The following is a 40401-nucleotide window of genomic DNA, read 5'->3' on the forward strand; positions in this document are numbered from 1 at the left end:
GGCTTACTTAGTAAGCTAGACATCGTCTTCGTTGTTGTGAAGCGTTGTCCGTGTCAGCGAGGGCGTATATTAAGGATCTACAGATTTAGTGCAACCCTTTTCTGAGAAAAAGTGCTATTTAATCCAATTAATTTAAAAGAATCGCAAAAGCGATCAATTAACCAACAGAAAAGGGTGTTTTTGTTTATAAAACAACCAGGCTTCTGCACTATCCCCTTAACCGCTAAGGCAATTCTGGCATCTTTACGGGAACAGAATGCGTCACCAACATGCCTTGAGGGTCGATCGAGACTTGATAGGCTAGCACTTCTACCCCTCTTTCTATGACTTCGACAAAAGCTTGTGCGTATTTGGGATCAATATGTGTTGCTGGGGTAACTGAATCAATGCCGGTGTGGCTCACACAAAAGAACATCACAGCTCTATGGCCTTCTTCTACCATGTTTGCCAACTCATAAAGATGCTTTCTGCCACGCTCTGTCACCGCATCGGGGAAATAGCCTAACCCGTCTTCTTCTAATAAAGTGACGTTTTTCACTTCCACATAGCATTTACGTCCATCCGCTCCTGTTAGCAGCCAATCGATTCGACTCTTCTCGCCGTATTTCACTTCGGCTTTTTGCTCGCTGTAACCGACCAGTTCAGACACAACACCATTGGCAATGGCTTCCCCTACTAACTTATTAGGGTATCCGGTATTTATACAGGCAAGGTGCTGTTCGTCTACTTCGACCAACTCCCAGGTATAAGCCAGTTTTCGTTTCGGATTATTGCTTTCAGAGACCCATACTCTTGCATTATCTTGCTGACAGCGTTTCATTGACCCTGTGTTGGGGCAGTGAGCGACAATGACCTCACCCGTTGATAGCTCAATGTCTGATAAAAAACGCTTATAGCGTTTAATCAAACGCCCTTCTAATAATGCTGTCGGAAACTTCACTGATTAACCCCTTACCCATCAATACGATATCTAATGTAATACACGCTTGCGCCAAAGTTTACACGCTCAGCGGCCTCAAGGATAAGCGCTTTCCTTTGCAGCCAATCCGAACACCATGCACTGAAATAAAGAAGCTGTCATAAAAATATAACAAAACAGCGCGACACTATACGGCATCCGCCTTATGGCTTTACTTTCATCATTAGTCCGCCACCCTCACCCACATCGAGTGTTGACATTACGAAAGTCACGATTAATATATATGGATATACGTATATAATGATTGGAGCTTAATATGCTGCCTCACCAGTTTTTTAAATTACTTGCGGACGAAACCCGAGTGCGTTGTTTGTTAACCATCGCCCGCGAAGAAAAGGTTTGTGTAGCCGAACTCACACATGCTCTTAATGAAGGGCAACCTAAAGTCTCACGCCATTTGGCTCTACTGCGCTCAAGCGGAGTCATTGTCGACACCCGACAAGGCCAATGGGTGTTTTACCGCTTATCGGATACGTTACCTGGGTGGATGAGAAAACAAATTCGTGGGTTAGTGGAATCTAACTGCCTGAAAGAAGAATACCAACAGGACATTAAACGCTTATCAGAAATGAGCACCCGTCCAGAATGTTGCCTTTAAAGGAGAATGACAATGTCTATAAAAGTAGGAATCAATGGTTTTGGTCGTATTGGCCGTTTGGCACTGAGAGCGTCATTCGATTGGCCTGATATTGAGTTCGTGCACATTAACGATGTCGCAGGTGACGCCCCTACTCTGGCTCACCTACTGGAATTCGACTCGGTACAAGGTCGTTGGGCGCACGAAGTCAGCAGCAATGGCAACCACATCATCATTGATGGGAAAAGCATTCCTACTTCACAGGAAAAAGACATCGATGCGGTGGATTGGTCTGTTTGTGATGTGGTCATTGAAGCAACTGGCAAACACAAGAAAACTGAGATATTAAATAAGTATCTCGAACAAGGCGTTAAACGCGTTGTGGTTTCTGCGCCGGTTAAAGAAGCCGGTGTGGCGAACATCGTCATGGGAGTGAACGATCACACCTTCGATCCTGAGCAACATCGCATTGTGACGGCGGCGTCTTGCACAACAAACTGCATCGCGCCTGTTGTTAAAGTGATTCATGAGAAACTTGGCATTGAGCAATCCTCCTTCACGACGATTCACGATCTAACCAACACACAAACCATTCTCGATGCACCTCATAAAGACCTACGTCGTGCTCGCGCTTGTGGCATGAGCTTGATCCCGACCACCACAGGGTCAGCCACCGCCATCATCGAAATTTTCCCGGATCTAGCAGGCAAGATAAATGGCCATGCGGTGCGAGTGCCTCTGGCGAATGCCTCACTGACAGACATCGTCTTTGATGTGAAACGCGACACCACGGTGGAGGAAGTAAACGCGCTATTAAAAGAAGCTTCTGAAGGTGAATTAAAAGGCATTCTTGGTTTCGAAGATCGCCCGCTGGTTTCCATCGATTACAAAGGCGACCAACGCTCCACTATTGTAGACGCACAATCGACCATGCTCGTTGGCTCTCGTATGGTGAAAATATACGCTTGGTACGATAACGAAATGGGCTATGCAACGCGTACAGCAGAGTTAGTTAAAAAAGTCGGCATGGCTTAAGGAGCAAACAAGATGACCCACCCGACATGGGAGCTGCCAGTAACAGGATCACAAGCCAGTCTCGTACTGACTCCTTGTCCTGGCACTAAAAGTACATCGCTAAGCGACAGCATTGCTCAACTCAGAGAACAAGGTGTGACGACCATTGTCACAGCGTTGAATGCAGATGAGATGCAAGCACACGGTGTTGAGGCGCTCCCGGCAATAATAAAAGCCGCTGGGCTCTCATGGTTCCATCTCCCAATCGAAGATGACTGCGCGCCTAGCAATGATTTTATTGCGCAATGGCAGCAAGCCTCACCGCAACTGCATCAAGCGATTGAGAAAGGGCAAAAGATCGCCCTGCATTGCATGGGCGGGTCCGGTCGAACAGGTCTATTAGCCGCTCACCTCCTATTAGAAAGAGAGTGGCCCTTAGCGCAAATAATTAGCCAGGTGCAATCGTTAAGGCCGTCGGCGTTTACCAAACAAGTGCAAGTGCAATACATACATCAATTCGCGAATCAGTAACCAACATAAAAGAGCTGCCTAGGTAGCTCTTCTCTTAAAGAGAGCGGCTATGTTTTCTCAGCTTAACCAGAACGTTCGTCAGTATATGCTGGTCACATTTAATTATTGGAACTTCACGGTAACCGACGGCGCCTTGCGTATGCTGGTTATTTTGTACTTTTATGATTTAGGTTATTCCACGCTAGAAATAGCATTACTATTTTTATTCTACGAATTCTTTGGTGTGGTCACTAACTTAGTCGGCGGCTGGATAGGCGCTCGACTCGGTTTAAACCGTACCATGAACGTGGGCTTGGCCATGCAGATTGTGGCCTTACTGATGCTCGCGCTACCAGCACCCTGGCTTACCATTCCTTGGGTCATGGCGGCGCAAGCCTTATCGGGCATCGCCAAAGACTTGAATAAAATGAGCGCCAAAAGCGCCATTAAAACCCTAGTGCCCGCCGATGCCCAAGGCGCTTTGTACAAATGGATTGCGATCCTTACTGGCTCCAAGAACACACTAAAAGGTGCAGGCTTTTTCTTGGGTGGCGCTCTGCTCTCTTTAATAGGCTTCCAGTATTCTGTAGCAGCCATGGCAATCGTGCTGATGTTTGTCTTTATCGGCAGCTTAATTGGTTTAAAAGCGGATTTAGGCAAGGCCAAAACCAAACCTAAGTTCTCGGAAATATTTTCCAAATCAGGCAGCGTTAACATTCTGTCTGCAGCGCGTATGTTTTTGTTCGGCGCTCGGGATGTTTGGTTTGTCGTCGCCTTACCGATTTACCTAGGCTCGGTGTTTGATTGGGACCATAGCGCGGTGGGTGGTTTTCTTGCCCTATGGGTGATTGCTTATGGCTTGGTGCAAATCATTGCACCTAAAATCACCAAGCTAACATCAGGTGAATCACCGGATGGCAGCGCCGCTTTGCTCTGGGCTTTAGTCCTTGCGATGGTCACTGGCTTAATTGCATACGCCATTCAAAATGCATGGCATCCAGAAGTGGTGATTATTGTCGGCTTAATGGTGTTTGGCGCTGTGTTTGCGGTTAACTCCTCGCTGCACTCTTACTTAATCGTAAGCTACGCCAAAGACGATGGCGTGTCCCTTGATGTAGGCTTCTATTACATGGCCAACGCCATGGGGCGCTTAATCGGCACAATGCTGTCTGGCTGGGTCTTCCAAGTCTGGGGGTTCTCTGCCTGCCTCTGGGTGTCATTTGCCTTTCTCATTGCCACCACGCTGATATCGATCGGCTTACCGAAACACAAACGCCCAGTCACAGCCCAATAACGAAACCAACAGACATAAAAAAGCCCGCTAGAAAGCGGGCTTTTTAATGGTTTGGCTGGTTAGAGTCTAAGGCACTTAATGATTTTCCCCTTGAGAGGGGTTTATCAAAACTATATTAACACTACTCAAAGTACGCCATAGCAAAGTCGATAAATAAGCGCACTCGCATTGGCATATGGTCACGGTCGCGATACAACATAAATAGTGTGCGAGCTTTACTGTGCCAATCTGGCAGCACATGTTTGATTTCACCTTGCTCAATCATCGGCTGTGCAAAATAATCTGGTACATATCCAATACCAAGCCCTGCCTTAACAGCATGAGTTAGCATGAGAATTTCATCAACTTCTAACCTAACATTCTTATGAGGATAGTAGTCAAACGACTCACCAGTTTCCTTTTGCACTAAATACCAAGGTGTCATTGGCCGGCAAATGATAGAGGCATGTCCACTCAAATTTTCCGGCTTAGCTATGTCCGCTATATCGAAATTGGGATGCGCACATAAAATGAAGTGAATATCTTTTAACGGTCTCGCCACCCAATTTTCAACTACAGGATCACCAACTCGAAACACTACATCTATCGCTTCTTCTTCAATATCTATTAGAGAGTTAGAAGAACTAAGGTCCAATTGAATATCTGGATACTTAATCAGGAAATCATAGAAAATAGTGCGCAATAACTGTGAGCCCAGATTTATAGGGGATGAAATACGAATTTTCCCTTGCGGCCGATACTTATCTTGATGCAATCCTATATCAATCTCATCGATTTCATCAAACAACGAAGCAAAACGCTGAAAGTAATGCTTTCCCGTACTTGTTAGAACAACCTTGTGGGCATCTCGGTTTAATAAACGAAGCTGCAAATCTAATTCTAGCTGACGAATACGACGACTCAAAGTAGACAGCGGCATTCCAAGAGATTGGGCAGCATTTTTGAAACTACCTAAATGCGCTATAGAACAAAAGCAACGCAGGTCGTCTAAAGAATATCTAGGTTTCATTATCGGTATCTATGCTCCCATTTTTAGCTATTTATCCAATTATTGAAATCTATACACTAAGTGACTCATTTAGACAAATCACTTGGAGCGACCATGAAGCTTGATTCCACACTAAAAGCCATTGTACTTTTGATTATTTGTACCTTTTTTTGGGGTAGTTGCTTCCCTATTGGTAAACATGTTTTAGATGAGGTTAATGCGCTTACTTTAGTATTTTGGCGCTTTATGATTGCAGCCATATGCTTAGCGGTATACCTCAAAGTCATACGTACACCTAAGCCACACTTAGAATTTCAGCAATGGATTTGGGTTATTTTTGTCAGTGTCATAGGTGTTGGTGGTCTAAACCTTTGTCTATTTACCGGCTTAACTTACACAAATGCGACTAATGGCTCCTTGATCATGGCGCTTAGCCCACTAATAACGTCACTGATTGCATGTATTGCACTTCGTACAGCGCCTTCGTCTTCTCAGTGTTTTAGCCTGTTAGTAAGTTTAACCGGTGTCCTTATAGTGATTACAAATGGTCATTTAGAGTCGTTACTTTCAATTAGAATTAACTACGGAGATCAGCTCATTTTCTGCGGTATGCTAGCTTGGAGTATCTACACCTACTGTAGCCAAGGGATCAGCAACTGGATGCCAGTACTCCCTTATACTTTTATTGGCATGTTAAGCGGAGCCACTGTCATTGGTGTTATGTGTTTAATGTCGCCTGAGATACATCCATTCACAGAGCTGGGGAGCACAACCACCCTAGGTATAGCCGAAGTCGTGTACATAGGTATGTTTGGCACAGTTGCCGGTTATTTATTATGGCTAAATGGTGTGCGTCAGCTTGGCTCTGCGAACGCTGCATTATTCTTCAATCTTGTTCCCATTTTCTCTGTACTCACTTCATTCATACTTGGCCAAGAAGTTACAAAGATTCAACTTATTGGCATTACAGTAGTCATTATAGGATTACTACTGCCAAATATTAAGCGACTCAAACTCCAACCTAAAATTAACAGTGAAGCCTAAGCTGACATGTACTGCATCTCCTCTAACGTATCGGCGGTTAAGTTACACCGACATAATAGCAATTGCGCTCAAACAATTTAGCTCGTCATTCACTCAAGTTTTACACACCCACCTAGAGCGAGAACCATTGTCGATTTTCTAGATACGCTAATTTCTGAAAATCAACCATCATTCTCACAATAAAAATGCCAGTCAGTTTGAGCTGACTGGCATTTCAATTATCTTCCAAAGGCTTTATTAGCTATTGATAGCCCGCCCTACTCCCACTCGATGGTTGCAGGTGGCTTAGACGATACATCGTACGTCACGCGTGAGATGTGTTCGATCTCGTTGATGATACGACCAGATACCGTTTCCAACAATTCGTATGGAAGGTGAGCCCAACGCGCTGTCATGAAGTCGATGGTTTCAACCGCACGCAGCGCAACCACGTATTCATAACGACGACCGTCGCCCACTACACCAACCGATTTCACTGGCAAGAAGACGGCAAACGCTTGGCTTGTTTTATCGTACCAACCAGAACGACGAAGTTCTTCAATGAAGATAGCGTCCGCACGACGTAAGATGTCGGCGTAGTCTTTTTTCACTTCACCTAAGATACGAACACCTAGACCTGGTCCTGGGAAAGGATGGCGGTAAACCATGTCGTGTGGCAAACCAAGTGCAACACCTAGCTTACGTACTTCGTCTTTAAACAATTCACGTAGCGGTTCAACCAGTTGCATCTTCATGTCTTCTGGCAAGCCACCCACGTTGTGGTGAGACTTGATGACATGTGCTTTACCGGTTTTAGACGCTGCTGATTCGATGACGTCTGGGTAGATTGTGCCTTGCGCAAGAAACTCAATGTCATCCAGTTTTGACGACTCTTCATCGAAAATTTCAATAAAGGTGTTACCAATGATTTTGCGTTTTTTCTCTGGATCATTTTCACCAGCAAGCTTACCAAGGAACAAATCTTCAGCATCAACACGGATGACTTTTACGCCCATGTTGTCAGCGAACATCTTCATTACTTGATCGCCTTCGTTCAAACGAAGCAAGCCGTTATCTACGAATACACACGTCAATTGATCGCCAATTGCTTTGTGCAATAGCGCCGCCACAACAGAAGAGTCCACACCGCCAGATAGTGCTAGTAGAACTTGTTTGTCGCCCACTTGCTCGCGCATTCTTTCAATCGCATCAGTCGCAATGTTGGCAGGTGTCCACAAGGTGTCACAGCCACAAATATCAACGATAAAGCGAGAAAGGATCTTGCCGCCTTGAAGTGTGTGAGTTACTTCTGGATGGAATTGCACACCGTAGAATTTTTTCGCTTCGTTAGCCATTGCTGCGATTGGGCAGCTGTCCGTTGATGCCATCAAAACGAAATCTTGTGGCATTTCTACCACTTTGTCGCCGTGGCTCATCCAAACGTCCAACATTGCAACGCCATTGTTTGCTTCGTGGTCTTGAATGCCTTCGAACAATGCTGGGCCGTCGTGTTTGCGGATTTGAGCGTAACCGAATTCGCGGATTTCAGAACCTTGAACTTTACCGCCCAACTGCTCGGCCATGGTTTGCATGCCGTAACAAATACCAAAAACCGGCACACCCAAGGTGAACACAGCTTCAGGGGCTCGTGGCGAACCAGGCTCAGGCACGGACTCAGGGCCACCCGCTAGGATGATACCTTTAGGGTCGAAATCTATAACGTCTTGATTGTCCATATCAAAAGCACGGACTTCACAGAAAACACCGATTTCACGCACGCGGCGCGCAATCAATTGCGTGTACTGTGAACCAAAATCAAGAATAAGTATTTTATGAGCGTGGATATCTTGCGACATTGTTAGCCTGTCCTTTCACTCTAATTCAATAAGACTTTCTCTTTTGACACTAGAGTAATGAATAATAGTAAGAGCAATCAAATAAAGATGGGGCGTGTAATACGCCCCATCTCGCTTACAATTTATCCGCGATTAACCCGCGTGATAATTTGGCGCTTCTTTGGTGATGGTCACGTCGTGGACGTGGCTTTCACGCATGCCGGCACCGGTAATTTTTGAGAATTGCGTTTTCGTACGCATAGTCTCAATATCGGCAGAACCTGTGTAACCCATAGAAGAACGTACGCCGCCCATCAACTGATGAATCACTGACGCCATTGGTCCTTTGGAAGCTACACGGCCTTCAATGCCTTCTGGAACCAACTTCTCAACACTGCTTGAGTCTTGGAAGTAACGGTCGCTCGAACCTTGAGTTTGAGACATCGCGCCTAGCGAGCCCATACCACGGTACGCTTTATAAGAACGACCTTGGAACAAGACAACTTCGCCTGGTGCTTCATCCGTACCAGCCAACAAGCCACCAACCATGATTACACTCGCGCCTGCGGCAATCGCTTTAGCGATATCACCAGAGAAACGAACACCACCGTCGGCAATGACTGGAATGCCGCGAGGCTCCATTGCTTCTGCTACATTAGCAACCGCGCTGATTTGTGGAACACCCACACCAGCAACGATACGAGTGGTACAGATAGAACCTGGGCCGATACCTACTTTAACACCATCAGCACCGGCATCCGCTAGCGCAATGGCCGCTTCAGCAGTGGCAATGTTACCGCCGATAACTTGAATGTGCGGGAAGTTTTCTTTTACCCAACGAACGCGATCAATAACGCCTTTCGAGTGACCATGGGCAGTATCAACAACGATGACATCGACGCCAGCGTCAGACAATGCTTTAACGCGATCGCCTGTGTCTGCGCCCGTACCAACCGCTGCGCCTACGCGTAGACGACCTTCTGCATCTTTACATGCATTCGGGTAAGTAGTGGCTTTGTTGAAGTCAGTAACGGTTACCATGCCGCGCAATTCGAACTGATCGTTAACGATCAATACTTTCTCGATGCGGTTTTCATGGAGTAATTTACGGATAGAGCCAGCAGAAGCACCTTCAAGAGCTGTTACTAGACGCTCTTTCGGCGTCATAATGTCTGCGACACTTTTATCAAAATCTTTAACGAAACGAACATCACGGCTGGTTACGATACCAACTAGGTCAGTACCTTGAACAACAGGAACACTTGAGATGTTGTTTGCAGCTGTCAATGCCATCAGCTCATGAACGCTGGCTTCAGGATTGATCGTAACAAGGTCTCGAACGATACCGCTTTCGAATTTCTTAACACGACGCACTTCTTGAGCTTGCTCTTCGATGGTCAAGTTTTTGTGGACAATGCCTATGCCCCCTTCTTGAGCCAAAGCAATCGCCATGCGGTGTTCGGTAACGGTATCCATCGCAGAAGACGTCAGCGGAATGTTTAGCTCGATGTCTTTTGTGATTTTCGTTTTGAGGCTAACATCCTTAGGAAGAACTTCGGAATAGCCGGGGATGAGCAATACGTCATCAAACGTTAAAGCTTCTTGCACGATTCGTAACATAATGGGGAGTTTCCAATGCCAACAAGGGGAGTTAAGATGGCAAGTAATTCTACTCCAATAGTCGCATTCGGTAAATCAAAACCACGAGAGATTGATGAAAAAATTTACAACAAGCCCAGCATCAGAAACCGCATTTACCGTCTCGCAACTAAACCGACAAATTCAACAACTTCTCGAAGCCAGTCTTCCTTGGATTTTAGTCGAAGGTGAGATCTCCAATTTAGCCAAGCCAGGCTCAGGTCATTGGTACTTTTCTCTCAAAGACGATCGCGCCCAAATCCGTTGCGCCATGTTCAAAGGCAAAAACAGCGCAGTCCGATTTCAACCGAAAGATGGCGACATGGTTCGCCTGCGAGCCCGCGTGACCTTTTATGGCCCACGAGGCGATTGCCAACTCAGTGTAGAAGGCATGGAGTCCGCTGGCGAAGGCGCACTGCAACAAGCGTTTGAACGCCTGAAAAACACCCTACAAACGGAAGGGTTGTTTTCTCCTGAGCATAAAAAACCATTACCGACTCAGCCTGAACGCGTCGCCATCATCACCTCACCGGTCGGTGCGGCGGTGCGCGATATGATTATTGCTTTTCGTCGTCGCTTCCCACTGACAGAATTAACCATCCTGCCCTCACTGGTACAAGGCCAAGACGCCGCGAAGAACATTGTAAAGCAACTTAACAGAGCCGATGACAGCGGTTATTTTGATGCCATTATTCTTGGGCGAGGCGGCGGTTCGTTAGAAGATCTGTGGAGTTTTAACGACGAAGCCTTAGCACGCAGAATTTTTCAAGCGACGACACCGATCGTCTCTGCCGTAGGCCATGAAACAGACTTTACCATCGCTGATTTTGTCGCCGATGTCCGAGCGGCCACCCCCACGGCCGCAGCGGAACTGTTAAGCCCAGATAAAACTCAGTTGATTCGTCAAATTGCCCAGCAAGAAAGCCAACTGACCCGACGCATGTCGCGTATTTTGGAGCAAAGCCAGCAACAGCTGGACTTCATGATCAAACGCATTCGCCATCCGAAGGAACGCATTGATCAGCAGCAAACTCAACTCGACCAACTCAAGCGCCGCTTGCAACAGAGCCTTGAACGCACAATCCAAGAACACAAAGTCAAAACACAAAACCTGGAACACAGGCTGCAAAAAAACACACCCGCGCGACGCATAGAGCAAAACCAAGAGAAACTGCGTGATATCGACGCTCGATTAGCATTGGCATTAAACAACACGCTAACCAGCAAACAAACCAGCTTTGCTCGCCTCATCGACAAGCTTAACCTCGTCAGTCCTTTGAATACCTTGTCGCGTGGCTACGCTATTGCCTCTAAAGACAAACAAGTAATTCGTTCGGTCAACGAGATAGAAAAAGGCGACTCTATTAAGGTTCGAGTGCAAGACGGCGAAATCAACTGTACCGTGGCGGCGACGAAAGCCATCGGCTAGTGTGGCTTCTCTGTTTAGGCGCTTATCTAGGCACTTCTTTAGACGCTTATTTAGGCGTCTTAAAAGAACCAAGAGGTACGCTCCACGCGCAGGCGCGAATAGTCGCTTTACCTCTTGGTTCTTTTATATCAGTCCATACATTTCATCTATTCAAAAACATTGCGTACAAAAATAAGTACAAGTACAATTATATGTACTTTTTTGAGAGGTGTATCATGGACACATTAAGTTATTCAGCATTTAGAACGAACCTAGCGAGTACACTCGACAAGGTCAACGATGATCACAAACCAGTCATCATCACCCGTCAAGGTGGGAAGCCTGCTGTTTTAATAAGCTTAGAGGACTTTCAAGCTTATGAAGAAACTGCCTATCTTATGGCCAGCCCTAAAAATGCCTCACGCTTGAATGATGCCATTGCTGAAGTCGAAGCAGGTAAAACACAAATAAGAGAATTGATTGAGGAATGATTTTATCTTGGGCTGAGAACGCATGGAGCGATTATCTTTATTTCCAACAAAAAGATAAAAAAACACTGAAGCGAATTAATTCGCTAATCAAGGATGTTACTCGTCAACCCTTTGAAGGATTAGGCGACCCTGAGCCTTTGAAGCATAACTGGTCAGGCTATTGGTCAAGGCGAATAGATAGAGAACATCGATTAGTCTATAACGTAGAAGGAAATACGATTTACATCGTTCAGTGTCGATATCATTACTAACACCACGTTAATGAAGGGAAGCAATAACATGTTTACCAAAGACTCTATAAATTGGTCTGCCCCTACAGCCATAGACGAGGAAGACTTCCCACAAGACACACTCGGTCGCGTTCAGTACGCCCAATTCTTAACAAACTTTTTAAAAAATGAAGGTTATACAAAATCTGGCTCTTCTGAGGGCATAAAACGTAATTACGTACTGAACCTCAACTCTGAATGGGGTTCAGGTAAAACCTATTTCCTAAAGCGTTGGTCAGAAGATTTAAAAGGTCATTTTCCTACTGTGTACATTGATGCATGGAAGCAGGACTATTCCGATGACCCATTAATGACAGTGATATCTTCCGTGATAAATCAGCTTAGAGAGCAAGCTGGAGCGAAAGAAGACGATAAAATCATTAAAGTATCCAACAAAATAATTGGTTTACTTAAAGCAGCTGCTCCCGGATTCGCAAGAAGTATTTCTAAGCGATATTTTGATATTGACCCAGTTGCTATTATGCAAGCTGAGGAAGGTAATGAGTTAGGAGAGGTTGAAGATTCAGATAGCGAATCTATGGATATGAGCGTTATGGCGTCTAATATGGTGAAACACCTTATTGATGAACACGATGCGAAATCAAACGCAATAAAAGACTTAAAGAAAAATATCTCACAATGGGTAAATGAGGTTATTGATCGAAAAAAATTAAATTTCCCAGCCTTTATTTTCGTCGATGAGTTAGACCGCTGTCGCCCAAGCTATGCCGTAGAAATGCTGGAAACCATCAAGCATATTTTTGATATCAAAGGCATTGTCTTCGTTGTGGCAACAGACACTGAGCAGCTGCAACACGCAGTGAAAGCAATTTATGGGGAAGGCTTTGATGCGCGCCTTTATCTTGGTCGTTTTTTTAATAGTCGTTTCAGTTTAAAAGCACCAGACCTAAAAGATTTCTTAGAAGTCCATGTTGACCACACAAAATTATCAGGTGATTTTTTAGAAGAAAGAGGCATAAAAATTCTGCCTCCCAACCCAGATGGCAAGGTTACTTTACGAAATATTGCTGTAATTTTAGATGCTTTTAAAATGCCACCAAGAACGGCTATCCAAATTGCGGATCGAGTCATCGCCACACTATCGAACATGTCAAAAGACTCTAAAATCGATATTTTGATGTTAACTACACTATTATGCTTTAACGAAGAAGATAGTAAGAAATTTCGAAAAATAATTTCTGGCAACTTTTCATATAAAGATAAAAGCAATAGAGAACAAGGAATAATTGGATATATTGAAAATCGCTTTAATAATTATAAATCAGATTTTAAAATGCATTTTAATCCAAAAATAGACCATCCTAAATTTAATACAGCACAAAGACTTTCTCATGAAAACAATTACCCAGAAGGAACATATCTCATTCCTTTTTTAAAATATCAGCAAGACCTTTTTTCGATTTATACCTCTGCATATGATGGTTCGACGATTAAGTTCAGTCTACTCGGTACTCGTGGTATTGAAGGGACTCAATATCAAAGAACACAAGCACAACTATATGAAAAGCAGCAACAAAGAAGAAAGCACGAAATAGAAAAATCTTTTTCAGAAGGAGCATTATGGCTAGAAGCATTATATTATCAAGGCTGTTTTTACGATGTTACACTGAATAAATATACGGACTACGTCGAACTCGCCTCCGCCCTAGATTGGATCGATGGCGATTCAGACGCCAATGACGCTTAAATAAGCGTCATCCTCACAACCCATACCGTTCTATTTTCTTGATCAAGCCTTGACGCGATAGGCCGAGTTGTTTTGCGGCTTGGGTGCGGTTTTCTTGGGTTGTGGCGAGGGCTTTTTGAATCAAGCGTATTTCCAGCGCTCGGACTTGTTCATCTAAGGTGGCGTCACTGTCCGGCGTTGTCCCTATGGCTGGGGCAGCATATGCGCCAATCGATGGGTAAAGCAAATGAATGTCTTCCATGGTGATGTGGCCTGCAGGGCAGATCGAGGCAACGCTTTCTAGGGCGTTTTTCAATTCTCTCACATTGCCAGGCCATGCTTGCTCTCGAAACCATTGCACGGCCTCATTGCTTAATAGCAAAGTCTTTTCTTGTTTGGCTCTTAGGTTCGTTAGGAAAGCTTGCAGCAAGACAGGCACATCTTCTAAACGCTCAGCTAGCGATTGGGTTTCGATGTTGACGCCTTTAATTCGGTAGTACAAGTCTTCACGGAAGCGCCCTTCTCGCACTTTCTCTACCAGATCGGCATTGGTTGCCGAGATGACGCGCACATCGATGTGCTTTTGTTCACGGCCGCCAACGGGGAAGAAGGTGCCTTCTTGCAAGACTCGCAGCATTTTGACTTGCATGGTAAGTGGCATTTCTCCGATTTCATCCAGAAAAAGCGTGCCGCCATCGGCGAGGCTTAATAACCCTTCTTTGTCTTTTTCGGCTCCCGTAAACGCGCCTTTCACATAACCAAACAACTCACTTTCAAGCAGTTCGTCGGGAATCGCGCCACAATGAACAGAAATAAACGGTTGTCGAGCACGATGACTCAAATCATGCAGAGTTCGAGAAATCACTTCTTTCCCTGTTCCCGACGGCCCAGTGACTAACACTCGAACGTCCGTTGGGGCGATGCGCTCTATCAAGGCACGGATTTTTTGCGCACTCGATGAGTGGCCAATATAGGCGGCAGCCCCTTGGGCCGATTGACCCGCTTGCTTTAACTGATTGAGCTCCCGCTCTAAGGTGGTTTTGGTAATGGCGCGACGCACCACCACCGCGAGCATTTCTGGATCAATGGGTTTGGCAATAAAGTCCCATGCGCCTAGGGATACGGCTTTTAAGGCCAAATCCCGATCCGCATGACCGGTAATGATAATCACCGGACGCCCATCAAATTCCGCCATGGATTCCAGGGTAATCAGCGGGTCAAAGTGTGGTGGCATCGACAAATCAAGCAACACCAAATCCGCATCAAACCCCACCATCGCCTGACGTGCTTCTTCTAAGCTGCCAGCGGTTCTTACTTGATAATCTTGGCCTGCTAGCCAGCGGCTCGCTAATTCACGAAAGGCAGGTTCATCGTCTACTAAGAGAATTTTATTTTGCGTCATCTAGTTGCCTATCTCTGGCGCAGCGCCAGGCTCGATGTCGTCTGCAGAAGTCGACATAGGTAAAGGGAAAGAAAGCTCAAAAGTCACCGGCCAACCCGCATCACTGCGGTGAAAAATCCGACCTTCGTGGGCATCTAGTATGCGGCGTACAATAGCAAGACCAAGGCCACTGCCACCGGCTCGTTTGGTTACGAACGGCTGAAACAAGACCTCTCCCGTTAACGCGCTGTCTATTTTAGGCCCATTGTTATGCACCTGAATCACCACAGCGTCGTTACTCTGCCAAGCCTGAATGGCCAATTTTCCTTGCGCTTGGTTGCGTAAAAACGCCACCGCATTATCGATCAAGTTAATAAACACCTGCTGCACTCTTTGGTAATCCGCTGGCAGCTCAATGGTGTCTGCTATGTCCAGCTGGCATTCAATCTCGCCGAGATTTGATTGCGCCACAATACTGGCCACCAGCGCATGCAGAGGAACCATGGTTTTATGTAAGGCAAGCCCTCCGGAATACACCAGCATGTCGCTCACCAAACGATCCGCTCGTTTGAGTTGCGTTTGGATGTGCTGGCGAGTTTCTGGCGGCGCATCGTAAGCCGCCATCGAAATAATATTCAGTGGATTACGCAATTCGTGGGCAACCGCCGCCGACAAACTTCCTAGCTCAACCAGATGTTGCTCATCTAAGCGTTTGCGCTCTGCCACAGCAAGCGCCAATGAGCGCTCCAATAAACCACAACTGGTGGAAAACAAAGAACCGAACACTTCCGCGGTAAGTCGCATGCCTGGGCTGGCGTCATTCCACCCCACCAAAACTGAGTGCCAACCTTGCTCGCTTCGATTAACAATAAGCGCCAAGGCACGCTCTTCTTCTAGAGTGTCTTTATGATGATTTTGCACATCTATTCGTACGTTTTGTCTTATCTGAGACGAGAGTAGGCGTTCACCAACAGAGATCAAACCGGTCCAATCGTGCGCTTCTTTTAACTGCGTCGACCAGGTGTCCAACACTTGTTCGTTCAAGACTGCGCCTGGGTAAATCAGGCGAGAAATCAGCCGGTTTAGCGGTTGGTAAATCAACACAGAGACCACCAAGGTAAGCAGTGAATACAGCCATAATTGCCAACTAGGCACATTCGCCAACGCTTGTAACCCAACGCGCCCTGACACCACACTGATCACAGAAATCAAACACAGGATCACCAGCATCATGGCCAACCAAAGTAAGGCTCGATTGGCAAACGCATTCACCGACAAGATCTGATAACGCACCACCGCGTACACCAACAACAGGAGATAAGTGGGCAATAGCAACATAGGGTAAGGAAACCAGCTGATGCCAAGCGAAGGGAAAATAAAACTGGTGGCCAACAGCAATCCCCATGCTCCGACGCCGAACATGGCCAAAATAGAACGTTTTTTATTGCCCGCATGACGATACCAGCCAAACAGCAACACCCCATGCGCGAGCATTCCCATCAAGATGGTATACACCAGATTAAAAGCACCGGCATCGGTGAAAACAAAGAAAGAACGCGTGTCCAATGTTTGACTCGCTGCGCCAGCATCAACCCACCAGCTTTGTAACACCACAGCGATACTGGTTACGTAAAACCAGGGCAGCGTTTTCGCCAAGCGCCTCAGCCATGCCTCTTTTACCGTGCCGGAATACACAAATCGAATCGCAAAATGCAAAAAGAAGGTGGGCATTAACGGATTCGCCAAAATGATGTGTATGCCCGTCTGCTCATAACCCTGAAAAAGCGCCACATGACCAAAGCACCAAATGGCCATCATGATGGCAAAGCCAGCCAGCGCCTGCAGCTCACCTTGCTTTTGTGCACGCCAAAGCAGCCACGCCGCCACCAATAGGCCACACACGCTAGAAATCAGCATAGACACTTCAAACATTAGGGATATCGTCAAACTGTAAACCTCGTTGACACTAAAAGAATGGCGTAATCGTAAACCTTGTTTACAGGCAATTCAAAATGAAATTTTTATTGCTTATAAATCAATAAGATACGAAAGATGAAAAGCTGGCCTCTGTCTTGCTTAGCAATAGATAAATTGATCCACATCAATATCACTGCAATTAACAAGGTACTTACCATGAATACTGCCTCTTTTATGACTGAAATCATCACGCTGGCGAGCATTTTTTGCCTAGCCATTTCTCCTCTTGCCGTTAAACAGCTGTTTCTAAAGAAGTCTTGATTTAGAGCGCTCTTAGGCTAGGAGTAGAGCGGCGTGTGTTGCCCTACTCCATCTCGTCTTTTGTTTTACTTAGGTATCACTATGGAACATTTTGACTCAGCGATGCTATCGCGTATTCAATTCGCTTTTACCGTCAGCTTTCATATTATTTTTCCAACCATCACCATCGGCTTGGCGACCTTAATCGCCATCTGGGAAGCTCTATGGTTGAAAACCAACGACCCTCGCTATTTGCAGCTGGCTAAATTTTGGATCAAACCGTTCGCCATCACCTTTGGGATGGGCGTGGTCGGTGGGATCGTTATGTCTTATGAGTTTGGGACGAACTTTTCCAAATTCTCTGAAATTGCAGGACCAGTGCTTGGGCCATTACTGGCCTACGAAGTATTGACCGCCTTCTTCCTTGAAGCCGGCTTTTTGGGTGTCATGCTGTTTGGTTGGCAACGAGTCGGTCGCAAAGTCCATTTCCTTTCGACTCTGGTCGTCGCCATCGGCACCTGGATTTCTTCGACCTGGATCATGGCCGCTAACTCTTGGATGCAAACACCGCAAGGCTACAAAATAGTCGACGGTGTTTTCCATGTAGACAGCTGGATGCAAGTTATTTTTAACCCTTCTTTCCCAATTCGTCTGACGCACATGTTATTGGCTTCGCTGATCACTGCTTCATTGCTGGTCGCTGGGGTAAGCGCGTTTTACTTGTTGAAGAAAAAGCATATGAATTTCTCCAAAAAAGGGCTTTCCATGACCATGTGGATGCTCTTGGTGCTGACTATTTTACAGGTCAAAATTGGGGATCAATCTGGCTTAGAAGTGAAAGAACACCAGCCAGCGAAATTGGCCGCAATAGAAGGTATTTGGGAAGCTCAAGAAAGCGAAGTGCCATTACTGCTATTCGCGATGCCAAACATGCAAACTGAAGAAAATGATTACCAACTGGGTATTCCGCACCTTGGTAGCCTTATTCTGACTCACACATTGGACGGCTCCGTCACAGGCCTAAAAGCCTTTCCAAAAGAAGATCGACCTTATGTGCCGTTGGTGTTTTGGTCGTTCCGCGTGATGGTGGGGCTCGGCATGGGCATGGTCGCGATTGCCTTGGCCGCCTTGTTGTTACGCCGCAAGGGCAGACTCTATGAAAATAAATGGTTCTTACGTGCCGTGACTTTTTTCACACCAATGGGGGTGGTGGCAACCATTGCCGGTTGGTATGTCGCAGAAACAGGCCGTCAACCTTGGGTTATTTATAACCTGATACGAACCTCTGATGTGGTCTCACCACTGCCTGCTGAGCGCGTGCTGTTTTCGTTGACTATGTTTGTAGTGATCTACTTTCTACTGTCTCTTGTCTATCTCTACTTTATGCGCAAATTGATTCGTAAAGGACCGCCTAAAATGGCGACCCTAGAAAAACACCTTATTGGCATGAACGCTCCCGGCTATGCTCTGGCATGGGTGAAAAACTTGAAACATGAAGATCACGAAGGAGAGAAGTAATGGATTTACCTTTATTTTATTTCTTAGTACTGGGATTCTGCATTTTCATGTACGTCTGTCTTGATGGCTTTGATCTGGGCATCGGCATCTTATACCCCTGGTTTGATAAACCAGGGGAGCGCGATCACTTAATGCTGTCTATTTCACACGTTTGGGATGGCAATGAAACTTGGCTCGTCATGGGTGGCGCCCTGCTCTATGGCATTTTCCCTGCGGCGTACGCGGGCTTATTGTCTATTTTGTACATTCCCTTAATGCTGATGCTGTTTTCTTTGATATTCCGCGGTGTGGCCTTTGAATATCGCTTTAAATCTGATCGCTCGCGTCCGTATTGGGATTTTGCGTTCAGCGCAGGTTCCGCGGTGGCGGCGTTCTGCCAAGGCTTGGTGTTGGGAACCATAGTGCAAGGGATTCCAGAAGGCAGTGAAGCTATGTCTAGTCTGCACTGGATCACGCCTTTCACCATTTTTACAGGCTTTGCTGTGATGGCTGGGTATGCCATGTTAGCGGCGTGTTACCTCTATATGAAATCACGTGGCGTGATCCAAGCTCACGCCGCCAAATTGGCTAAAGTCTTGTTGGTCATGGTGATGATTGCCATGGCCGTAGTCAGCATTTGGACGGTATTCACTCAACCAGACATCAAGGAGCGTTGGTTCTCAGGTAGTCACTTCTTATACCTAGCGCCACTGCCTATCTTGTGTTTGATCGCCGCCGTTGTGTCTTGGAAAGATTTGCACAGCCATCGCCATGAAGCGCGCCCATTTTGGTGTGGCATTCTGCTTTTCTTATTAGGACTAGCAGGCTTGGTAGTCAGTGTATTCCCTTACTTGATTCCACATCAATTAACCTTATGGCAAGCCGCATCGCCTACCACCAGCCTTGAGTTCTTATTGCCTGGCGTGTGTATTTTTATCCCTGTGATATGCATCTACACCTTATGGGGATACCGTGTCTTTTCGGGGAAAGTCGAAGACTATCAGGAGGGTTACTAAGATGTGGAAAACACTCAAAGCAAAAGCCGATAACCTCAAACCATGGCAATGGTTCTGCTTGCTCTACTTAGGGGGATTTGTTGGTGTTTTACTGATCTCACAAGTTATGAACTTGGCGGTGTTATTGTTTATTTAAAGCCGTCAAAAACATAACTATAAAGCGGCTTTCGAGCCGCTTTTTTAACGCCTATTTTTCACCACATAGGGGCTGCTTTCTTGTATAAATAGTCAATACGGTTTAGCTTTCTTACTACAAAGCCCTTTTTTCTGCGGCTTTTTTATTGGAGGCACTCATGTCTGCAAAATTTTCTATTGAACTAGAGTCATTTCACAAAATCTCCGCCATACCCAACGCATGGACTCGTCCACAATTCCTCGCTCTCATGACATTAATGGAGTTAGAGGATGGCCTAGAAGAGTTAACCGATGCCGAGCTGAAAGACATGTGTCTCATGTCTTTAAACGATTTAGCCCCAGCTGACGCCGCCAATGTCGTGTTAACGTCGCTTTTCTCTGACGATGTGACCCCAGGTAAAATCGATCAATTGAGCCATGAAATGGCCGATGATAGATTATGGGAAGAATACTCAGATTGCCAATTTCATGAACGCTTTTTTAATGCCTATGGCTTATTACGCGAAGCCTTTAACGGCATCTTTGCGCAACCGACTGGCGTCGACTTTAGCATCACCCTTCATGCTAAAAATGCCTCTGATCTTGAGCTCCTTGATACCGACTTAGCCGCTAATTTAGTTCGTTTGTTGTCCTGTGGCCTAGACGATAACGGCTTAATGCACCGCCTCTATGAAGAACAACTCAATGGCGATGACTTCCCGCAAGCCTCTGGGATTTTGTGGCAAATCGAAACACTTGCTAGCGAGAAGCATGAGCGTAAATTTAAGATGATCAGCTCTTCTTTTTGGTTTGGTGTTTTGGAAAATTACGACTCATTTGACGCAATACTCACACCACAAAGTTAATCGCCTGTTTGTGAGCAAGGCTATCTAGTCGCGTGAAGGCACCTTGATCATACGCGTCATAGCCATTGCTCGCGTTTTTCTAACACGCCATGTCGCGTTAATATGGTGCTGTTAGATCCCCCCAATAATAAGACTAGGATTGCTTACAATGAAATTAGAATCACTTGCTCTTCATCATGGTTACACCTCTGAAGAAACCACCAAAGCCGCTGCGGTTCCCATTTATCAAACCACGTCCTATACCTTTGACGACACACAGCATGGCGCGGACCTGTTTGACTTAAAAGTACCTGGCAATATTTACACCCGCATCATGAACCCAACCACCGACGTGCTAGAGCAACGCGTCGCTGCGATGGAAGGTGGCATTGCAGGTCTAGCAGTGGCGTCTGGAATGTCGGCGATTACCTACGCGATTGAGTGTATTTGTGATGTTGGCTCTAACATTATTAGCACCAGCCAACTGTATGGCGGTACTTACAATCTATTTGCCCACAGTTTTCCGCGCCGCGGAATCGAAGCGCGTATGGTGTCTGCCGATGACTTTGCCGGTTTTGAAGCCGCCATCGATGACAACACCAAAGCGATCTTTTGTGAGTCCATTGGCAACCCAGCGGGCAATATTGTCGATATCGAAGCACTGGCGGCCATTGCCAACAAACACGGTATTCCTCTGATTGTGGATAACACAGTGGCAACCCCATTTTTGTGCCGTCCATTCGAGCTAGGCGCGCACATTGTGGTGCATTCCTTAACAAAATACATTGCGGGTCACGGCACCACCGTCGGCGGCATGATTGTCGATTCTGGTAAATTTGACTGGGCCGCCAACAAAGAACGCTTCCCAATGATGAACGAGCCAGACCCTTCCTACCATGACGTGGTGTACACCGAAGCATTAGGCGCGGCGGCGTACATAGGTCGTTGTCGCGTAGTGCCACTGCGCAACACTGGCTCGGCGTTGTCGCCACACAGTGCATTCTTAATCATGCAAGGGCTTGAAACATTGGGCTTACGCATGGAGCGTCATTGTTCTAATGCGGAAAAATTAGCCGCCTACCTACAGAGTCACGAGAAAGTAAACTGGGTCAATTACGCGGCGCTTCCAGACAGCCCATACCATGCCCTCAGTCAGCGTATCACCAGTGGTAAAGCCTCTGGCGTGTTGAGTTTTGGCGTGAAAGGTGGCTTGGTTGCTGGCACGCAATTTATCGATGCGTTAAAAATGGTATTACGACTGGTAAACATTGGCGATGCGAAATCCCTTGCTTGCCACCCAGCGACCACGACGCACCGTCAATTGAATGAAGAAGAGCTCACCAAAGCGGGAGTCAGCACCGACTTAATCCGTATTTCTGTCGGCATTGAGAACATTGAAGACATTATTGCCGATATTAGCCAAGCGTTAGACGCGGTAAATGGTTAATTTATTTCCGTTATAGTGGAAAAATATAGATAAACAAAACAAAGGGTTACTGAAAAGTAACCCTTTCTATTTTGGCGACCTTCGCTGTATCTTTCATTCTTTGTGCATCTGTACATTGGCGCTTGTTGGTAAACAACGTAAGCTAACAAACCCAACCACCTTTGCTTCAAGGAATTTGAAATGACCCGTAGGGATATGTTGATCGCACTCGCTATTATTATTGCATGGGGTCTGAATTTCGTTGTCATTGCTTGGGGGTTAGACGACCTTCCCCCGATGATGTTGGGTGGTTTACGGTTCTTAATGGTGGCGGTGATTGGCTCGCTCTTTTTCAAGCGTCCAAAAACGCCACTTAAATGGTGGTTTTTATACGCCCTTCCTCTCAGCTTTGGCCAGTTTGCCTTTTTATTTAGCGCGATGAAATTCGGAATGCCAGCAGGGTTAGCGTCTCTTGTTTTGCAGTCTCAGGCGATTTTTACACTGCTCTTTGCCGTTGTGTTCTTAAAAGAAAGCGTTCGCCCTTATCAGGTCATTGCTATTGCCATTGCCGCCGGCGGCCTGGCTACCATCGCCCTTGAAAATGACAACACCAGCATGACCTTGATTGGTTTTGGCTTAACCTTAGTGGCTGCCACCTGTTGGGCATTAGGCAATATCAGCACCAAGGTGATTAGTAAAAAAGGCTATCACGCTAACGTCAACTTGGTCATTTGGAGCTGCTGGATTCCACCGCTGCCTTTCTTCGTTTGCTCGTGGTTTATTGATGGCTCCGATGTCATGGTACAAAGCCTACAAAACATCAATTGGGGCACCATGGCGACTTTGGCCTATTTATCCATTTTTGCAACCGTGGCCGGTTATGGGTTATGGAGCTACTTGATGTCTCGCTATCCAGCCGCGACCATTGCTCCTCTCACACTTGGCGTCCCTGTCGTTGGTCTCACCACGTCGGCTATTTTACTGTCTGAATACATCAGTCCACTGCAATGGATTGGCATCTTGTTCGTTCTGTTAGGGCTAATACTCAACACGCTAGGTGGGCGCTTACTGGCTCGTAGAACCAGTAAGCAAACGCTGGTTTAACGCTCTTTTTTAGATCCGTCTTTTTCTTGCTGCTGGGCGTCTAGTGTATCCGCTAGGCGCGCGACTTGCTTTTGCAGTTCACTGATTTGAGTCACCAAGGCTTGGTGGTTGTTTTCTTGTGCGTCGTGTTCTTTTTCAGCGGTTTCTCGCGTCATCACATCAAGCACCACACCCACCATCATATTCAAGAAGACAAACGCGGTTAGGAAGATAAAGACCACATAAAAAATCCAACTTAATGGGTACACTTCCATTGTTTCGTACATGACATCGGTCCAATCTTCAAAGGTAGCGACACGAAACAAGGTCAACATAGAAATGGCGATATCGCCCCATAACTTGTCGTTAATATGCTCGAAAAAGATCGAACCTACCGCCGCAAAGATATAGAAGATAATAAACATCAGCAGGGCAATGTAGCCCATTTTAGGAATGGCTTTGATCAGCGCATTAATCAAAAAGCGCAAATCAGGAATAATAGAAACAAGACGTAAAACGCGGAATACTCTCAACAATCGCGCCACCAGCACCATGTCCGTATCTGACATGGGCACTAAGCTGCCAATCACAATGATCGTATCAAACACATTCCAAGGGTCTTTAAAGAAGCGCCACCTGTCATCGCACGCTAAAAAACGTAAGCTCACTTCAACCAAAAAGAAGACGGTAATGAAGGTATCTAGATAATTAATCGCCAGTTCGACACCAGAGGGTAACGAGTAGGTTTTAGCCCCTACCGTCAGCGCCGCAATAATAATGATGCTGATAATAAAACCCTGGAACCAAACGCTTCTTTCAACTCGCTTTACCAGCGCGAAGGCATTGCCTGAACGACTCATTTCCATTAATTTCTCTACCTAAATAAACTCACAAGAACCCGACATGAAAGACCTTCAAGTCGTTGCTAAGTTCAGCATACCAGAAGAAAATAATCGTTTTTATGGCATCGCATCAGAAAAAGGATTAAGTCCGTTTAACGCGGACCACTTTCATGATTTCCACAGGAATTCCGGCGACCATTTCTTGAGTGGGGTAATAGGTTAGATTAACGCGTGCACCACGTAATGTTCGGTATTTGCCTTGGCGTTTGAAACGAAAAGGGACATCGTAGCCTTCAATCATTAAGGTGTGCTGAATCCAGTCGTCCTGTGCACGCTGAACATGAGATTTGACTTTGAGCACATCCGATTGAATAAGCTCATCGTTTTTCTTTAGTAACGCTTTTGGGTCAGACTGCATAGCTCGCTCTCTATTCTGAAGGATGAGAGAGATTGATTATGACACAAAATCCTATGCAGCTGAAAATATTGATTGTTTTTTGTTCGATTTTAGACGTCTTGTTTCTCTTCTAGTTTGTCCATTAACTTACTCATGCCACGAGCGGCTTTTTCATCAATAAAGCGAATTACCGGCTTTTGCAAAATCAAACTATTTGGGTAAGTAACGACATCTCCTGACAACCTTTTAATAATCACATGGAAGCTAGATATATCGATTATTTGGCCTAAAATTTCGTCGTCTTTATCCACAACCTTCACCCAATCGCCAACGTGATAGGGAAAACCAAAGAAGATAATCAAACTCGCAGTGATGTTACTTAGGATCGACCATTGGGCAAATAAAGCGATGCCCACAACCGCAAACACAGAAGAAAAGAACACTTCCAGCTGCCCGTAACCTACGCCCATAATCAAACACGTCAGCAGTACACCAATGGCAATCAAGCCTAGCTGAAGCATTTTAATCACATAGCTCACTCGCACATCTGCAACGGCTTTCTTTCTGCCAAATAACACAATGCTATTGCTTATAATGCGGCTAATAATGATAAAGCCGATGACCAGTAATATGACTAACCCAATTTGTAAAATCATTGTCTTCTCTTAATATCTCTTATCATTTCAACAGCACCTTGTTTTTTTATAAGGCGTAAAATAAAACACAGGGCACAATCGCTAAACTCATTAAATTACCAATCAACACCATCGAAGCCACTTTATGAGGTTCCTGCTGGTAGATTTCTGCCACCATGTAGTTCAATACCGCTGGCGGCAAACAAGCGAAGACCAGTAAGTAAGCAAAATCCTCAGCCGAGAGCCCTACTGTTAGCTGCCAGATAAAGGCCATAATAACCCCACTCAAAGGACATAAAAAGCCACTAATAACACCTAATTTCCAATGACTTAGATCCACCTCCGTCATCCGCACCCCTAGCGCAAATAACATCAAAGGAATGGAGATTTGACCCAACATATCAACAGAGACGCCAACGGCGGGGGCCAATGTCCAGCCTTGCAAGCTCCATATTAGTCCCAAAATTGTCGCGATGATCATCGGCATTTTTAAGATATTCATAATCTTAGTTTTTGGGTCTAATAAATACATGCCAACGGTAAAATGCAGTAAGTTCTCAGTGAGAAACAAGACCACGGCAATGGGCAAGGCTTTTTCACCAAACGCCAACACCAAAAGTGGAATGCCAAGATTACCGCTGTTATTAAACATCATAGGCGGTACCAATGTTTTAGCCGACACCCCTAACCATCGGCATAACGGCCATACTAATAGTCCAGAACCTAACACCACGCATGCAGCCGCAATAATAAGCCCTTGATATTGAGCAATATGAAACTCTTTTGCCGCCATTACCGAGAAAATCAAAGCCGGAATAAAAACGCTCATATTTAATCGATTCGCTACCGTCATATCAGTTGGACGAACACGAGCGTATACAAAACCGACAAACACAATACTTACCAGTGGAAAAACAGTATTCAGGATTTGGAGAAATACTTCTGACGTGTCCATATGCCAACTCAAAATGTAGGAGGCTTCTAGCTTACCTTTGTTATCAAAAAACACCAGCGTACGGAGTAAGAATCAAAAGACAAAATGAGATTAAGGTTTTTCTACTAACATCGATGGAATGAGAATCAAAAGACAAAATGAGATTAAGGTTTTTCTACTAACATCGATGGAATGAGAATAAAGCGCTGGGGAATAGGCTGCCCTTGCAGCAGTTTAATACCAATTTCTACGGCTTTGTTGGCCATAATAATAGGACGCTGAATCGCCGTTGCAATCCAAATATTATCCTGCTGGATAGCATCAATCGCAAATTGGGCGCCATCCACTGAGGCTAAGAAAAACTCAGTCCGGTTTGCTTGCTTAGAAGCCTGCAACGCCCCAAGAGCCGTTGGATCATTAATTGAGAAGACGGCATCGAGGTGTGGGTATTTTTCCATTAAGTACGTCATTGCTTCCATTCCCCCTTCTGCACTCCCTGTGCCATTTAAACGATCACTTAATAGCGTAATCTTAGGGTATTTTTTCAACACAGACTTACACCCAGCCACACGTTCTAAAACAGAAGACACAGACACGCCATTTATAATGGCAAAATTACCGCGATAATGAATTTTCTTCGCAAGTCGCTCACAAGCCAACATGCCAGCCTGAACATTGTCTGTGGTGATGGTCGCATCCGCCCCTTGGGCGTTCATGTCGACAGCCACCACTTTTATACCCGCTCTTTGTGCTTTAGCGACCACCGGTGCTATTTTATGCTCATCTGCTGCCGTCAAAATAATCAGATCAACCCCTTTGTCGATGAAGCTATTAACCTGTTGAATTTGACGGTTTATGTCATAAGCATCGGAATGTATGTACATTTTGACAGAGTGATGGGTCAGTCGCTCTGCGGCGGCCGTAGTCGCATCAATCAATTTAACAAAATACGGATTACCAAGATCTGAAACGCTAATGCCAATCGACCTTAATTGTGTCGTAGCAGGAGCAATCGACGGCGTAGCATGCGCCAGCAGACTAAGGAGGAGAATACTTGCAAAAACAATAGGCAAACATAGGGTCGTCATCATTTTTCGCATAGATACAGAGCACATGTTTATCACTGGCTTTTGCATGTATCACCTTTTCTATTGTCGTTAAGCGCCCCCATTGTTGGACGCGCTTAAGGTTGTTCTTCATGACACGGCTTGAGTGTCACTCTCTACTTCCATTGCCCCTGTCATAATAGCCACTGCATCCGACATCGAATGGGAAAGAGGTGTAATCACTGCCGCTCGTTTACCAAGCCTGTGTATATGAATGCGGTCAGCCACCTCAAATACGTGCGGCATGTTATGACTGATTAGGATAATCGGTAAACCACGAGACCGCACCTCTTTGATCAAGTTCAGCACTCGGCGCGACTCTTTTACTCCCAGTGCCGCTGTCGGTTCATCCATAATCACCACTTTACTGCCAAATAAAGCAGAGCGAGCCACCGCGACGCCCTGGCGTTGACCGCCAGATAGGGATTCCACGGCTTGGCTAATATTTTGAATCGTCATCAGCCCTAACTCTTCCATCTTGGCTTGAGCACGCTCTTCCATGGTTTTTTTATCTAGCATCCGAAAAACAGACCCTAAAATACCCGGTTTACGAATCTCACGCCCCAAGAATAAATTATCGGCAATGTTCAATGCTGGAGAGACGGCAAGATTCTGATAAACCGTTTCTATGCCTAACGAACGAGCTTCCATCGGTGACGAAAAATGCACAGGGTTACCATCTAGCAATATCTCGCCTTCATCAGGCGATAACGCACCGGATAAGGCTTTAATCAAGGAAGATTTCCCGGCACCGTTATCGCCAATAATTGCCAAAATCTCACCCGGATAGAGCTCAAAATCCGTATGGTCAATCGCCGTAACACTACCGTAGCGCTTTACCAGACCTTTGGTTTGAAGAACCGGCATCTGTTTAGTGATTGTCATTATGCTGTCCCCTTTCTGATCCACTGATCAACGCCTACCGCGACGATAATAAGAATACCAACGGTGAATTCTTGCCAAAGTACATCCACACCAGCCAGCGCCAAACCATTCCTGAATACACCGACCACTAAGGCGCCAACCAAGGTTCCAAAAATAGAGCCCCGACCACCAAATAAGCTACAGCCTCCAATCACCACCGCGGTAATACTGTCTAAGTTGGCGGTATAACCCGCTTGCGGACTGACTGAGCCAATGCGCCCAATCAAGACCCAAGCCCCTATAGCACACACCACACCAGCCAATACATACACAGAAAGTAACACTCTATCCGTTCGAATCCCCGCGAGCTTTGCCGCGGCCGGATCATCGCCCGTTGCATAAACATGACGTCCCCAAGCGGTCCAATTTAAGGCATACCAAATGACGCAAAATAGCAGCAGCATTAGTAAGGAGCCGTACGTTAAACGTGCGCCGAAAACATTAATAGTTTCACCCAACCACTGTAACAAAGGCGCGGTGGCATTAATGTCTTGTGAGCGAATGGTTTCGCTTTTTGAATACCACAAATTCAGGGCAAAAAAGACATTCCACGAGCCCAAGGTAGCAATAAAAGGGGGTAATTTCATGCGCGCAATCAGCAGCCCATTGATCAACCCAGTTAACGCACCAACAGCGATACCCGCCAACAGCGCCAACCAAGGGTCCAACCCATAATCAACCGCCATACGCCCCATCACCACAGAAGAGAGCACCATTATGGCCCCCACAGACAAATCAATGCCTGCGGTTAAAATAATCAAGGTTTGAGCAATACCAATCACCCCAATAATGGTCACTTGCTGCAACACTAAAGACAAATTAAAGGGATGTAAAAAGCGGTTTCCTACAATCAAGCTAAACGCAATGATTGCCAGCACCAGAACAATGCTCGGGGCGGCTACGGGGTATTTATGTAAAAAACGTTGGAAGCGGTGGGCGAAGGTTTCATTACGCTCAAACTTAGCCACGTAGGTTTGTGCTTGATCGGCCACCTTATCATGGTCAAGTACCGCAGTAGATACTTTAGGATCAGTCGTGCTCATACATTACTCCAATCAGAAAAAAGCACCGCTAGCCATAATGGCTAACGGTAAAACTAGACGGGTTTCGCGCCTATCTATCAGACAATGCTTAACCCCAGCACATCGCTAGGCCTGTTTTGGAGGTAACAGATTTGATCCCGCTGACTGGCTCATCGGTAATGAGTTGGACACCTGTATCGAAGAAATCCAAACCATCGGTCGCGACAGGGCGAGTGCCTGTTTTCGCGAACTGTACGATCGCTTCTATACCTTCAGACGCCATTTTAAGAGGGAATTGCATGGAGGTTGCATCTAGCGCACCCGCTTTGATGTTCTTGACACCGGGGCAGCCGCCGTCGACTGAAACAATCATCACTTGTTTCTCTAACCCGAAGGATTTCAGTGCTTCATACGCCCCTGCGGCAGCAGGTTCATTGATGGTGTATACCAGATTAATCTCTGGGTCTTTTTGCAGTAGGTTTTCCATGGCTCTGCGGCCGCCTTCATCCGAGCCTTGTGTTACATCATGACCAACAATACGCGGATCTGTTTCATCACCAATGCGTGTAGGGTCTTTGATATCGATACCAAAACCTTTTAAAAACCCCTGGTCGCGAGCAACATCAACCGTCACCTGGCTGGTACTAAGGTCTAACAAGCCAATCTTCGCTTCTTTGGCTTTATCACCCAATTTGGCTTTCGCCCAAGCACCAATCATTTCGCCCGCTTTAAAATTGTCGGTTGCAAACGTCATGTCTGCGGCATTAACAGGATCAAGCTGAGTATCTAAAGCGATCACCAAGAGGCCTGCTTGTCGCGCTTTTTCAATAGTAGGAACGATCGCAGCAGGGTCGCTTGGCGTGATTAAAATGCCTTTTGCGCCAGATGCGATCAGGTTTTCTACCGCTTTTACTTGGCTCTCATTGTCGCCATCATAGCGGCCAGCAAATGTTCTAAGATCCACACCCAGTTCCGTTGCTTTCTCTTGAGCACCTTCTTTCATTTTGACGAAAAACGGGTTGGTATTGGTTTTAGTGATGAGACCTATAATAGGCGTGTCTGCCATAACGACAGAGGAAAGAGTACCAGCGGCCACAAGGCACGCTAATTTCTTATAAGAAAAGCGAGGCATGAATGTCATGTTAAACTCCAATATTGTTTTTATTATTGGCTGCAAAAGCCAGTGAACCAGGACTGCCAGATCTCTGCTTCGTTGCTTACTATGCAAAATAAAAACTAATGGAAAATTTCATACACCGAACTTTATTTGTAATATTTGTAACAATTCAACTTTCTACTTTTAATACTCCTCCTAAATCGTTGATGGTAAAGGGTTTTGAAAGAAATATATCCGTCTCATCGAGACTGTATTTTTGCATTACTTCTTCATAAGGCAAACCAGACATCAGGACCACAGGTACACTTCCTACCTGCTCTCCCTTTCTCTCGTGTTTAATATGATGCGCTAATTCAACCCCGTTCATTTGCCCTGCAAGGTTCACATCTGACAAGATAACATCAGGAGTAAACGACATTTCCAAAGCCGCTAGAACGTCTTCTGCCCGCTCAAAACACTGCACTAATAAACCCATTTTTTGGCACTGCTCGCGCAAAGTGTCTTGTACTGCTAGGTCATCTTCTAACAACCAAAGTAAGCTCTCTTTTGGTAAACTAATCTTGGCGATTGGCACTTTTTTTGTGGCGGCGACAGTCTGTGTTTCTTGTCGTTGAGCAGGCAAAAAGAGGCACACGCGAGTCCACTTCCCGTATTCAGACGTCACCTTTATTTCACCGCCGCTTTGCTTCACAAAACCATAAATCATACTTAACCCTAAACCACTGCCTTTGCCCACGGGTTTGGTGGTGAAAAATGGTTCAAAGATACGACTTAATACGGCGTCAGAAATTCCTTCCCCTGAGTCTTCTATTTTAATTCGTACAGCGGCAACCTCGCTGTCCGGTAGAGTGCAGCGCTTTGTTGAAAAAGAGAGTTGCCCACCATCTGGCATGGCTGCGGCACTGTTTAGCGCCAAATTAAGCAGTGCATTTTCTAATTGTGACGGGTCAATTAAGCTCACCTCATCGGCGCACTGTAAATCGCAACTCACATTTATATGAGCGCCCACGCTGTATTCAACTAAGTCCAGCATGCCTTCGATTAGGTCATCAATGTGCGTAGAAACAGGGAATAATTGTTGTCGGCGGCTGAAAGCCAGCAAGCGTTGCACTAGATTACTGCTTTTTTCAGAAACGGCTAATGCTCTCTCAATGTAGCGTGTTTGGTCCGCTGTTTGCGGCTGGGAATCTGCTAACATTTGCAAATTCCCCATGATTGCCGCCAATAGGTTGTTAAAGTCATGGGCCACACCGCCGGTAAGCTGCCCTAGCATCTCCATTTTCTGCGCTTGCCTTAGCTGACTTTCCACACTTTTCCGCTCTGTTAAGTCTGTATACAAGGTGACAAAACCGCCTTCTGGCATAGGTTTAGAACGGAACTCTATTATCTTTCCAGATTCAAAATGCCGCTCAAAACTCTGACTGCGGACATGACGTGCGACGTTCACCTCATCCATTTGAATCTGCTTACTTTCTATATTGAGCGTCGTATGCTCTCCCTTATTAATCCGCCGCTGAACTTCATTAATTGGCATCCCTCTACTCAGTTCATTAGGCTCAAGCGAGAAAAGCTGCTCGTAACCTGGGTTCCATGCTAATAAGGTTCCGTCCGCAGAAAACACGCTCAACCCATCGTTCATGTTGTCAAAAATAGTTTCCAATAAATGTTTCTGCTCTGACAACTCTGCGGTGACTTCCAGCCTCCGAATAGCATCACACCGAAACACTTCAAACGCCTCAGCTAACGTACCAATCTCGTCATTACGCTTAATCGGCAAACGATGTGCGTCTGTACGACCTAACGAAAGCTGCTCCATATCTCGTGTTACGGCTTGCAAATCCCGCGTCATTTTCTGGCTTTGCCAATACAGTCGAGTAAGACCAAGTAAAAGGAAAATAGAGATGCCAATAATCCAATGCTGACCATTAGATACGAACGCCGACACGGATTCTCTTTGCCGGGTTACCTTTTTCTGCAAACGGCCAACAAACTGACTTACTTGCGCACTCAGCGCTTCAGATTTGGCTCGAATGGAAATCAGTAAATATCTCTTTCTCTCTTGGATCTGCGCCAAACGATGGTGAGCAGCCAGAAGATATTGCGCAATATCGGCCGCTTCTCCATGATGACTTTGCAACGCCAATTTATTAAAAATACTATCGGGCACATTGTCTGGCGACTCCAAAAGCTGCAAGAGCCAATCCAGTCCTTGCCGAGGATAAACAGAGTAACTTTTCCCTTCTTGCGGTGCGATATGCCGGATACGAAACTGCTGGGCGTAACTGTCCTCGCGAATATAAAGCTCTTCTCGTACCAAAGAGACTAATTCTTCTAGCGTCTTTTGTAAGTCATCAAGCCGTATATCTATGCTTTGTCTGAAACTGCTGTCCAGTAAACTATTCGCCACACCACGTAACGCTAAAATACGCAGATGAATACGCTTAGATTCTGTTTGCAATTGAAAGGGGCGACCTGAGCCGGCGGTATAAGGTGCCGTTGCAGCAAGCTGTGCAACGCCTTCGGCAAGCGTTAATGACGTGCTAATTTCAGGCAATGTTTTTGCTTCAAAATCCGACAGAGTCGCTTCACTGACTCGCATCGATTGCCAACCAATGGCGACCATAAAAAACGCAACCACACTGATCACTAAAATAATGATGGAGGCTTTTTGTCGAATGCTAATAAAGCGCATTTAACGTTTCCTAACAGGCCCTTGGAAGAAGTATCCAAGGCCTCGTTGGGTTTTAATAAATTCAGGCGTTTTAGGGTTACTCTCAATCTTCCTGCGCAGGCGTAAAATTAATACATCAACGGTGCGATCAAAGACATCAGACTCAATGCCGCGACTTTGATCAATAAGCTGCTCACGCGTAAATACTCGATCAGGATGATGAATCAAGGCTTCTAGCAAAGAAAACTCTCCCAGCGTTAGCACGACTTGCTCTCCTTTTTGGTGAATCAATTGGCGGGCGACAAGGTCCAAAGTCCAATGACCAAAATACAAGCATTCATGTGCTTCAGCTATGTTTTCAACACTGGGCACTTGCTGAGCAGAACGGCGTAACAGGGCATAAATACGTGCCGCTAATTCACGTAAATTAAACGGCTTCATCATATAATCATCGGCCGCCAGCTCTAAGCCCAAAATACGATCTGTTTCATCTCCTTTTCCTGTTAACATCATGATTGGAAAAGAAAAATGTTCCCTCACTTCTCTAGCAAGATGCAAACCATCCTCTTCGCGTAAGTACAAATCCATTAACAGTAAATCAACCTGGGTTTGCTGCAAATGGGACCACATTTGCTCCCCTGTTTCTGCTTCCAAAACACAATAGCCTTTTTGTGAAAGCGCATCACAAAGCAACAACCTAATGTCTTGATCATCATCTACAACGAGTAATGTTTTTTTATTTTTTTCGTTCATAACACCGCTTACTTCCCATTTTTACTCTAAGGGTTAGTCAAATTAGAGTATCCGCTGTTTGCTTTATATCATGCTAAAGTTAATCACGTATTAACAGCACAATGATTCCAAGATGAAAAGTAGACACATAGACTTAGCCTTTGCCGCCGCAGAGCGGAGCCTATCAATCTCCCAAGATGAAACGGTTCTACAGGTGCTCATCAAGCATGAAATCCCCATTAAACACGCCTGCCTTAATGGTGTGTGTGGCGTTTGCTTGACGCCGTTACTGGCTGGCGAGATTGATTACGGGCAACAGCAGCCAAGAGGCTTAAACCAAAAAGAATTAGCTCAAGGGTACTTTTTACCCTGTATTGCACGCTGCCAGTCCGACATTACAATCGCGGAGCCCAAAGTGAAGGTTCGATAACAAGCCAAAAACAAGTATTATGTGAAGAGTCATTTTACGAGCCATGTTATGTCCCCTTCACTGCCGATTTACGATTTAATTCCTGCCTTAAAAGCCCAGCTGAATGACGCTCACGAGGCCATTCTTGAAGCCGCACCCGGCGCGGGTAAAACCACTGTGGTGCCACTGGAATTAATGAACGAAGCATGGCGTCAAGGACGAAAGATCCTGATGCTAGAGCCACGACGTTTGGCCGCTAAAACCGCGGCGAAACGACTCGCGGATTCGTTACAAGAACCCTTAGGCAAACGCATCGGCTATCGTATTCGGCACGAAGGAAAAGAAAGCAACGAGACACAAGTGTTGGTCGTCACCGAAGGCGTACTGACGCGCATGCTGCAAGACGACCCTAGCTTAGACAATATCGCTCTGGTTATTTTTGATGAATTTCATGAGCGAAACCTACACTCTGATTTGGCTTTTGCACTGTGTCTGCAAGCCCGTGAACTCTACCGTGACGAGGACCCTCTAAAACTGCTCGTCATGTCCGCCACGCTAGACACCGCATTATTAGAGTCGCGCTTAGGCTGCCCGACTCTGACCAGCCACGGTCGTGGTTTTCCAATCGAGACACACTATGCGAATAAATCCTTAAAAACCGCCGAGGTAGTGGACGAAGTCGTTCGCCTTACCTACCAAGCGTATCGAGAATACTCCGGCAGTTTGTTGGTCTTTCTGCCAGGCCAGAAAGAAATCCGCCAAGCTGCGACACAATTACAACAACGTTTAGGCAATGACCCCGAGGCTAAGATTCGCCCCCTCTACGGCGAATTAAGCCTAAAAGAACAAGAAGCCGTCATCCAGCCAGCCATCGCCCCGGAACGTAAAATCGTCTTAGCCACCGCCATCGCCCAAACGAGTTTAACCATAGATGGTATTCGAATTGTGATCGACAGCGGTTTGAGCCGAGAAGCTCAGTTTGACGCCAACACCGCCACCACTCGCTTGCATACACGCCGTGCAACACAAGCCGAAACCACACAAAGAATGGGGCGGGCAGGACGAACAGAAGCCGGCGTCTGTTTACGTTGGTGGAGTGAAGAACAGCAATCTCGTTTGGCACCACAAGCTCAGCCACAAATAGAGTGTGTCGACCTGAGTCCTCTGACGTTAGAAGTGGCAAAATGGGGGGCTCAAGATCGTTTAGAATTGGACTGGGTGACACCGCCGCCAGAAAGTCATTGGCAGCAATCGGTGGACTTACTGCGCTCCTTAGATGCCCTAGACGCTCACACCTTTGAGTTGACCGATCATGGTCAAAACATGGCACAACTCGGTTTAGATCCACGGTTGGCTCAGTTACTTATTTTAGGAAAACGTTGGCAACACAGTGAATTGGCTTGCCAAGCTTGCGCTCTGTTATCCGAAGGGGACCCTTTTGCTCAGCAATCCAGCGATTTCGAGAGCCGTATTGATTGGCTTAATCAGCAGCTAGCCATGTCGAGTCGTCGCCCTAGAGCGGTTTACCAGCACTCAGTGAAACAATGGCTAATACGCAGTCAAAAATTACCCCTTGAGACTTCATCCATCCGCGCGGAAGATGCCTCTGTATTGGGGCTCTTGCTGGCGGGCGCATTTGCGGACCGCATCGGGAAACGCCTCGACCAACAGGCAGACAAGGTACGTTTTAAATTAGCAAATGGGCGTATAGCAACCTTAGAAAAACACGATACCAACGCGCAGTCGGACTGGCTTGTGGCATTGGATATAGGGGGGCATCAAGGACAAGATGCGGACCGTATTTTCCTATCTCAGCCACTCGACATTAGCCTTGCTAAAAACATATTAACGCACCTTTTTATCACCCGAGATCATTTAGAATGGTCTAAACAAGAAGGCCGCTTGATCAGTGAGCAGCAAACTTGGATCGGCAAGCTGTGCATACAGCGTAAAAAGAACAAGCAGCTCGACCCTGAACAAATTCGAAATGCTATGCTCATACAGATACGCAAAGTCGGCCTGGAAGCATTGCCCTGGGATAAAGACAGCCTGCAACTTAAGGCTCGGATACAATTTGCCGCTCAGCATGATAGCCAGCATGATTGGCCTGATGTTAGTCACGAAGGACTACTCGCCAACCTTAATGAGTGGCTCGGTCCCTATCTGGCCAATATCACGATGCAATCGGCGCTGAACAAACTTAATCTCAAACAAATAATGCTCGATAGCTTACCCTGGGCATTACAAAAACGCTTAGCCGATGCTGTCCCCGAGAGACTATCGGTTGCTTCTGGTCATCAGCATTTGATTGATTATACCAACCAAACTCCCACCTTAAGTGTGAAGCTACAAGAAGTGTTTGGCATGACAAACTCACCAAAAGTATTGGGCCAAAGCCTAAAGCTGGAACTGTTATCGCCGGCGCAACGGCCCCTAGCTGTTACCCTAGATTTGCCTTTCTTTTGGCGTGAAGCCTACCCAGAAGTGAAAAAAGAAATGCGCGGGAGATACCCAAAACACCCTTGGCCTGATGACCCTATAAGTGCGCAAGCTACCGCAAAAACCAAACGAGCACTGGGTCAGTAAGCAAACTTCATTTAGTCCAATTGCGCTAACGCTTGCGCCGTAAGACGTCGGCTAAAAGCTGTGTTTTTAACATGATCGGGGCTCCATCCTACAATAAAGCGATGGAAGTCCGCCCAGGCTATGGGGAATAATGACTGCCATTCATCAATCACCGCCGTTGCCAAATCTTGCGATTCGCCTCTGGCTACGATGGCCTGACCTAACTCGGCAAAGTAATGTTCTAATAAATACGTTAACGAGGCGGTTAAGTCTTCTTCAGATAACACACTGCCGAGAAAGTAAGCGACGTCCTGCACACCAATACCAGCACCGACATATTGAAAGTCCACGGCGGCAACCTGCAGCCCATCCTCAGAGAAACAAAAGTTCGCCACCTTAGCATCGCCATGAACCAAGGTCTGGTAATGAGCTTGTAGTAAACATTCACTTACTTGGTGAGCCTTTTCTTTCAATGGACCTTCTTCCATCGCTTGCCACTCATCTTGCCGTGTAGCTAGATGCCAATAGGTTCCGGTCGGCCATAACCTCTGTGGCCAAACGGATCGCTCAGCGCTTATCTGCTCCCTAGGATGCAAGAATTCTCCATGAAAATGCGCGAGCCAATTGAGACAAACCAAGCAGTCCTCTACCGATAAGCGCGTGTGTCGTTTCGCCAAACCTAAGCTGTCTAGATCTTCCAATAATAAGTATTGGTCGCCCGTGTCTTCATTAAAATACACACCATAGCAGTCAGCAACACGGCATTTGTCAGAACAACGAGCCGCCCAGTGTTGATACCACGCCGCTTCCACATGATAAGACTGAACCTTCCTTTGATGCGCAAAATCAGAATGCCAGCCTCGCAAATGGGTTACTTTTTCAGGAAGGCGGATTTGTTTCAGTATGACTGTTTTAGACATTTCCGCAGCCTTAACCTGGTATTTTGCTATCTCTCCATAGCCGCTCCACAAAGACTGAACCTTTCCTAAATAGTTAACTTGGCTCGCATTCAGCTGTCTCTTGATGAAAATGTCTGGGATCATTGGTATGCTCTGTGCTAATAATATGCAAGTTGCTGACAGATTATTGAAAAACTGTCATTAAAGTGTACGAAAATACGCGGTGAATTACTTTCAAACAATGAAGTTAGTGATCTTCATTTAACCTAGTCTGTCTGGATAATTTTACATGGAACCCCATAACAAGCTTTCTAATAGAGAACTTTTTAATATCGGTGTAAGGCTGGTCAAATTTGCTTGGGTTGTCGAAATCCTAGCGGTTAGTATCGGTTTCCTGATTTCTATCATCGTCTCTTTTTCGGTTTATACCCAACTCGATAAAACAGACCGCACACTCAATTTTGGGGACTATAGTAGTATTTTAGTCGCCGCGCTGCCCTTTGTACTGGTTGCTGTGGTTGAAGCGGCTAAAATTCCAGTAGCAACAGCCATGATGTATGCCAAACATCGCTCTTGGCGCCTGCTATTTTTTGTCGGCCTTATTATGCTGGCCACCATAACATTTGAAACCATGTTAAATGGTTTTGAGCGTAACTTCTCTGGACTCAACATCATTATTGACGACAGAAAAAATGAAGCGCTATTACTGCAAGACAAAATCGATGTGTTAAATCGCCGCAAAGAAGAAATTAATATTATCCACCCTCAACAGGTGGATGAGAATTACCAAACGAGTATTCGCAAAGCGAATGACGCTTACTACAGCACTCTAAGTCGAGAACGAGAGCACGTTAATAGCCAGATCGCAAAGTTGGGCTCAGAGGATTCAGTAACCCAACAGTACCAAGCAGAAATAACCGCCTTGAACCAAAAAGAAAGAGAGATATACAACACCTGGGACAAAGAGCGTGAAGTTCTACAGCAACGCTTAAGAGGCCTTCTAAATAGCTATGTAAGTGGATCAGAAGAAGACAAAGCCAAGCTGCAAAAAGAACTAGACCAGCTAAAAGCGGAAATGAAGCAAAAAATGGACGACGCCAACTTCTTCACTCGTTCACAAGTAGAAAGCAAATATCGTAGATTAATTGCGGAAAAAGAAGATCGACTCTATACCGTGTCAGACCGCACCATTGGTGATGATGCACTCGCTAAGCAAACTCAGAGTGAGCAACAACTGCAAGATCAGCTGCAAGTGTTAGGTCGAGATTACCAGAAACGCATCGACCTTGGTCGAGAGCGTATGGCCTATCTTGAAGAGCAAATTCTAAGTCAAACACAGGACATAGAACAGAAACGCTCAGCCTATCAAAATAACTACGCAAGAGTCTTACAGCTGGCTGGTCAAAATCGTAATTCGACCACAGCAAGAGCCGCACAGGAAAAAGATAAACAACTGGCCCAATACGATGAAATTCAAGTAGAAGTCAAAGCCATTGATAACGATATCTATGATATTCAGCAACAGCAGAGTCTTATCAAACATGACATCAACCGTTTGGTAAATTCCAATCAAATATATCGTCTAGCCGCTTATATCAGCGACAAAGAGCAAGCCATTGAAGTACCAAAATCCATGGTTGGCTTAGTCGCATTAATTTGGTTCGCTTCTCTTGCCTTTATCAGTGCAGTAACGGGTGTCTTCCTTGCTATTGCCGGTATCTACATGCAACGCATCTATGCAAAAGACGACGACTATAATGTGGTTCCGAAAAGTGAAGAGCCAACACAACCCTAGTCAAAAATAAAAATGGCCTCATTGAAGTGACCTCCAAGAGTTGGACTAACCAACTTTATGGAGGCACTTCACGCAGAAGGCCATTTTTTCCATCCTAAGCACACCAGATTTAACCCAACCTCCCTACCATTTTAAAGCAGCCTCTAATTTGCAAAGTGGATAACTATCTGAGTTATTAACAGGTAAAAATATTGAGCCACCTCTGACGTTATAAAAGTTCCTCATCGATTCAAACACCGCGATACTGGTTAGTACACCTTTCTTACCTTAACGCTTCGCTAAAAGGGGTCAGATCCCTTTAAACAGAAGAGCAAGAAACGGCCGCTCTACTGAAGCAGAGAGTCCAACGGTTGCGACTAGGGTCAGAGCCCTTAAACATCAAGAGATGTGGTTGGTTGGAGGCTGTGCGACTTTTTAAGGGGTCTGACCCTGCGGACGGTATGCGCAATCAGTGTGAGAGGTTCTTGTTTTACCGTATCTTTAGAGAGCCGCTGACGCGTCGAGCTTGGCTCTTTAGAAAGTGATGGCGCAAGCAAATGGAAGAACAAGAATCGGCCGTTTTACTGAAGCATACGACTAGGGTCAGAGCCCTTAAACATCGAGTGATGCGGTTGGTTGAACGCTGTGCTACTTTTTAAGGGGTCTGACCCTGCGCAATCAGTGTGAGAGGTTCTTGTTTTACCGTATCTTTAGAGAGCCGCTGACGCGTCGAGCTTGGCTCTTTAGAAAGTGATGGCGCAAGCAAATGGAAGAACAAGAATCGGCCGTTTTACTGAAGCAGAGAGTCCAACGGTTACGACTAGGGTCAGAGCCCTTAAACATCAAGAGATGTGGTTGGTTGAACGCCGTGCGACTTTTTAAGGGGTCTGACCCTGCGCAATCAGTGTGAGAGGTTCTTGTTTTACCGTATCTTTAGAGAGCCGCTGATGCGTCGAGGAACGGCTCTTTAGAAAGTAATGGCGCAAGCAAATGGAAGAACAAGAAATTCTGTTTAAACTACAACGCTAGAACGAAAAAAACCCACCCTGCGTAGCAGGATGGGGCTTCTCTTAATTATAAGC

The 40401-nt window shown here is 45.9% G+C and carries 36 protein-coding genes; 18 read left to right on the forward strand and 18 right to left on the reverse strand.

The window, feature by feature from the left end; all coding sequences use genetic code 11:
• Window positions 1-223 precede the first annotated feature (223 nt).
• Complete coding sequence (gene sfsA / locus E0D71_RS17135; protein ID WP_133004526.1) at window positions 224-940, reverse strand: DNA/RNA nuclease SfsA; 717 nt, start codon at window positions 938-940, stop codon at window positions 224-226.
• Window positions 941-1235: 295 nt separating this feature from the next.
• On the opposite strand from sfsA, the gene E0D71_RS17140 reads away from it, so the two are divergent.
• The 4 genes from E0D71_RS17140 to arsJ are packed head-to-tail and all read left to right on the forward strand — an operon-like array spanning window position 1236 to window position 4374.
• The gene (locus tag E0D71_RS17140) at window positions 1236-1577 is read left to right on the forward strand and encodes a metalloregulator ArsR/SmtB family transcription factor (RefSeq protein WP_133004527.1); all 342 of its coding nucleotides are present in this window, start codon (window positions 1236-1238) and stop codon (window positions 1575-1577) included.
• Between the two features lie 12 nt (window positions 1578-1589).
• Entirely contained in the window at window positions 1590-2591 is a 1002-nt protein-coding gene (locus E0D71_RS17145; RefSeq protein WP_133004528.1) for an ArsJ-associated glyceraldehyde-3-phosphate dehydrogenase, read from the forward strand.
• A 12-nt stretch (window positions 2592-2603) separates the two neighbouring features.
• A complete protein-coding gene (locus E0D71_RS17150; RefSeq protein WP_133004529.1) occupies window positions 2604-3101 on the forward strand; it encodes a cyclin-dependent kinase inhibitor 3 family protein in 498 nt (165 codons plus the stop codon).
• A gap of 49 nt (window positions 3102-3150) precedes the next feature.
• Entirely contained in the window at window positions 3151-4374 is a 1224-nt protein-coding gene (gene arsJ / locus E0D71_RS17155; protein WP_133004530.1) for an organoarsenical effux MFS transporter ArsJ, read from the forward strand.
• 121 nt (window positions 4375-4495) lie between these two features.
• Here the strand turns inward: arsJ and E0D71_RS17160 are convergent, their stop codons facing one another.
• A complete protein-coding gene (locus E0D71_RS17160) occupies window positions 4496-5383 on the reverse strand; it encodes a LysR family transcriptional regulator (RefSeq protein WP_133004531.1) in 888 nt (295 codons plus the stop codon).
• 93 nt (window positions 5384-5476) lie between these two features.
• Between E0D71_RS17160 and E0D71_RS17165 the strand changes: the two genes are divergently transcribed.
• Window positions 5477-6406, forward strand: coding sequence for a DMT family transporter (locus E0D71_RS17165; protein WP_133004532.1), 930 nt, complete (start codon window positions 5477-5479; stop codon window positions 6404-6406).
• Window positions 6407-6663: 257 nt separating this feature from the next.
• Here E0D71_RS17165 and guaA read toward each other — a convergent pair whose 3' ends face one another.
• Both guaA and guaB read right to left on the reverse strand, forming a co-directional pair.
• Window positions 6664-8241: a glutamine-hydrolyzing GMP synthase gene (guaA, locus tag E0D71_RS17170; RefSeq protein ID WP_133004533.1), complete on the reverse strand. Its 1578-nt coding sequence runs from the start codon at window positions 8239-8241 to the stop codon at window positions 6664-6666.
• A 132-nt stretch (window positions 8242-8373) separates the two neighbouring features.
• A complete protein-coding gene (guaB, locus tag E0D71_RS17175; protein WP_133004534.1) occupies window positions 8374-9840 on the reverse strand; it encodes an IMP dehydrogenase in 1467 nt (488 codons plus the stop codon).
• Window positions 9841-9934: 94 nt separating this feature from the next.
• On the opposite strand from guaB, the gene xseA reads away from it, so the two are divergent.
• The 4 genes from xseA (at window position 9935) to E0D71_RS17195 (ending at window position 13734) form a co-directional block, all read left to right on the forward strand.
• Complete coding sequence (xseA, locus tag E0D71_RS17180; protein ID WP_133004535.1) at window positions 9935-11287, forward strand: exodeoxyribonuclease VII large subunit; 1353 nt, start codon at window positions 9935-9937, stop codon at window positions 11285-11287.
• A gap of 215 nt (window positions 11288-11502) precedes the next feature.
• Complete coding sequence (locus E0D71_RS17185; RefSeq protein ID WP_024024084.1) at window positions 11503-11757, forward strand: type II toxin-antitoxin system prevent-host-death family antitoxin; 255 nt, start codon at window positions 11503-11505, stop codon at window positions 11755-11757.
• Window positions 11754-12008: a Txe/YoeB family addiction module toxin gene (locus E0D71_RS17190; protein ID WP_133004536.1), complete on the forward strand. Its 255-nt coding sequence runs from the start codon at window positions 11754-11756 to the stop codon at window positions 12006-12008. The genes E0D71_RS17185 and E0D71_RS17190 overlap by 4 nt, the downstream gene beginning before the upstream one ends.
• Window positions 12009-12036: 28 nt before the next feature.
• Window positions 12037-13734: a P-loop NTPase fold protein gene (locus tag E0D71_RS17195; protein ID WP_133004537.1), complete on the forward strand. Its 1698-nt coding sequence runs from the start codon at window positions 12037-12039 to the stop codon at window positions 13732-13734.
• A 13-nt stretch (window positions 13735-13747) separates the two neighbouring features.
• Here E0D71_RS17195 and E0D71_RS17200 read toward each other — a convergent pair whose 3' ends face one another.
• The 3 genes from E0D71_RS17200 to E0D71_RS17435 form a co-directional block, all read right to left on the reverse strand.
• Window positions 13748-15115, reverse strand: coding sequence for a sigma-54 dependent transcriptional regulator (locus E0D71_RS17200; RefSeq protein WP_133004538.1), 1368 nt, complete (start codon window positions 15113-15115; stop codon window positions 13748-13750).
• Window positions 15116-17026, reverse strand: a complete 1911-nt coding sequence (locus tag E0D71_RS17205; RefSeq protein ID WP_133004557.1) for a sensor histidine kinase — start codon at window positions 17024-17026, stop codon at window positions 15116-15118.
• 89 nt (window positions 17027-17115) lie between these two features.
• Window positions 17116-17289 (reverse strand): hypothetical protein, encoded by a 174-nt coding sequence (locus E0D71_RS17435; protein WP_165943024.1) that lies wholly within the window; start codon window positions 17287-17289, stop codon window positions 17116-17118.
• Window positions 17290-17413: 124 nt separating this feature from the next.
• On the opposite strand from E0D71_RS17435, the gene E0D71_RS17210 reads away from it, so the two are divergent.
• From E0D71_RS17210 to E0D71_RS17230, 6 genes are all read left to right on the forward strand, one after another.
• The gene (locus E0D71_RS17210; RefSeq protein WP_133004539.1) at window positions 17414-18829 is read left to right on the forward strand and encodes a cytochrome ubiquinol oxidase subunit I; all 1416 of its coding nucleotides are present in this window, start codon (window positions 17414-17416) and stop codon (window positions 18827-18829) included.
• Window positions 18829-19824, forward strand: a complete 996-nt coding sequence (gene cydB / locus E0D71_RS17215; RefSeq protein ID WP_133004540.1) for a cytochrome d ubiquinol oxidase subunit II — start codon at window positions 18829-18831, stop codon at window positions 19822-19824. Before E0D71_RS17210 ends, cydB begins: the two co-directional genes overlap by 1 nt.
• Window position 19825: 1 nt before the next feature.
• Window positions 19826-19960: a hypothetical protein gene (locus E0D71_RS17575; protein ID WP_279433454.1), complete on the forward strand. Its 135-nt coding sequence runs from the start codon at window positions 19826-19828 to the stop codon at window positions 19958-19960.
• 157 nt (window positions 19961-20117) lie between these two features.
• The gene (locus E0D71_RS17220; RefSeq protein ID WP_133004541.1) at window positions 20118-20804 is read left to right on the forward strand and encodes a hypothetical protein; all 687 of its coding nucleotides are present in this window, start codon (window positions 20118-20120) and stop codon (window positions 20802-20804) included.
• A 148-nt stretch (window positions 20805-20952) separates the two neighbouring features.
• Window positions 20953-22230: an aminotransferase class I/II-fold pyridoxal phosphate-dependent enzyme gene (locus E0D71_RS17225; RefSeq protein WP_133004542.1), complete on the forward strand. Its 1278-nt coding sequence runs from the start codon at window positions 20953-20955 to the stop codon at window positions 22228-22230.
• Window positions 22231-22410: 180 nt separating this feature from the next.
• Window positions 22411-23313 carry an EamA family transporter gene (locus tag E0D71_RS17230; RefSeq protein WP_133004543.1) on the forward strand — a complete coding sequence of 301 codons (903 nt, stop codon included), beginning with the start codon at window positions 22411-22413 and terminating at the stop codon, window positions 23311-23313.
• Here E0D71_RS17230 and E0D71_RS17235 read toward each other — a convergent pair.
• The 10 genes from E0D71_RS17235 to E0D71_RS17280 form a co-directional block, all read right to left on the reverse strand.
• Complete coding sequence (locus tag E0D71_RS17235; RefSeq protein WP_133004544.1) at window positions 23310-24158, reverse strand: ion transporter; 849 nt, start codon at window positions 24156-24158, stop codon at window positions 23310-23312. The two genes, E0D71_RS17230 and E0D71_RS17235, sit on opposite strands and share 4 nt — an antisense overlap.
• Window positions 24159-24276: 118 nt before the next feature.
• The gene (locus tag E0D71_RS17240) at window positions 24277-24552 is read right to left on the reverse strand and encodes a hypothetical protein (RefSeq protein WP_133004545.1); all 276 of its coding nucleotides are present in this window, start codon (window positions 24550-24552) and stop codon (window positions 24277-24279) included.
• A gap of 89 nt (window positions 24553-24641) precedes the next feature.
• Window positions 24642-25187 carry a mechanosensitive ion channel domain-containing protein gene (locus E0D71_RS17245; RefSeq protein ID WP_133004546.1) on the reverse strand — a complete coding sequence of 182 codons (546 nt, stop codon included), beginning with the start codon at window positions 25185-25187 and terminating at the stop codon, window positions 24642-24644.
• 46 nt (window positions 25188-25233) lie between these two features.
• Complete coding sequence (locus E0D71_RS17250; protein WP_133004547.1) at window positions 25234-26121, reverse strand: AEC family transporter; 888 nt, start codon at window positions 26119-26121, stop codon at window positions 25234-25236.
• A 143-nt stretch (window positions 26122-26264) separates the two neighbouring features.
• Window positions 26265-27188: a substrate-binding domain-containing protein gene (locus E0D71_RS17255; RefSeq protein WP_243712078.1), complete on the reverse strand. Its 924-nt coding sequence runs from the start codon at window positions 27186-27188 to the stop codon at window positions 26265-26267.
• 108 nt (window positions 27189-27296) lie between these two features.
• On the reverse strand, window positions 27297-28091 hold the full coding sequence (locus E0D71_RS17260; protein WP_133004548.1) for an ATP-binding cassette domain-containing protein: 795 nt from the start codon (window positions 28089-28091) through the stop codon (window positions 27297-27299).
• Window positions 28091-29173: an ABC transporter permease gene (locus E0D71_RS17265; protein ID WP_133004549.1), complete on the reverse strand. Its 1083-nt coding sequence runs from the start codon at window positions 29171-29173 to the stop codon at window positions 28091-28093. Before E0D71_RS17265 ends, E0D71_RS17260 begins: the two co-directional genes overlap by 1 nt.
• Window positions 29174-29261: 88 nt before the next feature.
• Window positions 29262-30293 (reverse strand): sugar ABC transporter substrate-binding protein, encoded by a 1032-nt coding sequence (locus tag E0D71_RS17270; protein WP_133004550.1) that lies wholly within the window; start codon window positions 30291-30293, stop codon window positions 29262-29264.
• Between the two features lie 145 nt (window positions 30294-30438).
• Window positions 30439-32961 (reverse strand): PAS-domain containing protein, encoded by a 2523-nt coding sequence (locus E0D71_RS17275; RefSeq protein WP_133004551.1) that lies wholly within the window; start codon window positions 32959-32961, stop codon window positions 30439-30441.
• A complete protein-coding gene (locus tag E0D71_RS17280) occupies window positions 32962-33693 on the reverse strand; it encodes a response regulator (protein ID WP_133004552.1) in 732 nt (243 codons plus the stop codon). It lies immediately after the preceding gene.
• A gap of 112 nt (window positions 33694-33805) precedes the next feature.
• On the opposite strand from E0D71_RS17280, the gene E0D71_RS17285 reads away from it, so the two are divergent.
• Both E0D71_RS17285 and hrpB read left to right on the forward strand, forming a co-directional pair.
• Window positions 33806-34102, forward strand: coding sequence for a 2Fe-2S iron-sulfur cluster-binding protein (locus tag E0D71_RS17285; protein ID WP_133004553.1), 297 nt, complete (start codon window positions 33806-33808; stop codon window positions 34100-34102).
• 48 nt (window positions 34103-34150) lie between these two features.
• Complete coding sequence (gene hrpB / locus E0D71_RS17290) at window positions 34151-36667, forward strand: ATP-dependent helicase HrpB (protein ID WP_133004554.1); 2517 nt, start codon at window positions 34151-34153, stop codon at window positions 36665-36667.
• An 11-nt stretch (window positions 36668-36678) separates the two neighbouring features.
• Here the strand turns inward: hrpB and E0D71_RS17295 are convergent, their stop codons facing one another.
• Window positions 36679-37566, reverse strand: a complete 888-nt coding sequence (locus tag E0D71_RS17295; protein ID WP_243712079.1) for an ecdysteroid 22-kinase family protein — start codon at window positions 37564-37566, stop codon at window positions 36679-36681.
• A 268-nt stretch (window positions 37567-37834) separates the two neighbouring features.
• On the opposite strand from E0D71_RS17295, the gene E0D71_RS17300 reads away from it, so the two are divergent.
• Window positions 37835-39340 (forward strand): hypothetical protein, encoded by a 1506-nt coding sequence (locus E0D71_RS17300; RefSeq protein WP_133004556.1) that lies wholly within the window; start codon window positions 37835-37837, stop codon window positions 39338-39340.
• The last annotated feature ends 1061 nt before the right edge of the window (window positions 39341-40401 follow it).

Origin of the sequence: Marinomonas sp. KMM3893, from assembly GCF_004352855.1 — a bacterium.
Classification (GTDB): domain Bacteria; phylum Pseudomonadota; class Gammaproteobacteria; order Pseudomonadales; family Marinomonadaceae; genus Marinomonas; species Marinomonas arenicola.

What these genes read in the sequence shown, in the direction of transcription:
- cydB (WP_133004540.1), top strand. Translation starts at nt 18,829, where the DNA reads ATGGATTTACCTTTATTTTATTTCTTAGTACTGGGATTCTGCATTTTC.
- E0D71_RS17240 (WP_133004545.1), bottom strand. Translation starts at nt 24,552, where the DNA reads ATGCAGTCTGACCCAAAAGCGTTACTAAAGAAAAACGATGAGCTTATT.
- E0D71_RS17250 (WP_133004547.1), bottom strand. Translation starts at nt 26,121, where the DNA reads ATGGACACGTCAGAAGTATTTCTCCAAATCCTGAATACTGTTTTTCCA.
- E0D71_RS17275 (WP_133004551.1), bottom strand. Translation starts at nt 32,961, where the DNA reads ATGCGCTTTATTAGCATTCGACAAAAAGCCTCCATCATTATTTTAGTG.
- E0D71_RS17285 (WP_133004553.1), top strand. Translation starts at nt 33,806, where the DNA reads ATGAAAAGTAGACACATAGACTTAGCCTTTGCCGCCGCAGAGCGGAGC.
- xseA (WP_133004535.1), top strand. Translation starts at nt 9,935, where the DNA reads ATGAAAAAATTTACAACAAGCCCAGCATCAGAAACCGCATTTACCGTC.
- guaA (WP_133004533.1), bottom strand. Translation starts at nt 8,241, where the DNA reads ATGTCGCAAGATATCCACGCTCATAAAATACTTATTCTTGATTTTGGT.
- E0D71_RS17270 (WP_133004550.1), bottom strand. Translation starts at nt 30,293, where the DNA reads ATGACATTCATGCCTCGCTTTTCTTATAAGAAATTAGCGTGCCTTGTG.
- E0D71_RS17435 (WP_165943024.1), bottom strand. Translation starts at nt 17,289, where the DNA reads ATGGCTAGGCAAAAAATGCTCGCCAGCGTGATGATTTCAGTCATAAAA.
- E0D71_RS17225 (WP_133004542.1), top strand. Translation starts at nt 20,953, where the DNA reads ATGAAATTAGAATCACTTGCTCTTCATCATGGTTACACCTCTGAAGAA.
- E0D71_RS17255 (WP_243712078.1), bottom strand. Translation starts at nt 27,188, where the DNA reads ATGACGACCCTATGTTTGCCTATTGTTTTTGCAAGTATTCTCCTCCTT.
- E0D71_RS17140 (WP_133004527.1), top strand. Translation starts at nt 1,236, where the DNA reads ATGCTGCCTCACCAGTTTTTTAAATTACTTGCGGACGAAACCCGAGTG.
- E0D71_RS17300 (WP_133004556.1), top strand. Translation starts at nt 37,835, where the DNA reads ATGGAACCCCATAACAAGCTTTCTAATAGAGAACTTTTTAATATCGGT.
- E0D71_RS17205 (WP_133004557.1), bottom strand. Translation starts at nt 17,026, where the DNA reads ATGTTTGAAGTGTCTATGCTGATTTCTAGCGTGTGTGGCCTATTGGTG.
- E0D71_RS17280 (WP_133004552.1), bottom strand. Translation starts at nt 33,693, where the DNA reads ATGAACGAAAAAAATAAAAAAACATTACTCGTTGTAGATGATGATCAA.
- E0D71_RS17210 (WP_133004539.1), top strand. Translation starts at nt 17,414, where the DNA reads ATGGAACATTTTGACTCAGCGATGCTATCGCGTATTCAATTCGCTTTT.
- guaB (WP_133004534.1), bottom strand. Translation starts at nt 9,840, where the DNA reads ATGTTACGAATCGTGCAAGAAGCTTTAACGTTTGATGACGTATTGCTC.
- E0D71_RS17265 (WP_133004549.1), bottom strand. Translation starts at nt 29,173, where the DNA reads ATGAGCACGACTGATCCTAAAGTATCTACTGCGGTACTTGACCATGAT.
- E0D71_RS17245 (WP_133004546.1), bottom strand. Translation starts at nt 25,187, where the DNA reads ATGATTTTACAAATTGGGTTAGTCATATTACTGGTCATCGGCTTTATC.
- E0D71_RS17200 (WP_133004538.1), bottom strand. Translation starts at nt 15,115, where the DNA reads ATGACGCAAAATAAAATTCTCTTAGTAGACGATGAACCTGCCTTTCGT.
- E0D71_RS17220 (WP_133004541.1), top strand. Translation starts at nt 20,118, where the DNA reads ATGTCTGCAAAATTTTCTATTGAACTAGAGTCATTTCACAAAATCTCC.
- hrpB (WP_133004554.1), top strand. Translation starts at nt 34,151, where the DNA reads ATGTCCCCTTCACTGCCGATTTACGATTTAATTCCTGCCTTAAAAGCC.
- E0D71_RS17230 (WP_133004543.1), top strand. Translation starts at nt 22,411, where the DNA reads ATGACCCGTAGGGATATGTTGATCGCACTCGCTATTATTATTGCATGG.
- E0D71_RS17295 (WP_243712079.1), bottom strand. Translation starts at nt 37,566, where the DNA reads ATGTCTAAAACAGTCATACTGAAACAAATCCGCCTTCCTGAAAAAGTA.
- E0D71_RS17145 (WP_133004528.1), top strand. Translation starts at nt 1,590, where the DNA reads ATGTCTATAAAAGTAGGAATCAATGGTTTTGGTCGTATTGGCCGTTTG.
- E0D71_RS17160 (WP_133004531.1), bottom strand. Translation starts at nt 5,383, where the DNA reads ATGAAACCTAGATATTCTTTAGACGACCTGCGTTGCTTTTGTTCTATA.
- E0D71_RS17165 (WP_133004532.1), top strand. Translation starts at nt 5,477, where the DNA reads ATGAAGCTTGATTCCACACTAAAAGCCATTGTACTTTTGATTATTTGT.
- E0D71_RS17235 (WP_133004544.1), bottom strand. Translation starts at nt 24,158, where the DNA reads ATGGAAATGAGTCGTTCAGGCAATGCCTTCGCGCTGGTAAAGCGAGTT.
- E0D71_RS17185 (WP_024024084.1), top strand. Translation starts at nt 11,503, where the DNA reads ATGGACACATTAAGTTATTCAGCATTTAGAACGAACCTAGCGAGTACA.
- arsJ (WP_133004530.1), top strand. Translation starts at nt 3,151, where the DNA reads ATGTTTTCTCAGCTTAACCAGAACGTTCGTCAGTATATGCTGGTCACA.
- E0D71_RS17150 (WP_133004529.1), top strand. Translation starts at nt 2,604, where the DNA reads ATGACCCACCCGACATGGGAGCTGCCAGTAACAGGATCACAAGCCAGT.
- E0D71_RS17575 (WP_279433454.1), top strand. Translation starts at nt 19,826, where the DNA reads ATGTGGAAAACACTCAAAGCAAAAGCCGATAACCTCAAACCATGGCAA.
- E0D71_RS17195 (WP_133004537.1), top strand. Translation starts at nt 12,037, where the DNA reads ATGTTTACCAAAGACTCTATAAATTGGTCTGCCCCTACAGCCATAGAC.
- E0D71_RS17260 (WP_133004548.1), bottom strand. Translation starts at nt 28,091, where the DNA reads ATGACAATCACTAAACAGATGCCGGTTCTTCAAACCAAAGGTCTGGTA.
- E0D71_RS17190 (WP_133004536.1), top strand. Translation starts at nt 11,754, where the DNA reads ATGATTTTATCTTGGGCTGAGAACGCATGGAGCGATTATCTTTATTTC.